Below are 57671 nucleotides of genomic sequence, written 5' to 3'. Positions count from 1 at the left end.
ATGTAAGACATATAGAAAATGCTTTACTTGCTTTGTATTATGAAGAGATGATAAAAAGCGGCAATTCATTTATAAGAAGTTATGCTTCATTTATGCGTGATTTGAAAAATATATTGGTAGCTTTAAATGGAAGAGCTTTAGGGTTTTCAAGTGAAGAAATATCAAAAGAGTTAATAGGCGACTATTCATTAATATCCGCTTTAACTAAATCTACCGCTTCAGATTTCGGAGTAGGTAAGGATATGCCTTATATAAACAGTATTATTGACACATTCAATTCTTCAGATAAAGCAGACCCATACAATATGGAAAATATTGAATGTTCTTTAGTAAAAGAGTTTTTGGATAGAGCTACATCTATAAAATCTTTTACCACAGATAATGTTTTTGCTTACTATATAAATCTTACTTATGCTGTTAGTATAAATGGAAGGAATGAAGAGGAAGGTAAAAAGCATTTGGAGACGCTAATTAGTTCTTTAAAATCAAAAGCGTCTGTGTATAATTAATTAGGAGATAGAAATGACTAAAGGTAATGTAACTGCTATTATATCAAACCTAATTTCAATAGAGGTAGACGGTCCTGTTTCACAAAACGAGATATGTTATGTATCTTGCGGTAATGCGAAACTTATGGCTGAGGTAATTAAAATATCTGGTACTAGTGCTAGTGCTCAGGTATTTGAATCTACTAGGGGTGTAAAATTAGGTGATGCCGTAGAGTTTACTGGTTCAATGTTGGAAATTGAATTAGGACCTGGACTTCTAGGTAAAAACTTTGACGGACTTCAAAATGACCTTGATAAATTACAAGGTGTATTCTTGGAAAGAGGTAAATATAACAATCTTTCTGAAGACAAAGAATCAACTTACAACTTTACTCCAATAGCTAAAGCTGGAGATGAAGTAGCTGCAGGCGACTGGATAGGTGCTGTAAAAGAAGGTTGGATCGACCATAAAATAATGGTTCCTTTCAAGTTTCAAGGAAAAGGCGTTGTTGAAAGCGTAGCATCAGCTGGTACTTATCATTTACAAGACACATTAGCTGTTATCAAAACTTCTAACGGTGAAAAAGTTAATGTAACTATGATACAAACTTGGCCTGTAAAACTTACTATTAAAGCTTATAAAGAAAAACCAAGACCATTTAAATTGTTGGAAACTGGTGTTAGAACTATAGATACATTCAACCCTATAACTGAAGGCGGTACTGGATTTATCCCTGGACCATTCGGAGCAGGTAAAACAGTATTACAGCACGCTTTGGCTACTAATGCAAATGCTGACTTGATTATAATGACAGCATGTGGTGAAAGGGCTAATGAGGTAGTAGAAATATTTACTGAGTTCCCAGAACTTATAGACCCAAGAACTGGAAGAAGTTTGATGGAAAGAACTACTATCATCTGTAACACTTCAAACATGCCAGTAGCTGCCCGTGAAGCTTCAGTTTATGTAGGTATGACTATTGCTGAATATTACAGATCAATGGGACTTAAAGTTCTTCTTCTTGCTGACTCTACTTCTCGTTGGGCTCAGGCTTTAAGAGAGATGTCTAACCGTCTTGAGGAATTACCTGGTCCGGACGCGTTCCCTATTGACTTGCCTGCTATTATTTCTAGTTTCTATGCTAGATCAGGTTTCGTATACTTAAATAACGGAGAAACAGGTTCTATTACATTCATAGGTACAGTATCTCCTGCAGGTGGTAACTTGAAAGAGCCAGTAACTGAATCTACTCGTAAAGCAGCTAGATGTTTCTACGCTTTATCACAAAAACGTGCCGACAGTAAAAGATATCCTGCTGTTGACCCATTAGATTCTTATTCTAAATATATTGAATATCCAGAGTTCATAGAATTCTCTGATACTAATATAGAAAAAGGCTGGTCAGAAAAAGTTATTAAAGCTAAAGATATTGCCAGAAGAGGACAGGAAGCTAATGACCAAATAAGCATTCTTGGTGATGACGCAGTACCTCTTGAATACCATCAGCGTTTATGGAAAGCTGAGCTTATAGACTTCGTTATCTTACAGCAAGATGCTTTCGATAAAGTAGATAAAAACTGTCCTATAGAAAGACAAAAAGAATTATTAAATCAAGTTATGAAAGTTGTAGAAGCTGATTACAGATTTGATGATTACAGCGAAGTAGGTACTTATTTCAAAAGACTTATCAACGCATTCAAACAGATGAACTATTCTGTATATCAGTCTGATGATCACAAAAAATACACAGCTGAGATGGAATCAATATTTGCTGAAAGGAGTATAACACATGCCTAAAGCATTTCAAAAAGTATATACAAAATTAGTACAGATTACTAAAGCAACTGTATCTTTAAGAGCAGAAAATGTCGGTAACGATGAAATGGCTCTTGTAGCAGGAAGACCTGCTCAGGTTGTAAAAATGATTGGAGATATTGTTACACTTCAGGTTTTCCAAGGTACTGAAGGTATACCTACTAACGCTGAAGTAGTATTCTTAGGCAGACCTCCTAGACTTAAAGTAAGCGAGCTTCTTGCTGGAAGATTCTTTAATGCTTACGGTGAGCCTATTGACGGCGGTGCTGAAGTTGAAGGTAAAGAGGTAGAAATCGGAGGTCCTTCTGTAAACCCTGTAAGAAGAAAACAGCCTTCTGAACTTATTGCTACTGGTATTGCTGGTATTGACCTTAACAATACTCTTGTTACTGGACAGAAAATACCGTTCTTCGCAGACCCAGACCAGCCTTACAACGCAGTTCTTGCTCAGGTAGCATTAAGAGCTGAAGCTGATAAAATCATACTTGGCGGTATGGGACTTTCTAACGATGACTACTTATCATTTAAAAATACATTTACTGAAGCTGGTGCTTTGGATAAAATTATATGTTTCATCAATACTACTGATGACCCTCCAGTAGAAAGACTTTTGATTCCAGATATGGCTTGTACAGCTGCTGAATATTTCGCAGTTGAGAAAAAAGAGAAAGTGCTTGTTCTTCTTACAGACATGACTCTTTATGCCGATGCTTTGGCTATAGTATCAAACAAAATGGATCAAATTCCTTCTAAAGACTCTATGCCGGGTTCACTATATTCTGACCTTGCTAAAATATACGAAAAAGCAGCTCAGTTCCCAGACGGAGGTTCTATCACTATTATTGCTGTTACTACTCTTAACGAAGGTGATATTACTCACGCTGTACCAGATAACACTGGTTACATCACTGAAGGTCAGCTTTATTTAAGACGTGACTCTGATATAGGTAAAACAATCATCGACCCATTCAGAAGTCTTTCACGTTTGAAACAGTTGGTTATAGGTAAAAAAACTAGAGAAGATCACCCTGCTGTAATGAACACTTTGGTTCGTCTTTATTCAGATGCTGCTAATGCTAAAATGAAAAAAGAAAACGGTTTCGACTTGACAGAATACGATGAAAGATGTTTGAAATATGCTGCTGAATATTCTGAAAGATTACTTGCTATAGATATTAACATAAAAATTGATGAGATGTTGGAAACAGGCTGGGAATTGATGGGTAAGTATTTCAGTAAAGCAGAAGTGGGTGTAAAAGAATCATTGGTAGAAAAATACGGCAAATGGTCAAACTAATTTAAAAAAGTAGGTAAAAATATGGCATTAAAGTTTCAATACAATAAAACGGCTCTTCAAAACCTAAGACGCCAGCTTACTATTCGTGAGAAAGCTCTTCCTACTTTGAAAAGTAAAGAGGCAGCTTTACGTCTTGAGGTGAGAAAGATTACCGCTGAGATTGAATTACTTAAAGAAGAATATCAAAAATTAGTTAAAGAAAATCAAAACTACAATGGATTTTGGACTGATTTCCCAGAAATAGTAAAAATCAAAAAAATCAATTCAGAATTAAAAAACATTGCAGGTGTTAAAGTTTCTATACTATCTGATATAGACTTCGCTATTGAAAATGTCAGCCTTTTTAATATGCCTTCTTGGATTAGACTTGCTATCAGCATGTTTGAACGCCTTATGACTATTCAGGTAAAAATTGAAATGACTGAGGCTAGACTTAATGCTTTGGCTTATGCTAGGAAAAAAACTACTCAGAAAGTTAACCTCTATGAGAAAGTTCAAATCCCAGAATATAAAACTGCTATAATCAAGATTAAAAGGTATATGGAAGACGAAGACAATTTAAGTAAGTCTTCTCAAAAAATAGTTAAAGAAAGAAACAGAGCTAAGGAGGCGTCTTTATGATTAGAAAAATGAAGAAACTCTCTCTCTTTGTCTTTCATGAGGATAAGGAAAAAACTTTAAATGATTTAGCATCTCTTGGGCTTGTGCATATAGAAATTGCAAACGGTGTTTCTAGTGAAGAGATAGATAATATCGCTGCTAAAAAACATGATGCTTCAAGGGCTAAAGCTATTATTAATAATGCTTTGTCTGATGCTAAAAAAGCTAAAAAAGATGTTTCTAATGTTAAAGCTGAAAATACTTCTAAAAAAGCATCTGAAGTAATAGAAAATGTTATTAATACTTCTCAGGCTTCTGATAAATTAAAAACTGAAAGAGATACGCTTAAAAAAGAATTATCAGTAGTGGCTCCTTTCGGTAATTTTAGCTTTGACAAATTGAATGACTTAAAAGAAAAAACTGGATATAATACTTTATTCTATAGTGCTAATGCTAAAGAATATAATGATTATAACTTCTCAGAGCTTAAAGATATATTTACTTGCACTATCAAAGAAGAGGCTGGAAAAGTTTATTTTGTTGCTTTCAAAAAAGAAGGTACTGAAGAAACACTTCCTTTTGATATTATCAATATGCCTTCTAAATCTTATAATGATATAAATGCAAGAATAGCTGAACTTGATAAAGAAATCGAAAATAATGAAACAGAGATTATTAAAAATCAAGTATATATAGAAGCTATTAATAAAGAGATAGACACTCTTAATATATCTAATCACTTTGAAGAGGCTAAAGAAAGTTTTGTGGCTAGCGAAGGTACTGAAGGCAAAATACTTTATGTAGAAGCTTATGTACCTAAAGATAAAGAAAGTGAAGTAAAATCTTTATTAGATGCTAAAAATATAGCTTATATATTGGAAGACCCTAGTAAAGATGATAAAGTACCTGTTGAACTTAAAAACAATAAATATTCAGGTGCTTATGAGCTTATTACTAAATTATTCCAATTGCCGAATTATTTCGAGATAGATTTAACTCCTATGATAGCTGTTTTCTATCCGTTATTCTTTGCTTATTGTTTCGGCGATTCTGGTTATGGTGTAGTATTAACTATAGTTGCTTTGATAGGCTTATTCACTGTATTAAAGGGAAGTTTAAGAGGAGTAGGTATACTTGCCCTAACATTGGGTATATGTACTACTATTATGGGTATCATTAATGGAGGAAGCGTATTCGGTGTCAGCATACCTTCCAACACTCAAATACCTTTATTTGCTGCTTTAAGTAAATATTTGATTATTACTGATACTAAAGAAAATTGGTTCTTAACTCCATTTAATACTGCATTGCTTATAGGCGTACTTCATATATGTTTTGCTTTGGTTGTTGGTGTTGTAGACAGAATTAAAACCAGCTCTATAGGCGATATATTTGCTGCTGTTGGTAAGCTTCTATTTATACCAGGACTTGTTTTATGGTTCTTGGGCGATATGCAGAAAATGGAAGTTATTAAACAATTCAGCACTATATATTATGCTTTAATAGTTGTTGGTTTGGTATTCTTAGTAATACTTTCTAATGTTGGTAAAAAACCAGATGTATTAAACTCTATACTTGGTGTGTACTTCGCTGCTACTGGTATAATGGGTGATACACTTTCATACATACGTTTGTTTGCTTTAGGTGCTTCTGGTTCTATATTAGCATTGGTAATAAACCAAATAGGTATGAGTTTCAAAGCTATACCTGGTGTTGGTGTTGTAATAATGGTAGTATTCCTTGTAGTAGGTCATATTGCTATATTCTTACTAAACATACTTGGTGCTTTGGTACACCCTTTGAGATTAACATTTGTAGAGTTCTACAATAACGTTGGTTTTGAAGGCGGCGGTAAAGAGTATAAGCCTCTTAAAAAAGCGGCTTAATTTAGTTTTAAGTTTTTTATAAATAAAAATTAATATAAAAATTATATTTCATTAATCTAAAAAAGGAGATTTTATTATGGGTTTTACAATGAACACAGCACTTTTATTAGGATATTTAGGTGCAGGCTTAATGGTAGGTATGTCTGGTATTGGTAGTGCGGTTGGTACTTCTATTTCTGCTATGACTACAGTTGGTGCTTTAAAGAAAAATAAAGATGCTTTCGGTAGCTGTCTTGTTTTAAGTGCTTTGCCTGGTACACAAGGTCTTTATGGTTTTGCTGCTTTCTTCATTATGCAGCCTTATTTGACAGCTGATATAAGTATATTCCAAGGTGCTGCTATATTAGGTGCTGGTATTGCTGTTGGTTTAGCTTGTATGGTTTCTGCTATATTCCAAGGTAAAGTTTGTGCTAATGGTGTTGAAGCTATAGGTAATGGTTATGATGTATTTGGTAACACTATCATCGTTGCTGTATTCCCAGAACTTTACGCTATCGTTTCTTTCGCTACTGCATTCTTAATCAGCGGTGTTTTAGGTGCTTAATTAAGTAATAATAAAAGTGAATAAATAGAAATCCGTAGGAGTAATAATTACTCTTACGGATTTTTTGTTTTTAGTGTTTTTATTTGATTTTTTATGTATATATTGTATAATATTTGAACTATATTTTGACTATTTTATTGTGAGTATGAATAATGAAAGAAATATATATAGAATATAATCCTTTTACATTAGAGCTTATAGTAAAAGAAGACGGAGAAAAATTTGATACTGAGTCTAAAATTTATGAATATATAAACAGCAGAAAAAGACTTCAGTTTTGGCTTGACAAATTAATTATTATACTTTATGAAAATATTAATGATACCTTTAATATAACTTTTAAAGGTACTATACTAGATTATGAAGATTTACAGCTTGAGGTTGAGCATTTTAATAAAGTTAATAATACAAATATAACTTTAGTACATGAACAGGTGCGTTCTGTATATGACAGATTAAAGGAATTAAAATATTTATTTAGCTATATGATAGATACAGCTCCTTTTGAAGAATTAAAAGAAGAAAAAATTATTGAGCAGTTCAATGAAGATATAGGAAAAGAATTTGAACTTGCTGTAGTAGCTACTATGAGCAGCGGAAAATCTACTCTTTTAAATGCATTTTTGGGCAGAGAATTAATGCCTTCAAAGAATCAGGCTTGTACTGCTACAATAGTAAGAATTAGAGATGTAGACGGTATGGAAGGGGCTTCTGCTATATGTTTAGATGATAAAGAAAATGTAGTAATAAATGAAGTTACAGATATAACTGTAGAAAATATGAAAGAGTTTAATGATAATGAAAAAGTATCATATATAGATATAAAAACAGATATTCCATTTGTATCATCTCATAATTTTGATGTTGTTTTAATTGATACCCCAGGACCAAATAACTCAAGAGATGAAAGACATAAAGAAAAAACATATAAAGTTATAAATGAATCGAATGCTTTAGTATTATATGTACTTAATGCTACACAGCTTTCTACAAATGATGATAATTTACTTTTATCTTCAGTTTTAAGAGCAATGGAAAAGGCAGGCAAACAGGCTAAAGACAGGTTTTTATTTGTAGTAAATAAGATAGATGCTTTCGATTTAGAGGCAGGAGATTCTATAGAGAAAGTACGCGAAGATGTTATTTCATATTTAAAAAGTCATGGAATAGTAAATCCTAATATATATTTAGTATCAGCTCAGACAGCTTTGATTACAAAACTTAAAAAAAAGAATGATAAACTTAGCATAAAACAAGAAGGGGATTTTGAAATTATAAAATCATTATTTGAAGAGTTTGATGAACTTCATCTTTCCAAATATGCATCTCTTTCAAATAGAGGACATGATAAAATAAATGAAATGTTAAAACATGCAGAAGATGAGCTTGATACTTTACTAGTCCATTCAGGTGTACCTGCAGTAGAAATTGCTATAAATGACTATTTAGAAAAGTATGTAATTACTGAAAAAATAAGAAAAGGTGTAAACATTTTTATTGGCTATATCAAAGAGAAGAACATTGAAAATAATATTGCTGCAGCTCTTCTAGAAAATGAGATGAAACTTAAAAAGTTTAATAGAAGAATATCAGATGAGGTTAAGCTAGTAGACAAATATGACGGTATTTATGAAAAACTTAATGTCCTTAGAGGTATTATCAGAAATGCAGAAAGTATAGAAAACCGTGTAAAAGAAATTAAAATTAATAAAATTTGGCTCGATGATTTTATTGATAAAGTTATAAATATAATAGAATTATAACCTTTTATATGTAAAAATATATAAAACTACTTGTATTATTTATGTTTTATGTTATTATAATACAATATTTATTTTAGAGTAAGTTATGAATAAAATTAATTCAATTATGCTTAATAATAAGCTTATGCTTTTTAGAATATCACTTAAAAATTTAAAATTATTATATTTTAATGATAATATAAGATTTTCTTTTATTAATTTACTTTCATACTATTTGAAAGATATGGATATTTCAGAGGATAGTTCATTATATTTGTTTCTTCATTCTTATGCTAATCATTTGAATTTTAAAGATTATAATTTTCCTAATGATAATCAGATTGATAATGATATAAATACTATTTTGAATGGTTATAAAGAGAAATTAAAAACTGGTAATTTTTTTATTGATATAATTCCGTTTTTAGGGATAAAAAAGTATAATTTTAGAATATTCTTCTTATTTGAATTATTATTTATAAGGTATTTGATTATAGCTATTGATGATAGGAAAAATATTAAAAATCATATTGTAAATGAAGACATTAATAAACTTATTACTTATTTCAAATTAAATAAAGAAGAAAATATACTATTTGAAAAATTAAAAGATATTTTATGCACATGTAATTTTAAAGAACTAGGAACTCAATTAGAAAATTTGATAGTAAGCTCTAATAATAAAAATTTGATAGAATTGTCTGATGATTTGCTTAAGAATGTGAAGATAATAACTAACTATATATCGCTTCCAGTCTATAATGTAGGTGTATTTGCAACTATGAGTGCAGGAAAATCAACTTTTATAAATGCTATTCTAAATAAAGATTTTATACCTTCAAAAAATGAAGCATGTACTGCTAAAATAACTTCTATAAGCGACAATGATAATATGGAAGATAAAATATTTGGCGGCTGCTCATTAGATGATAATAAGTCTTATATATTTTCAAATGAGATAACAAAACAAGTAATAGAAGAATGGAATAATAATGATGATGTGGATCATATATTTTTAGAAACAGATATTAAATATATACATTCAAAAAAAGGAATATTAGTTATTCATGATACTCCGGGAGCTAATAATTCTAGAAATGAAAAGCATGGGAATATAACAAATCAGTTTTTAGAAAACAGTAAAATAGATTTATTTATATATTTAATTAATGCTCATAATCCTACCACAAATGATAATTATGCTATGATGAATAATGTGTATGAAGCATATAATAAAAACAAGAATGCTAAAATATTATTTTTGATAAATAAAATTGATGACTGCGATTTTGAAAGCGGAGAAACTATAGAAGAAATAATTGATACTGTAAAAAAAGATATTGAAAATGTTGGTTTTACTTCTCCTATAATAATACCTTTATCAGCTGATGCTGCAAGAGTGTTTAGAAAAATATTGAAATCTGAAGAGCTTACTATTAAAGAGAGAGGATCTTTTAATACATTTTATAATATTTTTGAAGATGATAGAATGAATCTTCCTTCATATTATAAAGATTATAAATTATATGATAATATTGATAATAGTATAAATACTGAAGAAGAATATATTATTATGAAAAATAATAAATACAGCACAAAAAAAATAAATGATATGCTTAATAAGACATCTATTAATTTAATTAGAAATATAATAAATAAAGAAATAAATGGGAGTGAATAATGAAAGAAATATATATAGAATATAATCCTTTCACATTAGAGTTTATAGTAAAAGAAGACGGAGAAAAGTTTGATACTGAGTCTAAAATTTATGAATATATAAACAGCAGAAAAAGACTTCAGTTTTGGCTTGATCAATTAATTACCATACTTTATGAAAATATAAATGATAACTTTAATTTAACTTTTAAAGGTACTGTACTTGATTATGAGGATTTACAGCTTGAGGTTGATAATTTTAATAAAGTTAATAATACAAATATTACTATAGTACATCAACAAGTGCGTTCTGTAGATGACAGATTAAAAGAGTTAAAAGAACTATTTGGCTACATGATAACTACTAGTCCTTTTGAAGAATTAAAAGAAGAAAAAGTTACTGAGCAGTTCAATGAAGCTATAGGAAAGGAATTTGAACTTGCTGTAATAGCCACTATGAGCAGCGGAAAATCCACACTTTTAAATTCATTTTTAGGCAGAGAATTAATGCCTTCAAAAAATAAGGCTTGTACTGCTACAATAGCAAGAATTAGAGATGTAGACGGTATGGAAGGTACTTCTGTTATATGTAGAGATGCCAATGAAAATATTGTAATTGATGAAGTTTCTAATGTTACAGTAAAAGATATGAGAGAGTTTAATGATAATGAAAAAGTTTCATATATAGATATAAAAACAGATATTCCATTTGTATCATCTCATAATTTGGAGCTTGTTTTACTTGATACACCAGGACCAAATAATTCAAGAGATGAAAGACATAAAGAAAAAACATATAAAGTTATAAATGAATCAGAGCCTTTAGTATTATATGTACTTAATGCTACGCAGCTTTCTACTAATGATGATAATTTGCTTTTATCTTCAGTTTCAAAAGCAATGGAGAAGGCAGGCAAACAGGCCAAAGACAGATTTTTATTTGTAGTAAATAAATTAGATACATTTGATTTAGAAGCTGGAGATTCTATCAAAGAAGTATATAATGATGTTGTTTCATATTTAAAATCACACAGAATAGAAAAACCTAATATATATTTAGTATCGGCTCAGGCAGCTTTGATTACAAAACTTAAAAAAAAGAATGATAAACTTAGCATAAAACAAGAAGGGGATTTTGAAACTATAAAATCATTATTTGAAAAGTTTGATGAACTTCATCTTTCCAAATATGCATCACTTTCAAAGAGCGGACATGATAAAATAAATGCAATGTTAAACAATGCAGAAGATGAGCTTGATACTTTACTAGTTCATTCAGGCATACCTGCAGTAGAGATTGCTATAAATGATTATTTGGAAAAGTATGCAATGGCTGAGAAAATAACAAAAGGTGTAAATACTTTTATTGGTTATATTAAAGAAAGAAATATGGAAAATAATATTGCTGATGCTCTTTCAGGTAATGAGGCTAAACTTAAAGAGTTTAATGAAAAAATAGCATATATAAATAAGCAGATAGCAGACGGCAATAGAGGAAAAGAATATAAAAAAAGGATAGAGGAACTTGATATATCTAAAAAAATAGATAATGAACTAAATATAATAGTTGGAGATGTTGGAGATAGATTGTATAATGAAGTTAATTATATTGTTGAATCTATTGTTGGTAAACCTTTACCTACTTTAGCTAAAGCAGCAGCTGCCATACCGGCTTTAGCTGCTATACCTGCTGCACTTGCCTTTGCTCCATTAGCAGTAGTGGGAGCAGCATTAGGTATAGGCGGTATTTTTGGGGCTTTGGCAGGAAATAATGATCCATATATTGTAAGTAAGTCAAAAGGGGAAGAATATATAAGAAGATTTGAAGAAATAGTAAAAGAGATATTAATAAGTTTTTCTGCAGAAATTGAATCTCAAATATATTCTGATATAATAGAATTTTCAAATACTATGATAGATGAATACAGAAAAGAAATAAATTCTTTATTAGAAGAAATCGATATAGATGGATTTGAAAGAGATAAATCTGATTTCCAGTTTAATGATTTATTTGATTCTTCAATTAATGATATTCGTTCTGGTATGGATAAGCATATCAAAGGCAAGGGTGTAAGTTTCAAAAAATTTGGTATAATTCCTTTTATTAATATAAATATTACTGATAAATTTGATATATTAGAGTATAATAATGATATATTAACAAAAATATTTGATAATGTACAGAAAGAATGTGTTAGAATAGAGAAATATGCAAATGAAGAACTTATAAAAGGAATAAAGGAAAAGTTTTTATCTCAGATTGATGAGCTTGAAATTGTAGTTTCAAATAAGATAAATTCCTTGAAAAATATGACTTCTTCAAAGGAACAGGTAGAAAAATTTATAGCTGAAAACAAGAAGAATAAATTATGGCTTGAATATTTTATTAATAAATTAAATTCTGTAATAGAATTATAAAAATTAAGGAGGAAATAAATATGAGTAATTTTAAACCTAGTGATACTTTAAATGAATTTATAGCAAAAAGGGATGTAGAAGGAATAAAGAATGCATTGTATATAGCATTAAATACAGACAGATCTTTTTCTATAGATAATTTTGATAATATATTAAATTATGCTAAAGAAAGAGTTCCTGAATTTATATCAGCAGATAAAGGCGAGACATTTAAGCCTGAAAGCGAATGGACTGAAAGCTATTGGACAGAATTGGCTGTAAGTTTAAGAAATGAATTCACTATGGAAAAAGTAAGACAATTAAAAAAAATGAGTGCAAAACTTTATCCTCCTAGAACTTCATCATATAAAAATACAGAGGGAAGCACCGAGTCCCCAAAGATAAGTCCTATCGCTATAGCAGTGGGGGCGGTAGTGGTGATAGGTATAATTATAGCAATAGCCGCTGGAAAATGAATAGGGAAGATTATGAGAAAAAAGGAAAGTCGGCAGTAGAAAATGTTTTCAATTCATTTGGTGATTTTTTTGAAGGGCTTGAAGAATTTGGAAAAGGGTTTGTTAAAGCCACAGGAAAATATATTCATGAGGTGAATGAAATCCGCAAAAATAGTTTTAGTAAAAAGGATTAATAATGTCTGATATAATAACTCAAAATAAAACAGAGATGCTTGATAATAGAAATCAAACAGAGCTTATAGAGGCTTTAGCAAAGGTTGATACCGTTGTAATGAAAAAGTATTTGCCTAATTTAACAGCTTTAAATGTTGTTCCTTTGGATAACAATATAAGCAGAAAAGAAGCAGGAGAATATTTAAGATTTTATAAAATTAACAGCATTGTGTTTGAAAATAAAGAAAATAATCAAGTAAAATTATCTTCGGTATTTCATTCTATTTATAATACAAATTCATCTGTTATTACTATTATAGAAAGTGATGGTGAGAAAACAGATTTTTATATTGGGGTAAAATCATTTGAAAAAACTTTATCAAGTTCAAGCAAAGTATTAGAAAGATCTATAAAAGGTAATTTCTTTGGAAGTGATATAGAAAATCTTGACAATACTAGGATAAAAGAATTAACTGATAAATATTACGGGGATAATAAAATAATTTCTTCATGTTCATCTATTGCAGGAGTAAAAAAGAGCGATTATGAAGACGGAAAAAATGATTTTGCTCAAGGTATAGAAAAGCTCATAGATGCGATGAAAGGGGAAAAATATTCTGTTATTATTATATCCGATCCTGTAAGCCCTAATGAAATATCGATTATAAGAAATGGTTATGAAAGTATTTACAGTCAATTATCTCCTTTTAGAACAACACAATTAAGTTTTTCAAGCAATGAAAGCGATGCTGTAACAAAAACTCTTACAGAGGGTATTTCTCATTCTGTATCAGAAAGTGTATCTCATACAGAAACTAAATCAAGAACAACAACTTTTTCTGCAGGTACTTCTATTGGAGGTAATGTAGGGGCTTTTATTAGTGCAGGTGTTAGTGCCGGTATATCTTATATTGTTTCTGCTAGTACTTTTTTATCAGGCGGATTAAGTGCGGGTTTATTTGGTGCTTTGAATTTTGGATTAGCACAGTCTTTTGGAAAATCTAAATCTGATACTACAGGACATAGCGATACTGACACTACAAGTTCTTCTACTTCAGAAGGCACTACAAAAACTATAGGCTCTGGTAAAACTTTACAAATTACTTCTGAAAATAAGATGATAACTAATATATTAGCAGAGATAGACAAACAATTAGAGCGTCTTAATGAATGCGAAGATGTGGGTGTTTGGAAAAGTTCTGCTTATTTTATCACTGGAAATGCTCAGACTAACAGAGTTGTTTCAAGTATGTATCAGTCTTTAGTAAGAGGTGAGGGTTCTTCTGTTGAAACAGGAGCAATTAATTTATGGAATAATGATAATACTAATAAAAAAGAGGTTTTGAACTATGTAGCAAAGATGCATCATCCTCTTTTTAAGCTTACAGATGATTTGCCTTTAATTTCTCCTGCTGTTACAGTTAGCAGTCTTGAAATGGCTATACAGGCTGGGCTTCCTCAAAAAAGTGTTGCTGGCGTTCCCGTTATTAAATATACTCCTTTTGCTAGAGAAATAGTTTCTTATGACAATATAGATAATTCCAACAGCATCAATTTAGGAAAAGTATTTCATTTGGGAGAAGAAGAAAATACAGAAGTTAATCTTAATGTGAAAAGTTTAGCTTCGCATACATTCATAACAGGTTCAACAGGAGCAGGAAAAAGTAATGCTGTTTATAAAATCATAGAAGGATTTTATGCTAAAAATGTTAAATTTCTTGTAATAGAGCCTGCTAAGGGTGAATATAAAAATGTATTTGGTCATAGAAATGATGTTCATGTATTTGGTACTAATCCATACTATACTGAGCTTTTAAGAATTAATCCTTTTAGTTTTCATGAAAGTATACATGTACTTGAACATATTGACAGACTTATAGATATATTCAATGTTTGCTGGCCTATGTATGCTGCTATGCCTGCTGTTTTAAAAGAAGCTGTTGAAAAATCTTATATTGATACGGGCTGGGATTTAGATACATCTGTTAATAAATATGGAAACAATATATTTCCTAATTTTATAGATGTTTTGAATAATTTAAAAAATGTTATAGACTCTTCTGATTATTCTCAGGAAGTAAAAAGTAATTATACAGGCTCATTGGTTACAAGGGTAAAATCTCTTACTAATGGTATAATAGGAAGAATATTTTCGTCTAAAGAAATAGAAAATGAAATATTGTTTGATGAAAATGCTATAGTTGATTTAAGTAGAATAGGTTCATTAGAAACTAAATCAATGATAATGGGTATACTTATAATGAAGCTTTCTGAATACAGAACATCATCTCAAAAAATGAATCAAGAATTAAAACATGTTACCATATTAGAAGAAGCTCATAATATATTAAAAAGAACTTCTACTGAGCAGGTAAGTGAAAGTGCCAATTTAGTAGGAAAATCAGTTGAGATGCTTTCAAACTCTATTGCTGAAATGCGTACTTATGGAGAAGGTTTTATTATATCGGATCAATCACCTTCAGCAGTGGATATGTCAGCCATAAGAAATACTAATACGAAAATTATTCTAAGACTTCCCGAGTATTCAGATAGGGAAGCTGTAGGAAAAGCGGCTGGCTTAGATGAGGATAAGATAGATGAATTATCCAGACTTCATACAGGAGTTGCAGCAGTTTATCAGAATAATTGGACTGATAGTGTTTTGTGTAAGGTTGGTTATTATAATGTTATCGAAGATGGAAAATCATATAAAAGAGAAGATAAAAACTTTATAGAAAATAAATCTACTAAGGGTAATATACTCAAGTGTTTAGTACAAAAATCATTTAATGAGAATATTGATAAGAATATTATTGATTCTTTAGATGATATTAATATAGCTGAATCTGCCAAAATTAATATAAGAGAAATATTAAGTAATGAAAATACTGATAAGTCAAAACTCTCATTGGCTGTATATGATATACTAAATGGTGCTGATTTATTGGCATCTAATAAAGTTTATACAGATTTTGAAATTTGGCATAATAATATTTTTAGAGATATTACAAATATGAATAATGAACTTGATAGTAAATATGCTTTAGAGGCTATGAATTTAATGCTAATACATGCTAGTTTTATAGGTTTTTTTAGAATAGATGCATATAATAATTGGGTTGAGAAATTTCATAAAGGAGGTATATTATGATTGAAAAAAATTCTGAAAATTTAAATAATAATTTTTCAAATAGTACTAAAGATTTAACTCCAAATTTTGGGAATAAAAATGAAGTTTATGGAGGAAATAATAGGGATTTTACTCCTAAATTTGAAAAGTTTAATGAGAACATTATAGAAAACAAAGCAGAAGGTCTTCGTAGAGAAAATGAAGTTGAAAATGAATTGAAAGAGAAATATCCTGAAAGTGAAGGATATAAAATAGAATCAGAGGCTTATCTAAGAGATAAAGATGGTAATATTGTAAAAGATGATAAAACAGGTGAAGCAAGAAGAATAGATTTTGTTGTTACAAAAGATGGTAAAGCTGTTGATTCTATTGAGGTTACTTCACAAACAGCAGATAAAACTGATCAGTTGGCTAAAGAAGAGAGGATTAGAGAAAAAGGAGGAAATTATATAAAAGATTCTAATGGAGATTTAATAGAAATTCCAAAAGATGTACAAACTAGAATAGAAAGGAGAGATTAATTATGGCAAAAATTATTGATAAAGCATTATGGCATATAGATAATGCTGCTAATCAAAAGAATGTTATTGAACATTTTAAATTTATTTTTAAATGGCTTGAAAAAAATAATTTGCTAAGTGCTGATGGAAAAGAAATACTAGATATAGGCATTGATTCCAGTATTTCTTTAAATGAGAAAATGGTTAATGAAAAGGCGTTAAAGTTTTTAGAAAAATATTATGATGAATACATTAAAAATACTCAATATGGTATTAAAGAAGATGAAAAATTATTAGATAAATATTATGAAGATTTTTCTAAATAATTAATTTGTTTTATAAAATCCATAGGAGTAATAATTACTCTTACGGATTTTTTTATTTGCTCTATATTTTATTAAAATAAATCTTAAAGTAAGTATTAAATTAAACTAATTATATGCAGGCAAAATAAATTTATAGCCGAGACTTTTATTATAAAAAATCCCAGCTATAAAGTTAAAACAATTAATATTATGAAGCAAGTATATATAAAACACAATACTTAAAAACTAAATAATATTATTCAATTTCTTTTTTAAATAAATCTATTATTTTTTCTGTTATATATAATAGTTTTTTTTCATCTTTAGGAAACGCAAATTTTCTGTATAATGTATCTTCATCTTCAGACTTAGAAAAACCATACATACATTCATTTTCTGAAAGTATTCTCTCCAAATCATCAGAACCTTTGCTTGAATGAAGTATTAAAGAAGTAGAATCTATTTTATCACAGTATATATCAATAGCATATGATATATTATCATTTTTTATTTCTTTATAAAAACATTCATTTTCATAATTATTTCCGCCGAAAGTTTTAATAAGATTATTAATTCTAATTGAGGAGAGATTATGACATATATCAACAACTTTTAGGTATTCTTCATAGTTATTTAAGATATTGTCATACATATCTTTATATGAGTTTTCCATACTGTTAAATACCGCCTTTGCATTTTGGTGATTGCAATTTTATATGAAAAGCCGATTATCTAATAATAAAACTAATCCTTACTTATTATATAAATTTATATATATTTAGTCAATACTAAATATAAAAAATATTTGATTATTATTAATTATTGAATTGATACCAAATAAGATGTATAATTGATATGTATTTTATTTTTTTTTATTAGAGGAAAGTATGTATAAGGAATTTTTAAAAGAAGAACTATTTTGGATTAGAAAACCTAAAAATGTTATTATAGATGATAAAAAAATAGAAATATATACGGAACCTAATACCGACTTATGGCAGAGAACATATTATGGTTTTAGAAATGACAATGCCCCAATACTTCAGACAAAGACAAAAGATAAATATTTTTCTTTCACAGTAAAAACTGTATTTGAAAGTAAATGCCGTTTTGACCAATGCGGAGTTGCTATTTATATAGACAGTGAAAATTGGTTTAAGGCTTCTATAGAATACGAAAATGAAAATTATCAGCGTTTGGGTAGTGTTGTTACAAATAATGGATATTCTGACTGGGCTACTCAGGATATATCGGCTTCTATAAAAGAGATGCATTATAGATTAAGCAGAAGGGAAAGCGATTTTTTAATAGAATACAGCGAAGACGGAGAAAATTTTAAACAGATGAGAATATTTCATTTATTTAAAGCAGATGATGAAATAAGTTTCGGAATATATGCATGCAGTCCAGAAGAGTCATATTTTAAGGCGGTATTTAGTGATATGTATATAACAGAGTGTAAATGGCAGGAGCATAAATAAAAATTGACAAATAAATATAGTCTGTTAAAATAAATTAATTAAAAACAATACAAAAATAAATTAATGGAACACTATAAATATGGCAGAAAACTATAAAGTAATAGCAAGAAAATACCGCCCTCAAACCTTTGAAGAAGTTATAGGTCAGGAGCATATCACAAAGACTATATCAAAAAGTATAGCCCAAAAAAAGATAGCACATGCATATCTGTTTTCAGGGGCTCATGGTGTGGGTAAAACTTCTCTTGCTAGAATTATAGCCAAAGCCTTAAACTGTGTTAATGGTCCTACTGATAAGCCATGCGGAGTTTGTCCATCATGTACTCAAATAGAAAATGGAACTCCTCTTGATGTTATAGAAATTGACGGTGCAAGCAATAGAGGTATAGAAAATATCAGAACTATTATAGAAAATGTGCGTATATCACCTGTAGCTGGAAAATATAAAGTATATATTATAGATGAGGTGCATCAGATAACTAATGAGGCTTTTAATGCACTTCTTAAAACTTTAGAAGAGCCTCCTGCTCATGTTGTGTTTATACTTGCCACTACTGAAGCAGACAGAGTACTTCCTACTATAAGAAGCCGATGTCAGCAGTATACTTTTAAGTCATTAGGTATAGAAGATTTAGAGAAAATATTAAAAGGCATACTTGATAAAGAAAATATTAAATATGATGAAGAGGCAATATTTTTAATAGCAAAGCAGGCAAGAGGTTCTGTACGAGACAGTGAAACTATACTTGAGAAGATGATAGCTTATACTACTGATAAAAAGTATATAACAAGTGCTGATGTTAATGCTGTTGTGGGAGGGAATAACTTTTCTTTTGTTAAAGAGTTTTTTGATATTATAATGTCTGAAAATAAAAAATCTTATTTTGAGTTTGTGAAGAAATTATTTGAAGATGCAGTAGACCCTAGAACATTTATAAACAGCGTAATAGAGTATATGCGTGTAGTTCTTATGATAAAAAGCGGTATTGATGATATAAAATTATTAGAGATTACTGAAAATGAGAGAGACGATTTAAAAGTATTTGCTAATCATTACAGTGATGATGAGATAGAGAGAATACTTGATTATATATTGCTTGCAGAAGAGCGTATAAGAAGTGCATCTAATCCTAGGACTATATTTGAAATGCGTATGCTTCTTTTGCTTAATACTGACAATTTAATACGTCCTGTTGATATAATAGCTTCCAATATGCAGGCTTCTTCTTCTGTTTCGTCTCTTAATGAAGATTACGGATTTGAAAATGCTAATAATAATGCAGTTTCACAATCAAATCAGCCTAAACCTCAGTATGATGTACCTCTAAATCCAACCGATAAAAGACGCATATTCTACAATAAAATACTCTCTTTTATAGAAACAGAAAGCCCTACTATATATTCACTCTTATCGCAGGGTAATCCTATAGAAAGCAAAGGTGCAACATTAATAGTAGCACTTCCAGACAATATATTTGAAATGACGCAGACCGATAAAAGAATAAATGATTTGATATCAAAGGCTATACCTAAGTTTACAAAGAATAAGGATGTGGCTATACAGTTTCAGAGGGCTGTTGAAGGCAATATGATAGATAAATTAAAAAGCCGTCTTCAGGCCACAGAAGTAGACGAAGGTTCTCTATAATAATTATAAAATTGTAAAAAAAGTTTAAATAAATCTTTGACAAAATTTATTTTTTTCAGTATATATAATAATATAAAGATAGTGATTTTATCTTTATTTTTATCTTTATAAAGGAGATTGTATTTTTATGAAAAAATATGTTTTTATAATTACACTTTTGATTTCAAATATGATATTTGGATACAATCAAACATTTAAAGTAGGTGAATATATAAAGTATGATGTTTTAGCACAGGTTCCAGAGTTTAATATAAGCGGCAAGGTAGGAACACTTGAGGCTAAAGTTCTAGCAATAAGCAATGTAAACGGAATACCAGCCTATCATCTTTATGCTCATGTTTATACTACTGGTGCTGCCAATTGGGTTTATAAAGTAAGCGATGTATTTGAGGCTTGGGTTTCTACAAATGATTTTAGTCCTTTAGTTCTCAAAAAAGATACTTCCGAAGGCGAATGGACAAATAATGAAACTTTAACTTTTTATAAAAATTATTATCTATTTAATGATAAAAGAACAACTGATGAAAAGATAGAGTTTAGCGGAATGGCTTATGATGCTTTGTCTTTAGTATTTTTCATGCGTTTTGTTGATAAAAATATAGGCACATTTAAAGTTAATTGGCTTGAAGGAAAGAATATAAAAAGAGATATAAGATTTACTATAGAAAATGGAGAAGATTTAAAAACTAAACTTCAAAGAGATAAGCTTACTACTGTAAGAGTTTATGAAAAAGATAAATACGGAACAGATGCATTGATTTCTAAAGATAAATATAATCAGGTGCCTCTTGATGTAATCATAGCAGAGCAGAAAGTTTACGGACTTACAATAAGGGTAAGAGGAATAATAAGAGAATACAAAGACGGAAAATAATACTTTATTTTTTATTTATAAAAATAAAAGACAGCGTATAAAATATATGCTGTCTTTTTTAAGAGTTATATAAAGCTAAAAAACAAAATTATTTGCTTGCCTCATATTTATTGTTAATCTCTTTTACTAAGTTATCTATCATATCATCATTCATTCCATGACCGCGGCATCCTTCTTCCAAACTTTCCCAGCTTGCCACATGACAGCCTACGCAATGAAGTCCATGACTCATCATTATCTCTACAGAATCTGGAAAGATCTGTATTATTTCACCTATACTCATAGTTTTGTTTATCATAATAGTTACCTCTTGTTTATTTTATATTATAATATATATATAAATGATTTTTTTGTCAAAGTGTAAAAGTTAAAATAGGATAGAAGTCATTAAACTTTTTTATGTATTTTCTTAGATATGACATATTTAATTCACCAGTTACCATTACAGCATTTTTCTCCATTTTCTCCATTCTTTTAACATCATATTTTCTTCCTAGTTTTTTATATATTCTTTTTAAAGTCATTATTATATAGAGATTATTGGCATGAGATTCTATACTGTCAAATAATGATAATGCTGTAATCAAATCAAAGCCTTTTATATTATTAAGAGCAAAGTATGAATAAAGCAGTGCTATATGATCATGCGAATCTTTACCTTTACTCATCACCGTTTTATTAACTATATCAAAGGCTATGCTCTCATTTTTTTCAACGCCTATTCCTTTATAATAACAATGAGCAGTAAGCCCTTTAGCACATGAACATTTTGAATTGTTTATATCAGAAAGTTCACATGCTTTATAGTACATTTCAAATGCTTTATTAGGATTTTTTTCGATTCCGCGTCCTAATTCATATCCTTTTCCTATGATAGTTAAAGCACATTCTAATGTATTATCTATATTAAAAGACATATCAGCCATAGATATAGCGAGTTCTGGATACGGTATTATAATATCGCCGTAAAATAATTCTTTGGCGTACATAAAATATGATAAAGCATCATTTAAACCTATAGCTTTTTTTAACATATCTATTCCGTCATTATTATATTTATTTGGCATATTATAAAGCATTATCTTCGCTATAGAACGGTATATAGTGGCTTTATCTAATTTGCTGTTTAAACATCTTTGAAGATTATTTAATATAAGCTCATAATCATTAGAGCCTATCATTTGAAGTGAATGAGCATATATAAATCTTATATAAGATATTTCTTCATCATCGTCTTCATAAAGATATTGAAAAAGCTCTTTGCATAATTCAGCAGTTTTCTCATAATTTTTAAGCTCATAATTAGAGAATATCATTATATAGTATGTTGAGTATTTGTATTCACTTTTATCAATATGATATAAATATTTTAATGCTTCTCTATAATCATCATCGCTTTGAGCATAATTATGATAAAGCTCTGCTATTTTTTCATAGATCCAAGCCTCATCATTTTCATTTAGTATTTTTTTTAACTCAGCTATAGCTTTTTTTATCTCGCCCTGATATGCATACAAATTAGCCCTATAGTATCTGTACTGCATGCTGTTTATTCCAAGTACATTTATAACTTTATCAAGCAAATAAAAAACTTCTTTAAGGTCTTTTCCCTCTTCCTGACTGTCTGGATAGAACTTATCTTCATTTTCTATAATAAGATCATGCAGTGCCTGAATCTTACCAAGTAAAGCATTTAATCGGTATTTATTATTATATTTTAGAAGTTCATTATAATTTTCTATGGCCTTTCTGTAATTACCCTTATTAAAATACCATTCTCCTCTTTCATATATAGCATTAAAGTTTAGGCTGTTGAGTTCTATTGCTCTGTCAAAGAAGAATACAGCATCCTCATAAAACTCTGACTTTATACCGTTTTTTGCTAGTATAATTCCTTTAAGAAAATATGCATCATCATAAAAAGGAAAATCATAAATAAGTTTATTAGCTTCAATATCTGCTTTGGGAAGTATATTAAGATTGTAGTAGCAAAGTCCTCTTTCAAATCTTGCTATTCTGTTGTCTTCAGCATTTTTGATAAAGTCATCATAGTAGCCTATAGCCTGATGAAAGTCGGCTTCATTTTCTCCGTTATTAAGATAGCTACTTGCAAGTATTAATAAGGCATCATATGCAGTATTATCTTTATCAAAAAGTATTTGAGCATACTCTCTTTCTTTGTCTATGTTTTTTAAATCTCTATTTAAATACATAAGACCTCTGTATGCATCCGCTATATTAGGATCAATATCTATAGATCTATTTAAGTCATATTCTATTGAGGAATATATTAATGCCCTTCTTGCATCATATTTAGTATTGTCAAACTCTTCCTGCTGAAGTTCTATAAAGGCATATTTCCCACGCATATAAAATGCTTTGGCATTATCAGGTTCTTTAGATATAAGAATGTCAAGCTCTTCTATGGCTTTTTTATAATCTCCGTCATCAATGTACTTACTTATATCATCTAATGAACTCATAACTATATCCTAACAGCAAGGTTTAGCAAGAACTGAAATATTATTTTTAATATTATAGGTGCTGCCATTTGAAGAACTAAAAGAAATATTAAAGGAGATAAGTCAAGCACTCCTACAATAAGTCTTCTTCCTGCAAAAATTTTATCTATAACTCCGTCTGTTATTTTATAAAAAAAGTTTACTATAGGATTATAATAGTCTAAATGCATAGCTCCAAAAGCCTGAAGCCAGCTTAATATAATCCATACGAACCATATAAAAGAATACAGTCTCAAAGCCTGCATACATACTACATATATAAATCTTATAATTTCTACCAGCATAAAATTCCTATAAAAAATTATTTAATTTTATTAAGTGCTTCATCTACATTGCTTGCAGTATTTACTATAGTTAAAAACTTAGTAGCCTCGAATAATGCTTTTAACTTTTTACTTAAAGAACAGAAATAAACAGTACCGCCGTTTTCGCCTGATACTCTTAAAGCAGATGCTATGAGTCCTAATGCAGAAGAACACATATATTCTATATTATGAAAGTCAAATATAAAGTTTAAAGCTCCTGCATTTTTAGCATAATTTAATTTTTCTTCTAATATATCAACATTTTCAGATATAATATTTTTTTCTATATTGATTATGGCTGTTTTATCCTCAATGATCGTACGAACCATGATAACTCCTTTAAATAAAAAAGTAAAAAAGCAAACTATTTTATATATTATTATAAAAAGTCAAAAAATCAAGCAGTTTTTTATTTATCCCATTCTATAAGTATAGGGCAGTGATCGCTTCCCATAACATCAGTCATAATATCAGCTCTTTTTATATTATTAGCTATTTCATTATTAACAAAGAAGTAATCTATTCTCCAGCCCACATTCTTTTCTCTTGACCTAGTTTTCATATCCCACCAGCTATAATGTCCGCCTTCTTTTGTAAACATTCTAAATGTATCAGTAAATCCTTTATTTAAAAACTCTGTTATTTTTTCGCGTTCTTCTGGTAAGAAACCAATACTTTTTTCATTTTCTTTAGGTCTTGCCAAATCTATAGCTTCATGTGCAATATTCATATCGCCGCATAATATAACATTAGTTTTGCTTTTTAATTTAGTTAGATGTTTTGTAATCTCATCATAAAAAGAAAGTTTATAATTGAAATGTTCTTGAGATTTTCCGCCATTTGGGAAATAAACATTAAATATAGTGAAATCATCAAACTCTAATGATAATATTCTTCCCTCATTGTCTGAAAATTTATTTCCTAATTTGTTTTTAATTACTTTATTGGGTTTTAATTTAGTGTATATTGCAACTCCGCTGTATCCTTTTTTTACTTCAGGGTCAGCAGGATTGATAAAAAGTTCATAGCCTTCTATATTTCTTAAATCTTCAGGCAGCTGTTCCTCAAAGGCTTTAGTTTCCTGAAGGCATATTATATCAGGGTTTTCTTTTTTTATAAAATCAACCAAACCTTTTTTATATGCAGCTCTTATGCCGTTTACATTCCAAGATATTATTTTCATTAATTAATCAGCCTTTTTTATTATAGTTATATGTGGTATTTATTATAAACTCTATATAATAATAATACAACTATATAAAAATTATCTAAAATTAAAAAATATTATAAATAAATAAGAAGCAGATTGATTTTTTTTTATTATTGTATTATGATATAAACGTATAAAAAATAATTTAAGGCTAAATTGTGAAAGTAAGATTTCTTGGAAGCAGAGGTTCTATACCAACCCCCGGTAATAGTTTCAGTGAATATGGCGGCAATACATCATGCCTTCAGGTTATTGATGATGACGGCAATTATATAATATTAGATGCAGGAAGCGGACTTAAAAATGCAAGTTATTATGCCTTAAAATCTGATAAAACTGAAAGTATTATACTATTAACTCATTTCCATTGGGATCATATTATAGGAATACCTTTCTTCGCACCTTTTTTCTCAAATAAATACAGCTTTACAATATATGGTCCTAAAGATTCTTCTACAGAGATGTATGATACTATCAATAATATACTTGCAAAAGATTATTTCCCTGTAAACTTAGAGCAGTTTGCGGCTAATTTAAAGTTTGAGGCTTTTTACGAAGGAAAGAAAATTACTTTTGGAAATATGACTATAGAAAGTATATGGGTTAATCACCCTTGCCATACACTTTCATATAAGATAACATCGGGAAATAAAACGGTAGTGTACCTAACAGACCATGAACCTTATAAAAAACGTCTTCATGCACAGCACCCATCGCTTTCGCATTATAATCATAATGCTGATTTGCTTCATGCGAGATTAATAGATTTTGTACGCGGAGCTAATGTACTTATTATAGAGGGAGAATACACAAAAAGCGAATATTATAACGGACATGTAGGCTGGGGACATTCTACTTTGAATGATGCTATACAAGTGGGACTTGATGCTAATGTTCCTTATGTTATACTTCATCATCATAATCAGGAAAGAACTGATGCTCAGATAGACCTTATATATAATAAACTTCTTGCTTTCTTAAAAAAAGAAGAAATAGATTTGCAGCTGGCATTCGCTAAAGAGGGTTCTTATATTAATATATAATAATTATAAAATTAAATATATATATTTAATAAAAACAATGGACTATAATAAATGATGTCCATTGTTTTTTTATTATTAAATGCCATTTATATATTTTATAAAATAAACTTAAAATTTAAAAAACAGTATGCATTTCTCTAGTTTTTTAGCTCTGCTTAGTAAGTTCTTAGAAATACTGCTTGATTCATTAGCTAAAGCGGCATTTTGTGTAGTGAGACTTTCCATACTGCTTATAGCCGTGCTTATCTGATTTACTCCAGATTGCTGTTCTAAAGCAGTAGAGGCTATATTTTCCATCAAATATGAAGTATCCTTTACTTTATGCTGAAGTTCTGAAAACAGTTCCTGAGATTTTCTTGCAGTTTGTGTGGCATTATTTATTCTTTTGGCTGTATTATCTATAAGGCTTGCTATATCTTTAACTGATGACTGAGTAGTTTGTGCCAAATTTCTAACCTCGCTTGCTACAACAGCAAAACCTTTACCCTGTTCTCCTGCACGTGCAGCTTCTACAGAGGCATTAAGAGCAAGTATATTTGTTTGAAAGGCTATGTCTTCTATCATTTTAGTTATATCTTTTATTTTTTCGCTTGACTGATAAACCTCTTCTATATTTGCAGATGTTTGCCTTATAATATTATCAGCCTCTCCTATATAGTTTATTGATTCATTCATAATATCTTTTCCGCTTACAGCATTTTCAGTTGATGACTGTATAGTTGATACTATTTCTTCTATACTTGCTGCAGTTTCTTCCAAACTTGAAGCCTGAGATTCTGCTCTTAATGATAATTCGCCGCTGCTTTCCATCATATTTTCTGATGAAAGTATAATTTCTTTTGCAGCTTCATTTACCTCATTTATAACTTCTGAAAGTTTTTTGCTCATTATATTAAATGCAGATTCTAATCTTCCAAATTCATCTTTTCTTTCTTTTTTGGTATTCTTTGAATTATTTATTTCTATATGTCCTTCAGATATTTTTTGTGCCTGCTTCATTAGGCTGTCTAATGGGGACATAGTTCTTTTTATATAAGAAAGTGCAAAAGCATTAATACATATTATAGAAATTATACATACTAATAAGGCTATTTTTAGCATATTAATATTTTCTTTGTATATAATATTATTATCCATAGCCATAGTTAAAGTCCAAGGAAGCTCTTCCATTTTGGTATATACTGCTGTTCTTGATTTATTATTTAATTTATAATTTATTACACCTTTTTGTTTATTATCATTTTTTATAAGGTCAAAATATGATCCTGCTTTTTCATTTATATAATCATATGTGTCAGCTACTATAATTCCGTCATCATCTAATGCGAATAATCTTCCAGTCTCATCAAGTTTTAATTTTTTTAAGCTGTTTACAACTTCTTCCCAATTAATTATCATATAAATAGAGCCTATCAATTTGTTATTAGCATCTCTTACTCCTGCTATCAATGCTAATGATAATTTACCGTCTGCACTTGATTTTATTATTTTTGTTCCGTATGCAGCATCGTATCCGCTTTGCACAAAATTGTCCCATATACCAGGTCTTAAATCCTGTATATTATTTCCTATTTCAACTTTCTTGGCATTGTCAAATATAGTACCATTTGTATCTGTTACTCCTATATTCAAAGAAAATTTATTAATTGATTCAAAATGGTCCAATGTTTTTGCTAATTGATAGTCTTCTCTTATATTTCCAGATAAATAGCTTATTATAGCTGGTGTTATGGCATAAGTTTTTATTAGTGTCTTATTTTCTGAAAACCAAGAATCAAGCATAGACTTATATCCTTCTAATGTGTTTTCAAAACCAGAAAAAGTAGATTTGCTTACTGTATTGAATGATTTGTATGATAGTATTGTAATAGTAATAATTAAAAATATAGTAGTTATTATACTTATCATAAGCGGCATTTTAAACCTTATAGAATGTCTCCTCTTCATAAAAATTGTTGCTCCTTCAAAATAAAAATTATGTAATGTATAAACTAATATATTTTTCCATGTTTTCCTATTGTTTAAATAAAAACTATATTAATCAACATTTTGTAATATTAATTAATATTTATTATTCTATAATATATCGTTTAATGTAATAAAATATTCCTATTTGTTTACAAAAAATTTATATACAATGTATTTTGTAAATATGTATCAATGTTTCTTATGTATTGTAAAATATAATTTTAAAATGAAAGAATAATAATAAAATATCATATTAATTTTTTAGCTTTACAAAAACCATTAATTTTATTATAATGCATTGTAAAATAGGAGACAATTTTATATGTCTAAAATAAGTGTTATTATACCAGTTTATAATGTTGAAAAATACATAATAAGATGTTTAGATAGCATATCAAATCAAACTTTTAGTGATATAGAGATAATTTGTATAGATGATGGCAGTACAGATAATAGTGTACATTTAATAGAAAATTATCAAAAAAAAGATGATAGAATAATATTGATAAAAAATGAAATTAATAAAGGAGCTTCATATTCTAGAAATATTGGTATAAAAAAATCTAGCTCTGAATATATTACTTTTGTAGATAGTGATGATTATGTAAATAATGATTATTTGGAGTGCTTATATTTACCAATATATAAAAATAAATATGATATAGTTTTTACTTCTACTTTTAAAAATACAACTATAGATAATGATATATTAATAAAATATGATAGAACTTTTGGTGAATATAATTTTAATAAACAGGAATATATAGATACTATAAGGAGATTTTCAGGCAGTAAATTTCAATCTTTATGTTATAGTGTATGCAAATTATATAACAAAAATTTTCTTATAAAAAATAATATATATTTTTCTGAGAAAATATTTTTTGGTGAAGATTTGCATTTCTTTATAAAAACTACAACATATAATCCAACTTTTTATCGTAATAATAATGCAATATATTATTATAGAAGCCGAGAAGGACAAATGGTAAGAAAATTAAATATAGAAAGAAGGACATTAGACCACATTTATATTTATAAAGATTTACTAGTATACATTAATAGTAGTGAATTTTCTAATTCACTACTTACATATATTTTTAATAATATATACGAGGACTGTAAAGGAGATTTTAGATATAAAAACAATTTTTTAAATCTAAAATCATATTTAAATAAATTTGACTATAATATTTCTGAAAATATAAAAAATGTATATTTAAAGAAAATATGCTTATCTGTTTATTTTGATGATGAAGAAGAAGGATTTAAAAAATATAAATTATATAACTTTATATTGAATAGCATACGAAAATATATGCCGCCCTTTGTTTTAACTTATCTAAGAAAACATGATATAATACCTAGAATATATTAAAAATTTTTAAGTTTGTTAATCAGGAGCTTTCACTCATCTTCGTTCGTGATGTTTCACGGGCACATCACCGCACAGTATTATTAATTAATATATAATAACATTAATAAATAACTAAAAATTGACAAATTGTAGTTGTTTAGGTATATATTAAAGGTTCATAATTCAGCATTAAAAATAGCTTTACAAAAACCATTAATTTTAGTATAATTAATCTGTTTTTAAAATATTAAAAATACATAACTTAAAAATGGAGGCATACAGATGACAGATAAAAAGTTTTATATTACAACTCCTATATACTATCCTTCAGATTATTTGCATATTGGCCATTGCTACTGTACTATAGCAGCAGACACCATGGCTAGATACAAAAAAATAATGGGGTATGATGTTTATTTTTTAACAGGTACAGATGAGCATGGTGAGAAAATTGCAAGAAAAGCTGAAGCAGCAGGCACTACTCCTAAAGCTTATGTTGATAATATTGTTAATGCCACCAAAGAGTTATGGAAAAGACTTCATATTAATTACAGTCATTATATAAGAACTACTGATGACTATCATGAAAGAAGAGTACAGAAAATATTTAAAATACTTTATGATAAAGGGTATATTTATAAAGGTGCTTATAAAGGTCTTTATTGTGTAAGTGACGAGGCATTTTTCACAGAAAGTCAGGTAGTAAAAAAAGATGACGGTAAGTTCTATTGTCCAGACTGCGAAAAAGAATTAGAGTATAAAGAAGAGGAATGCTACTATCTTAAACTTTCAGAATATGGACAATGGTTAATAGATTATTATAAAGATCACCCTGAGTTTTTAGAGCCTAAAGAAAGACAAAATGAAATGCTTAAAAACTTTCTTTTACCTGGTCTTGAAGATTTAGCAGTAAGCCGTAAGGGATTGCAATGGGGTATACCTTGTCCTGTTGACAGTGAGCATAGTATATATGTATGGATTGATGCTTTATCAAATTATATTACTGCTTTAGGCTATCCAGAAGATGGAGAAGATGAATTATATAAAAAATACTGGCCTTGTGATGTTCATTTTGTAGGTAAGGAGATAGTGCGTTTTCATGCTATTATATGGCCTATAATGCTTAAAATGCTTGATATACCGCTTCCTAAAAAAGTATTTGGTCATGGCTGGGTGCTTTTTGATGATGGTAAGAAAATGAGTAAAAGCAGGGGAAATGTTGTTGATCCTAATACTTTGATAGATAAATACGGTGTTGATGCTTTAAGATATTTTCTTATGAGAGAGATTAATTTCGGTTCTGACGGATATTATTCTCAGGAGCTTTTCTTAAAGAGAATAAACAGCGATTTAGCTAATGATTATGGTAATTTATGGCATAGAATAACTACTATGCTTGGAAAATATTTTAATGGGGTACTTCCAGATGAGGCTGAAAGTGTATTTGGAGATAAAGAAAAAGAACTTAAAAAAATGGTTCTTACACTTGATGCCAATGTAGAGTCGGCATTAGATAGTTTTAAATTTAATGAGGCATTATCATATATTTGGGAGGTTATAAGAATGACCAACAAATATGTAGAAGAGAGTGCTCCTTGGAATTTAGCTAAAGATGAAACTAAAAAAGATCATTTAGCTAATGTAATGTATATATCTTTCCAAGTATACTATATAGTAACAGCTTATTTACAAATATTCTTTGTAGAAACTCCTAAAAAAGTATTTAACAGATTAGGTTTGGGAGATAGTGTTTCTTTGGAAAGTGCTAAACAATGGGGTTCTTTAAAATCTGGAATAAAAATAGAAAAGGGAGAGCCTTTATTTAATAGATACGACATAGAAAAAGAAATAGGTGCAAGTATGGAAGATAATAAAAAACAGGTTAATCCTCCTAAAGAAGATAAACATAAAGCCAATATAGAAAAAGAAGATTTTGAAAAACTTGAACTTCTTACAGCTAAAATATTAGTTGCAGAAAAGGTAGAAAATGCTGATAAACTTTTAAAATTTGTACTTGATATTGGCGGAGGGGAACAGAGGGTAGTCGTATCTTCTATAGCAGAGTATTATAAGCCTGAAGAGATGGTTGGTAAAACAGTTCTTTATTTGGCAAATTTAAAGCCTAAAAAGTTTAGAGGTGTTACTTCTCATGGTATGCTTCTTTTGGCTGATAATGGAGAGACTCTTTCTCTTATGAAGCCAGAAAAAGATTTTGGTGCAGGCTGTTCAGTTAATTAATTATTAAAATAATATTATAATGAAAGATACTAAAGAAAGCAGACTTAAAAGAAAGTTAAAAAAAAATAAGCTTACCGATAAGCAGAGATCTTTATTAAAAAGATTAATAGCTATTTTTGTACTTATCATTATAATATTAGTTTTAGTTCTTATTGTAAATAAGGCTAGAATCCTTCGTGTAGAGATAAGAGGCTTAAAAAGATTAAATGCCATGGATATAATGGAAGAGGCTGAATTATCAAAATACAATAATACAAGCCTATTCAATATACCAAAAAAAGATATAACTTCTGATATAGAAAAAAATGTAAGAATTAAAGTAGAAAATATAAGAGCCTCATTTCCAGATTTGCTTATTATCAATGTAGATGAGAGAGACACTTTATTTTTACTTGAATCAAGCAGAGGAATATACGAGATAACCGATGACGGATATATTATAAAAAACGGAAATATTTATAATTATGATGTGCCTTATATTACTGGTTTAAGCATTACTCAAAACAGCGATAAAGTAGAAGATGAGTATGCCAAGTATTTAGCCTCTGTAATTTATGAGCTTAAAAAAAATCATAATGAAATATACAATTTAATATCCGAAATTAATGCTTATGGAGATGATCTTATACTTTATCCTAGGGGCTATCAGGTGCAGGTGATATTAGAAAAGTATGTAAAAGCTGAAAAGTTTGTTGATTTGGCTGCTGTATTAAAGACCGTACAGTATCAGGGCAATCAGACAAAAAGAATTGATTTCAGATTTAAAGAGGCTATTATTAATTAAAAAGCTACAGATTTTAATCTATAGCTTTACTTTTCTATTAAACCATTTTAGAAATTTACTTTATCTGGGTGATGTCCTGATCCTCCGAAATAAGGCATACTATTTATTTTTTTCATATCTTCATCGCTTATGACAAAATCAAATATTTCTGTATTTTCTTTATTCGTGATGGAGTTACAGATTTTGGTAAAGGCAAAGTATTATTTTGAAGACACCATCTTATGCAAAGCTGAGCTATAGATTTATTATATTTGTTAGCTATTTCTTTTAATGTATTATTATCAAGCATTTTTCCAGTACCCAAAGGACTCCAAGCTTCTATTAATATATTATTATCATTGCAGTATTTAAAAGTTTCTTCCTGCATAAATCCAACATGAAACTCTATCTGATTAACCATAGGCTTAATTTCTGTTTCCATTAATGATTTTAAATGATGAGGCATGAAGTTAGATACGCCTATTGATTTTATTTTTCCTGCTTTATAAAGTTCAGTCATAGCTCTCCAAGTTTCCAAATTAATATTATCCCAATCTTTAAATTGATTTACAGAGGCAGGCCAGTGAATAAGATATAAGTCAAGATAATCAAGAGACAAATCATTAAGAGTTTTTTCAAAAGCTTTTAGTGTTGTTTTATATCCTCGCTCTTTATTCCAAACTTTGCTTGTGATAAAAAGTTCATCTCTATTAATACCGCTTTCTTTGATTGCTTTTCCAATACTTTTTTCATTTCCGTAAATTGCTGCTGTATCAATATGTTTGTATCCTAATTTTATGGCCTCTTTTACAGCATTTACAGCAGTTTCTCCGTCTGGTGTCTGCCAAGTACCAAATCCTATGCATGGAATTTTATATCCATTACTTAATGTGAATGTATCTTTTAGGCTTTTAAAATCGTTCATTATATATGCTCCGTAATAATTTTTTATTTAAATATTTATATTGTTATTATATAATATAATACAAATTTTAGGAAAATAATGCTATGAAAAAAATAGTTTGTTTGGGTGACAGCACCACTTACGGATATATGGTGTCAAGGGATAAAGTGTGGACTGAAATATTAAATGATAAATTTAGTAATGATAACAAAGACTTTACTTTTATTAATAAAGGCATTAACGGTGATATGATATCTGGTATGCTTGCTCGTTTTGACAGAGACTGTGTAAATGCTGATACTGTTATTTTGATGGGAGGAGTTAATGATATATTTACCTGCAAACATGTAAAAAAAATAGAAAATAATTTAATAAGCATAGTTAATAAATCTTTGGAAAATAATATTGATATAATAGTATTTACTCCTATTGCTTTTATTAAGGAGGCATTTGCTTTTTTTGAATCAAATAACATAGAAGAGTTTGATAATATTTTAAAAGAGTATGTTAATTTTATCAATCAATATACAAAAACAAATAACATAAAAAGCATAGATGTTTATAATTTATTCGTAAATAAAATATTAAAAGAAAATCATTATTATGATATATTTTTTGATGGGGTTCATTTAAGCGAAAACGGACATAATGTATTTGCCTCTGAGATTTATAATTATATTAATGATATTTTATAGTAATTATCACTTATTATTTTCTATCATTATCTAAAAAATCATTTAATACATTAAAAAGTTTAGTATGTTTGTTTGGTTTTTCTTTATCTTGAGTGTTTTTCTCAATTTCGATGTAGGATTTTATAAGGTTAATACTAAAGTAGGCCTCAATATTTTCATCATCTTCTTCTAATGCTTTTTCATAATATTCTAATGCCTCATCATAATTACCTTCTTCTTCTTTCTCTTTTGCTTTGTCAAAATATGATTTATTTGTATATTTCATACAAGTATCCTATAAATTAATATAAAAAAATATCAAAATTATTAAAAAAATTATATATCTTAATTGAATTTTTTTGAACATAATATATCATTAACAGTAATTTTTTAGAGAAAAAATTATGTCAGTGTTAGAAGATAGTATATCAGAAGTAAAAAAAGAAGAAAATAAATTATTGGCTATAATAGCATTGGTGCTTTTAAGTTTTGCTTTAGGTACAAGCGAGTTTATAGTCATAGGTGTTTTAACAGAAATAGCTGAGAGTTTTAATATTACAGAAGTTAAAGCTGGAGGTCTCGTTTCTATGTTTGCTTTAGCTTATTCTGTATGTACGCCTTTTTCAGCTGCTATAGCAGGTAAGTTTAACAGATTCCATTTTATAATATTTGCTAGCATAATATTTATCATTCTTAACTTTTTATGTTCATTAGCTTATAATTATACATTCCTCCTTATTTTAAGAATGCTTATTGCTGTAATTTCAGGTTCTCTGATATCGGTTTCAATATCTTTTAGTCCGTATGTATCATCAAAAGAAAAAAGACCTATGGTAGTAGCTTGTATTTACTCTGGATTTAGTATAGCCTCTATTTTCGGAGTGCCTATAGGAACAACTTTAAGCTACAATTTTGGCTGGCGTTCTTCTTTTATATTCATCTCTATTTTTAGTGCCGTTATGACTGTTTTAATGTTTATAACTCTTCCGAGAAATACAGTAAGTCATAAAGTAAAATTATTAAGCCAGTTTGTCTTATTTAAAGATATAAGATTTATACTAAGTACTTTTACAATACTTTTTGGAGCAGCATCCTCATATGTGCTATACACTTATTTGAAACCTATTTTTCTTGATTATGTTCATATACCAAATAAATATATCAGTGCAGCATTACTTGTTTTTGGTATTACGGTTCTTTTTAGCAATTTACTTTCTGGTAAACTCGCCGAGCATAATGGAGTTTATAGATTAAGATTTATTTTTATAATGCAGTTTTTGTGTATGATAATACTTCCTTTTGCTTTGCTTAATTATGTAAGTGCAGCTATTGTAATACTTGTTATAGGCTTTTTAATGTACTTAATGAACTCTCCTGTTCAGCTTAACATACTTGATTTTACAGAAAAAGAGTATCCATCATGTCTTACATTAGCTTCATCAAATAATTCATTTTCATTTAATTTCGGTATAGCTTTGGGTTCATTTGTAGGAAGCAGTATATTTGATAATTTTGGAGTTAGGTTTGTGGGTTTTGGTGGGGCTGTATTATCAGTTCTTGCTTTTCTTTGTGTGGTTATGCTTTATAATAAAAATAAACCTAGCAGCAATGTAGAAAATGTATAAAATAATATTTTTGATTTTTCTGTTAATATACATGTACATGGTATAGGTATATTTTTAGGTATATTAATGATTTATTAAAGTTAGCGTAATTCACATTAAAAGCAATATAAATTATACTATAACATGGTATATGTATAATTTACACAAATCAAATAATTTTTATTATATTTCTATTATTTTTTATCTTGAAAACATGAAAAAAAACGTTTTTTTTAAGCATTCATATATATTTCATTAATAAAATTTCTATACTAATTAATATAGAACAAATAATTAAAAGATTGGAGGTAATGATGGATTTAAAAAAATCAAAAACAGCTGAGAATTTAAAGACTGCTTTTATAGGGGAAGCGATGGCGAGGTGCAAATATATGTACTATGCCGAAAAAGCTAGGGAAGAAGGAATGGAAAATTTGGCATTAGCCTATGAGAAAGCCTCCAGAAATGAGCAGGAACATGGTAAATTATGGTTTGAACGCTATCATGGAATACTTTCAAAAGATGAAAATCTAAAAGACGCTATAGCAGGGGAGACTTACGAATCTACAGATATGTATTTAAAATTTGCTGAAACTGCAAGAGAGGAAGGCTTTAATGATATAGCCATACTTTTTGAGCATGTAGGAAAGATAGAAGAAGAACACAAAAAGATGTTTGAAAAATATTTGGGAGAAAATGTTGAAAGCATAAAGAAATGGCAATGCAGCAAATGCGGTTATGTGCATAATGAGGCATCTGCCCCAAAAAGATGTCCAGTATGCGAGCAGTATAGAGTAGGCGGAATAAATTAATTAATTAAAAACACATATTATTAAAAAACTATTATTTATGGAGGTTAAAGTATGTATAGTAAGAAAGCAGAATTTTTAGCTGAATTGATGGGGTCTATGATTTTAATTTTATTTGGATGCGGTGTAGTTGCAGCAGTTAATGTATGTAATAATGGGGCAGCTATTAATATACACATAGCTTGGGGACTTGCCGTTACTTTTGGTATATATGCATCTGGAAAGATAAGCGGTGCTCATCTTAATCCAGCTGTTACTTTAACATTAGCCACTACAGGACGTTTTCAGTGGTCTAAAGTTTGGTATTATGTTATAGCACAGATGATAGGCTGTTTTATAGGGGCTGCTATAGTATTTGCTGTTTATTATGGAAAGTGGATAGAAGTTGATCCTACATTTTCAAGCACTACAGGTGTTTTTGCTACTTTTCCTGCAGTACCTGGATTTTGGCCTGGATTTATAGACCAAGTAGTAGGAACATTTCTTTTAGTATTTTTAATTCTTGCTACAGGAGATGCTAATAATACTCCTGCAGGCTCTAATTTAGGACCTATAGTAGTTGGGCTTATAATAGTTGCTATAGGACTTTCATTTGGTTTTATGCATGGTTATGCTATCAATCCAGCAAGAGATTTAGGACCTAGACTTTTTGCTGTTGCTGCAGGATTTAAAAATAACGGACTTACTGACGGAAGTAATATATGGATAGTTCCAATTGTAGGACCTATAGTAGGCGGAGTTTTAGGTGCTATTATATATGATTTTACTGTTGGAAAAGTATTTGCTAAAAAACAATAAAAACGGGGTGTAAAAATAAAAATTAAAGGAGTTTTAATTATGTCTAAATATGTAGTTGCAATAGATCAAGGAACAACCAGTAGCAGAGCTATAGTATTTGATTATGATCAGAATATGGTTTCTGTTGCTCAAAAAGAGTTCACTCAAATTTATCCTCATGAAGGCTGGGTTGAACATAATGCTGCCGAAATTTGGGCTACTCAGTTTGGGGTTTTACAAGAAGCAATACAGATTGCAGGAGTTAAGCCTGAAGAGATAGCTGCTATTGGTATTACAAATCAAAGGGAAACTACTGTTGTATGGGATAAAAATACTGGAGAGCCTGTTTATAATGCTATAGTGTGGCAATGTAGGAGAACTGCTCCTATTTGTGATGATTTAAAGAAAAAAGGTCTTGATACTTATATAAGAGAAAATACTGGTTTGGTAGTAGATGCTTATTTCTCTGGTACTAAAATAAAATGGATACTAGACAATGTTCCGGGGGCTAGAGAAAAAGCCAATAAAGGAGATTTGCTTTTCGGTACAATAGATACTTGGCTGGTATGGAAACTTACAGGCGGTAAAGTTCATGTTACTGACTATACTAATGCATCAAGAACTATGATTTATAATATCAAAGAACTTAAATGGGACGAAAACATTTTAAGAGAATTAGATATACCTATGAGCATGCTTCCAGAGGTAAAAGACTCTTCCTGTGTTTATGGATATGCTAATATTAACGGTAAAGAAGTACCTATATCTGGAATAGCAGGAGACCAGCAATCTGCATTATTCGGTCAGGCTGGATTTAATAAAGGCGATACAAAAAATACTTATGGTACTGGAAGTTTCATTCTTATGAATATAGGAGAGAATTTTATATTAAGTAAGAACGGACTTATTACTACTATAGGAATAGGATATAACGGAAAAATAGAATATGCTTTAGAAGGTTCTGTATTTATAGCTGGTGCTGTTATACAGTGGGTACGTGATGAATTAAGACTTCTTCATGATGCAAAAGATACTGAATATTTCGCTACAAAAGTAAAAGATACTAACGGAGTTTATTTGGTACCTGCTTTTGTTGGTCTTGGTGCTCCTTATTGGGATATGTATGCAAGAGGCTGTTTAGTAGGTATTACAAGAGGAGTTAATAGAAGCCATATAATAAGAGCAGCAGAAGAGGCTATAGCTTATCAAAGTAAAGATGTTATTGATGCTATGGTTGCTGACAGCGGGGTTAAATTAGCTTCATTAAAAGTAGACGGAGGAGCCTGCCGTGATAATTTCTTAATGCAGTTCCAAGCTGACATTATTAATACAAAAGTTCTTCGTCCTCAAATAACAGAAACTACTGCTTTGGGTGCTGCTTATTTGGCTGGACTTGCTGTAGGATTCTGGAAGGATAAAGATGAGATAGCAAATAGATGGAAATTAGAAAGAGAGTTTACTCCTTCACTTTCAGAAGAAGAGAGAAATAAAAAATATATGGGCTGGAAAAAAGCTGTTGAGAGATCAAGAGGCTGGGCTTTATAATTTCTTATTGTCATTATCTTGCATATTAATATTCATCTGTAATAATTGAATATTAATATGCATTTAGTTCTTAATTATTTATTTCAATTAATAACATCTAATATAATTTACGAGGGATATATAATGTATGATATATTAATTATTGGTGCTGGTGTGTCTGGTACTTCTTCAGCACGCGAACTATCTAGGTATAAGGCTAGTATATGTGTTGTTGAAAGAGGCGAAGATGTTTGTTCAGGCACTTCAAAATCCAACAGTGGAATAGTGCATGCAGGTTTTGATGCGGCAAATGGTTCTCTTATGGCAAAGTTAAATGTTCTTGGCAATAAGATGATGAAAAAAATAGCCGAAGACCTTGATGTGCCTTTTAAACAGAATGGTTCACTTGTAGTATGTACTAATGAAGAGGATATTCCTAATCTTAAAGCTATATATGAAAGAGGAATAAAAAACGGAGTTGAAGGACTTCAAATATTAAACAGAGAAGAAGTTCATAAAAAAGAGCCTAATCTAAACGACAATGTATGTGCTGCTTTGTATGCTCCTACTGGAGGTATAGTTGATCCTTTTATATTAAATATTGCTTATGCTGAAAATGCTCATGCTAACGGAGTCGAATTTAAGTTCTATACTGAAGTTATAAATATCAAAAAACTTGATGACGGCACTTTTGAAGCTGAAACTAATAACGGACCTATAAAAGCTAAATATATTGTTAATGCTGCTGGAGTTTATGCTGATAAGTTTCATAATATGATGAGCCAAAACAAAATACATATTACTCCAAGAAGAGGAGACTATATATTGCTTGACAAAGAAGTTGATAATCTAGTAACTTCTACAATATTTGCACTTCCTACAAAATTGGGTAAAGGTATATTAGTTACTCCTACAGCTCATGGCAATATAATGCTTGGACCTACAGCTATTGATATAGAAGATAAAGAGGGATTAAATACCACAGCTGAAGGACTTGCTCAGATTATAGAAAAGTCAAAACTCACAGTAAAAAATATACCATATAATAAAGTTATAACTTCATTCTGCGGGCTTCGTCCTCATGAAGATAATCATGAGTTTATCATAAAAGAGCTTGAAGACTGCGAAGGATTTTTCGACTGTGCTGGTATAGAATCCCCTGGTCTTGTTTCTTCTCCTGCTATTGGTTTAATGGTGGCAGACATCGTAAGCAAAAAAGGAAACTTCGAGAAAAAAGAAAACTTTATAGAAAAAAGAAAGGGAATAACTCATTTTAATAAACTTTCTAATGAAGAGAAAAATAAACTCATAAAAGAAAATCCTTTATACGGACATATAATATGCAGATGTGAAAAGGTAACTGAGGGTGAGATTGTAGAAGCTATAAAAAGTCCTATAGGAGCCAAATCTCTTGACGGAGTAAAAAGAAGAGTACGTGCTGGTCTTGGAAGATGTCAGGGCGGTTTCTGTTCTCCTAAGATAATAGAGATATTAGCAAGAGAACTTAATGTTTCTCCTATAACTATTACTAAATGCGGCAAAGGCTCTGAAATAGTTGTCGGATATGATAAGGAAACTTTTTGATTTAGAGATTATTAGTATTTAATTAAAAACAATATAATCATTTGTTTTTATTTAAGGAGTAAAAATGCAGTCTTATGATGTTGTTGTTATAGGCGGAGGTCCTGCTGGGCTTGCTGCTGCTGTTTCTGCTAAAGAAAACGGCATAGATAATTTACTTATGTTGGAACGCGATGAGGTGCTTGGAGGCATACTCAATCAATGCATACATAATGGTTTTGGGCTTCATAGATTTGGTGAAGAGCTTACAGGTCCTGAATATGCTTACAGATTTATAGAAAAAGTTTATGATTTAAATATTAATTATAAACTCAATACTATGGTTTTGGATATTGTACTCAATAATGATAAAACTAAAAAAATTATTTATATAAATAAAGAAGAAGGTTTAGTTGAGATTAATGCCAAAGCTGTGATACTTGCTATGGGCTGCCGTGAGCGTTCAAGAGGGGCTTTGAATATACCTGGATTTAGACCTGCTGGAATATTTTCTGCTGGTGCTGCTCAGCATTTAGTAAATATAGAAGGATATATGCCTGGCAAGGAAGTTGTTATACTTGGTTCTGGGGATATTGGTCTTATTATGGCTAGGAGAATGACTTTTGAGGGAGCTAAAGTTAAAGTGGTTGCTGAGATACTTCCTTTTTCTGGAGGGCTTAAAAGAAATATAGTTCAGTGTTTGGACGATTTTAATATACCTCTTAAATTAAGTCATACTGTTATAGACATAAAAGGTAAGGACAGACTTGAAGGAGTTACAATAGCTAAAGTTGATGAGAATATGAAGCCTATAAAAGGCACTGAAGAATATTATTCATGCGATACTTTGCTTTTGTCTGTTGGGCTTATACCAGAAAATGAGCTTTCAAAAGAGATTGGTGTTGAGATTAACCCTATAACATCTGGTGCTATAGTTAATGAAAGTTTGGAGACTAATATTGACGGAGTATTCTCCTGCGGTAATGTTCTTCATGTTCATGACTTGGTAGATTTTGTTTCTGAAGAGGCTGAAACTGCTGGAAAAAGTGCTGCTGAGTATGTACTTAAAAACAAAAGAAGAGATAACACAAATTCTATATCTCTAAAAGGCTCTAATGGTGTGAGATATACTGTGCCTTCTATGATTAATGCTCATAATGTAGATGATCATGTTATGGTAAGATTTAGAGTAAGTGCTATATTCCAAAACAAATTCTTAAATGTATATTTTGACGGTGAGAGAGTAATACATAAAAAGCATTTGATATTTGCTCCCGGTGAAATGGAAAGTGTTAAATTAGATAAGGCTATGCTTTCAAAAGAAGGTCTTAAAAATATTGAGTTTAAGATAGAAGACAATTAATAATATTAAGTGTTATTCAAGGATTATTATATGGAAAAAAAAGAATTAACTTGTATATGCTGCCCTATGGGCTGTGCTTTGTCTGTGGAGATGGACGGAAATCAGGTTATGAGTGTAAGCGGTAATACCTGCAAAAGAGGAGACACTTATGCCAGAGATGAGGTTGTTCGTCCAGTGAGAATGGTTACTTCTATAGTAAAAATAAAAAATGGAAAATTAAAAATGCTTCCAGTAAAAACTAAAGAGCCTATAGATAAATCAAGAATTAATGAATGTTTAGAGGCTTTAAAAACTGTAGAAGTTCAGGCTCCTATTCATATTGGAGATGTTGTGCTTCATAATGCTGCTGGTGCGGACATAGTAGCTACTAGAAATATAGAAGCTATTTAATTTTTTTTATTTATTAATATAATACTCATTTTATTAATAAATGAGTATTATATTTTTTATTATAGTATTAATAAAATTTTATTTTTCATACTGTTCATCTGCTTCTTCTATAATTTTTTTAAACTTCTCTTTAAGAAGAGCAGTTCTTTTTTTCTGCCACATTATATATATAGCTATAGAGTAGCATATTAAAGATACTATCATCATAAATAAAAATGCTATGAAATATGAAAAGTTAGAAGCTAAATACCCAACAGCAAAAGGTATTATTAAAGCAGCTATTCCAGTAAGAGCCTCATTAACAGCTACATTTGCAGTAGAGTTTTCTTGGTCGGCCAAAGCATAGTAAAGCCCGAAGAAATATCCGAATCCGCTTACAAAACCTAAAAATACAAATGCTATTAAAAATATCCAAAAATTTTTAGTAATAAGTATTAATGTAAGTGCAGCAGGAGTTAATAATCCTACCACAGTAAATACTCTTTTTGTTTCTAAAGACCTTAAATAAAATGCAGAAAATAATGCCCCTATAGCCATAAAAGCCGATAAACTTCCTACAAGCATTGCAGCTTTAGATTCTGAAAGTCCAGCCTCTTTAATACCATAATCAAGAAACATAAATCTTAAAGTATGAAGTACAGCAGCACCTACAAATATTATAAGCCAGCCTATATATACCTTGTACCTTGGAGCTCTCATAAAAGGCTCTTCCCATTTATGATGATTGTCCTTCAAATGAAGATGCCTTGACATATAGAAAAAAGTAAATATTAAAATACTCATAGCTATAACAATAATAAAACCTATATTAGGATTGAGTTTATATATAAAACCAGTAACAATAGGTCCTACGGCAAGCCCCAAAGTCCAAGAGAATATAAAAAGCCCGCTGCTTATTCTTATAGGCAAATCTTTGGAAACAGAATCAAGTAAAGACTGAAAACATACAAAAAATGCTGTTACATTAGCTCCAAATAAAAATGAATATAAAAGCACCATCTCGTTTTTTAAATATATCAAACATAATACAGATATTATTATTTGAGAGCATGCTTCTGCGTACAATATTTGAGGATATATTCTCTTTGGTATTTTAAACTTTGAAAATATACTTGCACTTATCATCATACCAGTACCGTATGAAACACCTATTAATGATATAAAAAATGGTGTTGCCATTGCTTTGGAAGCATTGATAACCAAAACTGTACTGAATATACTTGAGCATAAGTAAATTAGAAAAGGCATTGAATAAACTAAAATAATCATTTTATTTAACCTCTGATTAATAATTGTTTTTTAAGCAGTGAATATTACTGCATATTTGATTGTTTTATTATTCTGTTTTCTATTTTTTCATCATTTAATTTTTCTTTATATGAAGATAGTCTTTTCTTATACATTATTACTATTGCTATAATGTAGCATATTAAAGATACTATCATCATAAATAAAAATCCCACAAAGTAGGAATAATGCGAAGCTAAATATCCTACACTAAAAGGTATAAATAAAGCCGCAACCCCTGTTAATGCTTCATTTACAGCAACATTTGAAGATGAGTTTTCCTGATCAGCCAAAGCATAGTAAAGCCCGAAGAAATATCCGAATCCGCTTACAAGTCCTAAAAACATAAACGCTATTATAAATACATAAAAATTTTTGCTTATTAAAATTAATGTTAAAGCTATAGGAGTGAGAAGACCTACTATTGTAAATACTCTTTTTTTCTCTAAAAATCTTAAATAAAAAGATCCTACTAAAGTACCAACAGCCATAAAAGCCGATAAACTTCCTACAAGCATTGCAGCTTTAGCCTCAGAAAGCCCAGCCTCTTTTATACCATAATCAAGAAACATAAATCTTAAAGTATGAAGTACCAAAGCGCCTACAAATATTATAAGCCAGCCTATATATACTTTATATCTTGGGGCTCTCATAAATGGTTCGTCGAATTTTTTTATTCTGTTTGCTTTAAATCTCAAGTGCCTAGATAGATAAAAGAAAATAAAAATAATAAAGCTCATAGCTATAACAATATAAAAACCTATTTTATAATTTATATCGTATATAAGTCCAGTAATAGAAGGTCCGACAGCAAAACCCAAAGACCAAGAAAATATAAATAATGCTCCGCTTAATCTTATAGGCATATCCTTTGAAACTATATCAAGCGATGACTGAAAACATACAAAAAATATTGTAGTACTGCATCCGTAGAGAAATGAATAAAAAACAGACATTTCCATAGGCATAAATATAAGGCATAAAGCAGATATTATCATCTGCATTACAGCTTCTATATATATTAAGTTGGTATAGTATTTTTTTGGTATTTTTATTTTAGAAAATATTCCAGCTGTAATCATCATACCCATACCGTAAGAGACTCCAAGCATAGATATAAAAAAAGGAGTAGCTCCCATCTTTGAGGCATTAATAACTAAAACAGTGCTGAATATACTTGAACACAAATAGATTAAAAACGGCATAGAATAAATTAAAATTATCATTTTTACACCCTAACAAATATTATTTTTTATCATAGTTTTTTAAAAGTAAAAAAAGGGACACTTTTTATAGCGTCCCTTTTGTGAAATAATATATATCTTTTAAAAAAAATTGATATAGCTATTTTTAATTTTTTTATTTTTTTGTAATATTTTATTTACTAATTCATATAAAAAATAATTTTTTGTTTAACATGTTTTTTATAATTGATTTTTCACAATTTAGTATAGTAAAAATATATAAAAAGGTATTTTACTATACTTAAAAGATAATTGAAAAAAAAAGAAATTATACTATACTAAAAATTAATTATTTAAAAATTAGGAAGGATTTTTAATTATGGCTTTTTTTGATTTAAGTTTGGAAGAACTTTATAAATATAAAGGTGTATCTGAAGAGCCTAAAGACTTTGATGAGTTTTGGGATAATACTTTAAAAGAAAACAATCATAGTACAGAGGCTAAATATACATTAATAGATACACATTTAAAATTATTTGATGTTTGGAGTGTAAGTTTTAATGGGTATTTAAAGCATAAAATAAACGGCTGGTATATAGCACCTAAATATGCTTCAGAAAACAATAAAAAGTTAACATGCATAATGTGCTATCCAGGATACGGCGGAGGAAGAGACTATCCTATTAAACATTTGCTTTTTCCTTCAGCAGGATACAGTGTATTTGTAATGGAGGTAAGAGGTCAGGGAGCAGAAGGCGGAAATGGTGCATTAACTCCAGACCCTATAGGTTCTACGCCTCATGCTGACGGCTTTCTTACTATGGGTATACTCGATAAAAAAGATTATTATTATAAAAGAGTATTTATTGATGCTGTTAAATCCGTAGAGGCTGCAAAAGAACATTCTTTGACTGGAAAAATAGCTATAAATGGTACAAGTCAGGGCGGCGGTATATCTCTTGCTCTTTTGGGTTTATCATCTCTTACTAAAGAAAAAATTGAAGCTGCTATGATAGATGTTCCTTTTTTATGCGACTATAAAAGAGCATGTACTATTACTGATACTTTGCCTTATAATGAAATAGCAAGATTTTGCAAAACAAACAGGATGCATGAAAAAACTGCTTTTAACACTTTATCATATTTTGACGGAGCTTTATTTGCTAAAAGATCTAAAGTTAAAGCATTATTTTCAGTTGGCCTTATGGATATTATATGCCCTCCTTCAACTGTATTTGCTGCGTATAATAATTATGCTGGAGATAAATCTATTAATGTTTATACATTTAATGGTCATGAGGGTGGAGATAATGAACAGAGCGAGAGAAAATTGGAGTTTTTAAGCTCTCTAAATCTTTAGTACTAATTTTTTTAGCATTAATAATTTTATTAAATTTATAAATCTATTAATATGCAGTTTATAACTGATTAATAAAATTATAAGCTGCATATTATTTTATAATTATATCAGTATTCTAATGATAATATTTATACTAGTTTTCTATAAATTTCCTGATATATCCATAAACAACTAAAAAATATATTTTTGTCAAACTTACAAATTTTCATTATATTAATCTGTTTAATTTTATTATAAATACTAATAATAAAATGGTGTAAATATTTTATAAGAATATTTTGAAAATCATAAATAAAATAAATTTGTTATTTAATAAGTTTTAGTATATAATATATGCTATATTTTTGTATTGTAAAATTATAAAAAGTTATGGATAAAGAAAGTATAGTTAATGCTGAAGAGACTTCTTATGATAAGGAAGATAATAATAACTCTATAAGACCCAAAGGTTTTGATGATTTTTTGGGACAGAATAATATAAAATCAAAATTAAAAGTTTTTATAAAGAGTGCTTTAAAAAGAGATGTTTCTTTGGATCATATATTATTTTACGGTCCGCCTGGGCTTGGAAAAACAACACTTGCACAAATAATAGCAAATGAGATGGGAAGCAGTATCAAAGCAACATCAGCCCCTATAATAGAACGCCCTGGTGATTTGGCTTCTATACTTACAACTTTGGGTGAGAAGGATATACTTTTTATAGATGAGATACACCGCCTTAGAACGGTTGTAGAAGAGGTGCTTTACTCTGCTATGGAGGATTTTTTTGTAGATATAAAGGTTGGAGAGGGTACAAGTGCCAAAAGTTTTAGGGTAAAACTTCCTCATTTTACTTTGATAGGTGCTACAACTAGAAGCGGCCTATTAAGTACGCCTCTTTATGACAGATTTGGAATAGTAGAGCGTCTTGAGTTTTATACTAATGAAGATTTGGCAAATATAGTAAAGAGAAGCTCCAAATTCTTGGATATAGATATAACGGATTCTGCGGCTCTTTCAATAGCTTCAAGGTCAAGGGGTACTCCTAGAATAGTTAATAGGCTTTTAAGGCGTGTTTTTGACTTTGCCACTGTACATGATGTTTTTAAAATAGATGAAGATTTTGCAAGTGATTCTTTAGAGAAATTGGGTATAGATAAAAACGGTTTTGAAGCACTTGACAAACTTTATTTAAATACTATTATTAAACACTATAACGGCGGACCTGTAGGAGTTGACACTCTTTCAGTTTCTTTATCCGAGCAGATAGAAACTATAGAGGACGTTATAGAGCCTTATTTGATACAGTCTGGCTTTATAAAAAGAACCCCTAAAGGGAGAGTGGCAACTAATAAGGCTTATTCGTATTTAAATATTTCATCAAGACTTGACGATAATTTAGATAAGGGATTATTTGATGACTTTTAAGGAGTAGTATTATTTTAATAACAGATGATAATATAACAAAAGAAAAAAAATCTAATGCTCAGTTGGATAAATACTATTTAGAAGAAACTTCAAAAGATGTAAAAACTCTTGCAAATAAGTTTGTCAGTAATTTTAAAACTACATCTAATGATTCTATAGACGATAAAACTTCCCGTTTTGATATAAGCTATAAAAAAAATACTAAATTAAAAATAAAAAGATATAAAGCACCTAGATCTAAAGTAAAGTTTAATAGAAGTAAAAAAATTTTTCAAAAAATATATAATTCTACATACGGTATAAGGCATTTCTTTTCTTCAATTATAGAAGCAGTAAAAAGAAAAGGTAATCATGAGAGAAGCATACTTATATTCTATGATGATGAGGAACATGCTGTAAGGCTTCCTATCAATAATTTTATGATAATCTTCTTACTTTTGGTATTTTCTTCATTAGTATATACAGGGTATGATGCCTATAATAAACAGAAAGAAGCTAGAGAGTTTTATAATACTCTTTCTGCAAGAGAGGCTAAAACTTATACCCTTATAGAAGATTATAAAAAGTCATTAACCAGATTTTCAAAGGCATTAGCCGACTATAATAATATTATGAGAACTATATCTTATGCAATAGATTATAATGATACAGCTACATTTAATAACAACAATAATATTAATTATACAGAATCTGCCAATATAAATAAAATGCTTGCTGAAGTGAATGCCTATCAGAAAAATATTTTGGCATTTATGGAAGTATCTCCTAAAATACATAAAGAAATACCATTAGGCTGGCCAGTTGCAGGAGGCGGACGTATTTCAAGCGGTTTTGGAGCCAGACTTTCTCCTTTTAATCAGGAGAAAAGCTATCACTATGGTGTAGATATAGCAGGTCCTTATGGAACTCCTATATTAGCAGTTGCTGATGGAACTGTTACTTTTTCAGGCTGGAGAAACGGCTACGGCTGGTTTGTACTTATTACGCATGCTAATGGATTTCAGACGGCTTACGGACACAATTCCAAATTGTTAGTAGATTACGGCGAGAAAGTTAAACGCGGTCAGAAAATAGCCCTAATAGGAAATACTGGACGTACTACTGGTATACACTGCCATTTTGAGGTTAGAGTAGGGGGAGATCATAAAAACCCTATGCCTTATTTGAGTGCCAGATTCTAATTTCTGTAAAATTAATAAAATTATCACTATATCTTTGCAAAGCTCTTTCAAATTGCATATACTATATATTATAAAATAAATTCAAGGACAAATATTTTATGGAAGAGTTAGAACAAAAATCAAAAAAAGATTATCTTTTAATTAAACTGTTTATAGGTATAGTAATTGGTATTATAATAGGTACATATTCTAATGCTCCTGTTATTAATGTTATACAGTCTATTAAGTATGTGCTTAATCAGGTAATATCATTTATGGTTCCTTTGATAGTATTAGGTTTTATTGCTCCTGCTATTACTAGAATGGGAAGTGAGGCCAATAAAATGCTTGGTGTCATGCTTGCTCTTGCCTATACTTCATCAGTAGGTGCTGCTTTATTTTCTACTATAGCTGGATATATTATCATTCCTAATTTGAATATACCTTCAAATGTTGAGGGATTAAGAGAATTGCCTGAAATAATATTTAAATTAGACATTAATCCAGTATTTCCAGTAATCACAGCATTGTTTTTGGCTATATGCGGAGGTGTTGCTGTTGTAAAGACTAAGTCAAAATATTTTGAGAACCTATTAGATGAACTTAATAATATAATGTTATTTTTGGTAAATAAAGTTGTAGTTCCTATACTACCATTTTATATAGGAACTACTTTTGCTACTTTAGCATATGAAGGAACTATTATAAAAAGCGTGCCTGTATTTTTGATAGTAATATTGATAGCTATAGTAGGACATTTTATATGGCTTACTATATTATATTCTATAGCTGGAATAATATCCAAAAAAAATCCTGCAAGAGTATTCAAGCATTACGGACCTGCATATCTTACAGCAGTAGGTACAATGTCATCAGCTGCTACTTTGCCAGTGGCATTAAAATGTGCAAATAAATCTGATGCTTTAGATAAAGACATAGTAAACTTTGCTATACCTATGGGTTCAACTATACATTTATGCGGTTCTGTACTTACAGAAACTTTCTTTGTTATGACTATATCAAAAATATTATACGGACATTTGCCTGCTGTAGGAACTATGATATTATTTGTAGTACTTCTTGGTATATTTGCCGTAGGTGCTCCTGGTGTACCTGGTGGAACTGTTGTTGCTTCTTTGGGTATAATTATTTCTGTTTTGGGCTTTAATAATGACGGAACAGCTTTGATACTTGCTGTATTTGCTTTGCAGGACAGTTTCGGTACAGCATGCAATGTAACAGGAGACGGAGCTTTGGCTTTAATGCTTCAGGGAATATTTAAAAAGAATGAATAAATAAAAAATTAAAATATAATCCCTGTCATTTTATATAATGTCAGGGATTTTTTATTTATTATTATCCAATTTTTGAGAGTTTACCTTCACTTACAGTATTATCTGTATTTTCTATTTTTAATGTCATATATGTATTATTAAAAATAAAAGTGTAATTATTACCGTCTTTAGATGTATTATATGAAGTATCATCTGTTTTTGTTAATTCTTCTTTTGATATTGTAAGTCTTTTATCATATATATTTCCGCCTTCAATAGTAATTTCTATTGAGCTGTCTTCATTAACTATTAATGTGCATTTATTGGTAGTAAGCTGTCTTACATTTGCTTCAGTATTCATAGTTCCTTCATATCTTCCTGCATATTTATTTAATTTTACTATAGAATCGTTATTAAAACAACTTAATATAAAGATAGCAATAAAAGATGATAAAATTATAATTTTCTTTTTCATAAACGCTTTCCCAATTTAAAATATGATATATCATACATCTAATTCAGTTTATTATCAATTAGTTTTATTATAGAATAAAAAATATACAATACTTAGTTATGAAAAAAAGTTGATATTTAATAATAATAAGCAATACTATTATGGAAGGTGCCAGAACTAATATATCATAGTTGATAAATTATATTTGTTTAGGCATATTATATAGAATAATATCAGAAAGTATCAAAAAGAGCCTCTTATATTATTATAATTTTTTATAAACATAATGTATATTTTTGTAAAGTAAATTTTTATACTTCCGAATATTAACATAATAGTAATAAACTAATAATTAGGAAGTAAATTATGATAAACGGATTAGGAAATTTATTATCTTTTGTTGATACTAATGTTTCATCTAACAATAATACATACAGTTTGAACAATTACAGCTATGATGATTCTTTTGCTAATATGCTTAATAAAACACAAACTGAAGATATTTATTCAGCTCCTTCAAGTGTTTCAAATAAGATGGTAGAAAGAAATAATACTGAAGATTATAAAAATTATAATGATTATGAAGAATATAATGATTATAATAATTATGACAGTGATAATGCTGCAAACTCTTCAGCAGATGAGAAAATATCGTCTAAAGAAAATAATTCTGAAAACAATACAAATAAAATTTCAGAAAATGCTGGTAATGAAGAAAATAAAGTTTCTGACAATACAGAAGATAAAACTGTAAAAGAAAACAAAGATGAAATAAAAGCTGATAATAATGCTCAGGAAAAAACTGATAAAACTAATTCTGAAAACATATCCGTAAAAGAAAAATTAGCAATAACAAAAGAAAAAGCTAAACTAATAATCCAAAATGCTTCCAATAATAATAATGATGAAAAAAAAGTTTTAGTAAACAGTAAAGAAAATGCTGACAAGGAAGCTGCTGTCTCTAAAACTGATAAATCAGATAAAAAAGAAAATGCTAAAAATACTCAGGATATAGAGAGTATAAAAAAACAAATAGAAGCATTAAATTTAGAAGATTTAGATGAAGAAGATAAAAAAGAATTAGAAGATTTAATAGCATCATTAGAAAGTATTAAAGCTATGATAGATAGCAGTGATAATGAAGAAGACAAAAAAGAAGTATTGACTGATGATATTAAAGAAAAAATTGAAGTAAAAGAATCTGATAAAGAAATAAAAATTGCTTCAAATAAAGATAATGATAAAAAAATAGAAAATATTAATACAGAAGAGACTGCTATAGATTTTGACAGCAGTATTTCAGATATTAATATTGCTAATAATGCAGACAATGTAGAAAGCAAATATGCAGATAAAAAAGATAATTCTGAAGTAAAAAATAATAACAGCACTGTAAACAATACTATTTCAGATGATAAAGGTGCAGAACTCACAATAATAAATATGAAAGATTCTGCAGAAGGTACTAATTTAAAAGGATACAATCATTACAATAATAATGTATCAAAAACACATAATAGTACCAACCTTACAGACAGCATGATAAAATTCCAAGACTTAATGGGCAAACTTGTAGAAAAAGCTCAGGTTGCTGTTAATAATGGAAAAAGTGAAGTATTAATGAGTCTTAATCCAGAATATTTAGGAAAAGTAAGATTAAAAATAAGTATGGACGGAGACAATTTAATAGGAAAAATATTTGTTGATAATGCTGATGTTAAAGATATATTTACTAAAAATTTGGACACTGTTATAACTTCATTAAATGAGATAGGAATTAATATAGAAGGTTTTGATGTAATGTTAAGACAGGATATGCCTAATAATGATGGGGGTTTTGGTGAGGAATTAGATAATATTGGAAACAGATTTGCTTCTGAAAATATTGATAATGTAGAGGAAGTAAAAGCCGATATAAAAGCATATATAGTTCCAGAAAGAAAATTGAATTTGCTTATATAAGTATTATTCAAAAAAATAGGGTAGTTTTTAGATATAATTTTTTAAGGAGATGAATAGATGATATCAGCAGACGCATTAAAAATGTCAGAGAGAGAAATAAAAATCTTAAAACAAGAGGTAGGAGCTTATAACTTACAGAATAATTTCCAAAGAGATCCTACTCAAAACTCTTTGGGTAAAGATGCATTTTTAAAACTCCTTACAGTACAAATGAGCCATCAGGACCCTCTTTCTCCTATGGACAACAGAGATATGATAGCTCAGTTAGCACAATTCTCATCTGTTGAACAAATGACTGAGGTTAATAAAAATCTTGACTCTATGAAAACATTTTATTCAAGCCAAACAGGATATTCTATGCTTGGAAAGAGCGTTGAAGTTATGGACGAGGCTGGAAATAGATTTTTGGGACCAGTTGAAATGGTTATGGAAAATGACACTGGAGTGGCGCTTGCTGTAAGAACAGAAAGCGGACTTATTACTGTACGTCCAGAAGATGTTATGATAGTACATTCAAGCGGCAATTTAATGGCTTCTGAAGCTGCTGCTGTTTCACAAGTGAGAGAAGCTCAAAGCGAAGATGAAGCTACAAAAGTATTTCAATCTTCTTTAGCTGATAAAGCCCAAATTATTACAAGACCTTCTGCTGATGATGATGGAAATGGCAGTGTAAATAATGAATTTGGAGATTTGAGAGCTGCAAGTGAATCTCAAATAAATACAGCTACACAAAGTGAAGTTTCTAAAACAGATAATGCTAACTTAAATAAAACAGAGAAAACTGCTGGTATGATGAAAGCAGAAGAAGCATTGATGAATGCTAAAGAAAGCGGAAATAAAGCAATCAAAAAATAATTGAATACTTTAAAAATAGAAATATAATTGTTGATAAAATAATAAGTCCCTATTATAGGGATTTATTATTTTTAAATTAAAAGTATACATATACTCGAATTTATAATTTTAATACTTCTTCTACACTAAGCCCAGTATTATCACTGATAATTTTTATATCTATACCAGCATTTTTTAAACTTCTAGCTATAGCAATCTGCTCTTCTCTTCTACCCTCTTGTATACCTTTTTCTATACCTCTTTCCATTCCTTCTTGCAAACCTTCTTTTCTACCTTCCTGTAAACCTTCTTCACGCTCTCTTCTTAACATTAATGTTTGACCATATAAAAAAGCTCGTATTATAAACCTTTATTTCATCTTCACTAGATATAAAACGCTCATATTTATTAATTACTTTAGGCATGATATTATTTACCTCCTTTAATTTATCTTTAACCTTATCAAATAATTTATCTTTAACCTTATCAAAATCTTTAGCATTTTTATTTAATACTCTCTGAAAGCATTAAATAAGCACCGTATTCAAATCTTTCATCAGTATTTTTAAATTTTATTTTTATATCAGTTTCATCACTGTTTGAAGAGCCATAATAAACATTTGAAGGCTCAATTATAATATAAGCATCTTTATATGTATCATAAATAAAATAACTATAAATAAATCCGCCATCACCGTCATTTTTCTCCATACTAAACTTTGAAACTAAAGATTTCATAGCCCCAACAGTTATAGTTTTAGGTATTTTTGCTATAAGATCATCTTTATTTTCTAAAGATAATTGAGTAAAAGGCTGAATTATATCATAATCTGCAAGCTGATTTTTCCATTTTTCTATTAAACTTTTTTCTATTTCTATGGGGCTTATCAAAGTTATAAAAACATCTCCTTCTATAGTTATCTCCTCATCATAGGCATTATTAAAAGAACCGTCTTCCATATACCTGAAGGTGTTTAGAAGTTTATTGTTATTATCATAAATGCCCCAAATAAGTTTTACAGCAAATACTTTCATAATAGGATTTTCAAAAAATATCTCTTTCCATTCATTTAATGCCCATTTCCTACCGTCCATAAAAACTAACTGCAAACGTTCTGTCTGAAGTTTTAATACTTTGTTTATTTCGCTTTTTAATTTTGATAATTCCTTTTTTGGTACTTCTGGAAAATCTTTAGGCAGAGTTTTGTACTCTTTATTTTTTATTTCATCGAATATTGATATAGTAAAATCATAATTTAAAGTTACTTTGAATCTTTTACCTTCACTTTCTATAATTCTAATTCCGTTTTTATCAAAATCAAAATCTGGTATAATTTTATCAGCAAAAGCCTCTTTACCTATACCCAATTTTTTTGTAATATAGTCTAATATATTAGAACAAGTATTTCTCACACTAGCTTGTTTAAACTTTCTTGAAGCCTCATAAACTAAACCTAAACCTCTTTTACTTCCGCTTAAAGCTATTGCCTCCAAAATAAAGCATGCCATTTTAAATCTGCTGCTTGCAATATCTTTAGCCCTTTGATAAAGTTTGTCAAGCTGAATATTATTAGCGAATATACAGTATGGATAAAGTATGCCTTTAGTTTTATTATCTTCTTTCCAAGCATTATACACATTTTCAAAAGCCTCTCTTAAACTTTCAGTGTCCAAAGAAAAACATATCAAGTCTGGATTTCTTAATCTGTAAGGCTCTTTTATGTCTATATATTCTCCTAATATATATCTTATTACCTTACTTGAAACATACGATTTTTTATCTTTAGTGAGTACATTTGATATAATAGAATCATCTGCAAATGAAGTAAGTTTATCAAATTTCTTATTATAATTTTTATCTGTTATGCTGTTAATTTCATCTAATGAAAGTATATTATTCATAATGATAAAGCCTTTTTATTTAAACAAATTATATTAATTTAAATAAAAAATCAATATAATCAAAATAAATTAAGTAATATATCTTGATTAGGATATGAAAGCACATTATTTTTGTGTTATGGTAAAAATAGCTTATCTTAAATTACAGTATGCTTTGTTCTTTGCATATAAGCCATGTAAAATTGAAAAATATAATATACACAAACTTAAAAATTTTCAGTATATATGCAATAATAATGAATAAAATCTTGACTTAATCTTTTATTTATGGTAGCATAATAGACATATTTTATATGTTCGCATTATAGAATATTATTTTAATTTAGGAGTATATTTATGGCTGTAAAAGTAGCAATAAATGGTTTCGGACGTATCGGACGTCTAGTTTTTCAGGCATTGGTAGAACGCGGTTTATTAGGCAAAGAAATTGATGTAGTTGGTGTTGTAGATGTAAGCACTGATGCTCAATACTTCGCTTATCAATTAAAATATGACTCAGTTCATGGTAAAATGAAAGCAGATATTAGCCATGAAGGTGAAGATGTATTGGTAGTTAATGGCAACAAAATAAAATGTATTAAAGCAGCTCCATTAAATCAATTGGAACAGCTTCCTTGGAAAGATTTGGGTGTTGAATTCGTTATAGAATCTACTGGTCTTTATACAGAAAAAGAAAAAGCAGAAGGACACATTAAAGCAGGTGCTAAAAAAGTTATTATTTCTGCTCCTGGTAAAGGTGATTTAAGAACTTTTGTTTATGGTGTAAACCATGAAGAATATGATCCTGCTAATCATCATGTAGTATCTAATGCTTCTTGTACTACTAACTGTTTAGCTCCATTAGTACATGTACTTCTTAAAGAAGGTATCGGTATAGAAACAGGTCTTATGACTACTATACACTCTTATACTGCTACTCAAAAAACAGTAGACGGTCCTTCTAAAAAAGACTGGAGAGGCGGACGTGCTGCTGCTGTAAACACTATACCTTCTACTACTGGTGCTGCTAAAGCTGTTGGTGAAGTTTTACCTTCTACTAAAGGTAAATTAACTGGTATGAGTTTCAGAGTTGCTACTCCAGATGTATCTGTTGTAGACTTAACTTTCAGAAGTGAAAAAGAAACTTCTATTAAAGAAATCGATGCTTTAATGAAAAAAGCTTCTGAAACTTATATGAAAGGTGTTTTAGGTTATTGTAATGAAGAATTAGTATCAAGCGACTTCATACATGATAATAGAAGTTCTATTTATGACTCTTTAGCTACTACTCAAAATAACTTAAAAGATGAAAAAAGATTCTTCAAAATCGTTTCTTGGTATGATAATGAATGGGGTTATTCTAACAGAGTAGTTGATTTATTATTATATATGTATAACAAAAAATAATTATATAAGTTATAATAATTAATTTATTAGGCTATAAGGAGGGTGTTATATTTAATTATAGCACCCTTTAAATTTTTATAAATATATAACACTAAATATTTTTTGTACTTGTTATATATTTATAAGCAATAATAATATAAGGATTAAAAAAATGAAAAAAACAGTAAAAGATATTGATATTAAAGGTAAAAAAGTAATAATGAGAGTGGACTTTAATGTACCTCTTGATAAAGAAACTAGTTCAAAAATTACAGATACTACAAGAGTAGATGCTGCTATGCCTACTATAGAATATATACTTTCTCAAGGTGCATGCCTTATACTTATGAGCCATTTAGGAAGACCTAAAGGTGAACCTAATCCTAAATATTCTCTTAAACCTGTTTATGATTATTTGAAAACTAAACTTCCTAATAATAAAGTGGAATTTGCTAAAGACTGTATAGGAGATGAAGTTAAAAAACAGGCTTCTGAACTTAAAGCAGGAGATGTACTTTTACTTGAAAACTTAAGATACCATGCAGAAGAAGAGAAAAATGATCCAGCATTCTCAAAACAATTAGCTGATTTGGCTGATGTTTATGTTAATGATGCTTTTGGTACAGCTCACAGAGCTCATGCTTCTACAGCTGGAATAGTATCTGCTAAAGCTGGTATGCCTGCTGTTGCTGGTTTCTTAATGGAAAAAGAAATTAAATATTTGGGTGATGCTGTTGCTAATCCTGCTCGTCCATTTGTAGCTATAATAGGCGGAGCTAAAGTTTCTTCAAAAATTTCTGTACTTAAAAACTTACTTAACAAAGTTGATACTTTAATAGTTGTAGGCGGTATGGCTTATACTTTCCTTAAAGCTAAAGGATTAGAAATAGGTGCTTCTTTATGCGAAGATGATTATATTGCCACTGCTAAAGAAATTATGGAAAAGGCAAAAGAATTGAACAAAACTTTATACTTGCCTGTTGATAATGTTATAGCTGATAAATTTGATAATGATGCTAATATAAAAACAGTAGATTCTAATGCTATACCTGCTGGTTGGATGGGTATGGACGTTGGACCTAAAACTTTGAAAGAACTTGAAGACATACTTAAAAATGCTAAAACAGTTGTTTGGAACGGACCATTAGGTGTATTTGAGATGTCTAATTTTGCTAAAGGTACATTTGAAGTAGCTAAATTTATAGCTAATTCTAACTGTGTAAGCATTATTGGAGGAGGGGATAGTGTATCTGCTGTTAATAAATCAGGTGTTGCTGATAAGATGACACATGTATCTACAGGCGGCGGAGCTTCTTTAGAGTTCCTAGAAGGAATAGAACTTCCAGGTATCGCAGTATTACAGGATAAATAATATTGTATATAGTTAGATTTCAATAAATCAAAATAGTGAGCCCGTAGTAACTTTAGTTGCTACGGGTTTTTTAGCGAACTATTTTGATTTTATGATATAA

Annotated in this window: 50 protein-coding genes and 1 pseudogene (1 of these 51 running past the window's edge); 37 read left to right on the top strand and 14 right to left on the bottom strand. The window is 29.3% G+C overall.

Features of this window, described 5'->3' with window-relative positions; translation table 11 throughout:
* From F811_RS0111335 to F811_RS0111270, 14 genes are all read left to right on the top strand, one after another.
* A protein-coding gene (locus F811_RS0111335) for a DUF2764 family protein (protein WP_020005357.1) crosses the window boundary here: on the top strand, positions 1–509 show its 3' portion. The gene continues 331 nt to the left of window position 1, outside the view; the window shows 509 of its 840 coding nt (coding positions 332–840); the start codon falls outside the window, past its left edge; the stop codon is at positions 507–509.
* A gap of 13 nt (positions 510–522) precedes the next feature.
* Entirely contained in the window at positions 523–2286 is a 1764-nt protein-coding gene (locus tag F811_RS0111330; protein ID WP_020005356.1) for a V-type ATP synthase subunit A, read from the top strand.
* Positions 2279–3601 carry a V-type ATP synthase subunit B gene (locus F811_RS0111325; protein WP_013114055.1) on the top strand — a complete coding sequence of 441 codons (1323 nt, stop codon included), beginning with the start codon at positions 2279–2281 and terminating at the stop codon, positions 3599–3601. The genes F811_RS0111330 and F811_RS0111325 overlap by 8 nt, the downstream gene beginning before the upstream one ends.
* Positions 3602–3622: 21 nt before the next feature.
* Positions 3623–4222 carry a V-type ATP synthase subunit D gene (locus F811_RS0111320; RefSeq protein WP_008721418.1) on the top strand — a complete coding sequence of 200 codons (600 nt, stop codon included), beginning with the start codon at positions 3623–3625 and terminating at the stop codon, positions 4220–4222.
* Positions 4219–6087, top strand: coding sequence for a V-type ATP synthase subunit I (locus tag F811_RS0111315; protein ID WP_020005355.1), 1869 nt, complete (start codon positions 4219–4221; stop codon positions 6085–6087). The genes F811_RS0111320 and F811_RS0111315 overlap by 4 nt, the downstream gene beginning before the upstream one ends.
* 76 nt (positions 6088–6163) lie before the next feature.
* Complete coding sequence (locus F811_RS0111310; RefSeq protein ID WP_008721414.1) at positions 6164–6631, top strand: V-type ATP synthase subunit K; 468 nt, start codon at positions 6164–6166, stop codon at positions 6629–6631.
* Between the two features lie 152 nt (positions 6632–6783).
* Complete coding sequence (locus F811_RS0111305; protein ID WP_020005354.1) at positions 6784–8394, top strand: dynamin family protein; 1611 nt, start codon at positions 6784–6786, stop codon at positions 8392–8394.
* 85 nt (positions 8395–8479) lie between these two features.
* Positions 8480–10054: a dynamin family protein gene (locus F811_RS0111300; protein WP_020005353.1), complete on the top strand. Its 1575-nt coding sequence runs from the start codon at positions 8480–8482 to the stop codon at positions 10052–10054.
* Entirely contained in the window at positions 10054–12450 is a 2397-nt protein-coding gene (locus tag F811_RS0111295) for a dynamin family protein (protein WP_020005352.1), read from the top strand. The genes F811_RS0111300 and F811_RS0111295 overlap by 1 nt, the downstream gene beginning before the upstream one ends.
* A 20-nt stretch (positions 12451–12470) precedes the next feature.
* Positions 12471–12905: a hypothetical protein gene (locus F811_RS0111290; RefSeq protein ID WP_020005351.1), complete on the top strand. Its 435-nt coding sequence runs from the start codon at positions 12471–12473 to the stop codon at positions 12903–12905.
* The gene (locus F811_RS16535; protein ID WP_020005350.1) at positions 12902–13078 is read left to right on the top strand and encodes a hypothetical protein; all 177 of its coding nucleotides are present in this window, start codon (positions 12902–12904) and stop codon (positions 13076–13078) included. The genes F811_RS0111290 and F811_RS16535 overlap by 4 nt, the downstream gene beginning before the upstream one ends.
* Positions 13079–13080: 2 nt before the next feature.
* On the top strand, positions 13081–16209 hold the full coding sequence (locus F811_RS0111280; RefSeq protein WP_020005349.1) for an ATP-binding protein: 3129 nt from the start codon (positions 13081–13083) through the stop codon (positions 16207–16209).
* Complete coding sequence (locus F811_RS0111275) at positions 16206–16709, top strand: hypothetical protein (RefSeq protein ID WP_020005348.1); 504 nt, start codon at positions 16206–16208, stop codon at positions 16707–16709. Before F811_RS0111280 ends, F811_RS0111275 begins: the two co-directional genes overlap by 4 nt.
* A 2-nt stretch (positions 16710–16711) precedes the next feature.
* The gene (locus F811_RS0111270; protein ID WP_020005347.1) at positions 16712–17014 is read left to right on the top strand and encodes a hypothetical protein; all 303 of its coding nucleotides are present in this window, start codon (positions 16712–16714) and stop codon (positions 17012–17014) included.
* 235 nt (positions 17015–17249) lie between these two features.
* Here the strand turns inward: F811_RS0111270 and F811_RS0111265 are convergent, their stop codons facing one another.
* Positions 17250–17666 carry a hypothetical protein gene (locus F811_RS0111265; RefSeq protein ID WP_020005346.1) on the bottom strand — a complete coding sequence of 139 codons (417 nt, stop codon included), beginning with the start codon at positions 17664–17666 and terminating at the stop codon, positions 17250–17252.
* Positions 17667–17880: 214 nt separating this feature from the next.
* Between F811_RS0111265 and F811_RS0111260 the strand changes: the two genes are divergently transcribed.
* The 3 genes from F811_RS0111260 (at position 17881) to F811_RS0111250 (ending at position 20996) form a co-directional block, all read left to right on the top strand.
* A complete protein-coding gene (locus F811_RS0111260) occupies positions 17881–18474 on the top strand; it encodes a DUF1349 domain-containing protein (protein WP_020005345.1) in 594 nt (197 codons plus the stop codon).
* Between the two features lie 79 nt (positions 18475–18553).
* Positions 18554–20122 carry a DNA polymerase III subunit gamma/tau gene (gene dnaX / locus F811_RS0111255; RefSeq protein WP_020005344.1) on the top strand — a complete coding sequence of 523 codons (1569 nt, stop codon included), beginning with the start codon at positions 18554–18556 and terminating at the stop codon, positions 20120–20122.
* A gap of 127 nt (positions 20123–20249) precedes the next feature.
* Entirely contained in the window at positions 20250–20996 is a 747-nt protein-coding gene (locus F811_RS0111250) for a DUF3108 domain-containing protein (RefSeq protein ID WP_020005343.1), read from the top strand.
* 88 nt (positions 20997–21084) lie between these two features.
* Here F811_RS0111250 and F811_RS0111245 read toward each other — a convergent pair whose 3' ends face one another.
* The 5 genes from F811_RS0111245 to F811_RS0111225 form a co-directional block, all read right to left on the bottom strand.
* A complete protein-coding gene (locus F811_RS0111245) occupies positions 21085–21294 on the bottom strand; it encodes a DUF1858 domain-containing protein (protein ID WP_020005342.1) in 210 nt (69 codons plus the stop codon).
* A 55-nt stretch (positions 21295–21349) separates the two neighbouring features.
* Positions 21350–23479, bottom strand: a complete 2130-nt coding sequence (locus F811_RS0111240) for a tetratricopeptide repeat protein (RefSeq protein WP_020005341.1) — start codon at positions 23477–23479, stop codon at positions 21350–21352.
* Positions 23480–23481: 2 nt separating this feature from the next.
* The gene (locus tag F811_RS0111235) at positions 23482–23802 is read right to left on the bottom strand and encodes a YggT family protein (RefSeq protein WP_020005340.1); all 321 of its coding nucleotides are present in this window, start codon (positions 23800–23802) and stop codon (positions 23482–23484) included.
* Positions 23803–23819: 17 nt separating this feature from the next.
* A complete protein-coding gene (locus F811_RS0111230; protein WP_020005339.1) occupies positions 23820–24152 on the bottom strand; it encodes an STAS domain-containing protein in 333 nt (110 codons plus the stop codon).
* 80 nt (positions 24153–24232) lie between these two features.
* Positions 24233–25006, bottom strand: a complete 774-nt coding sequence (locus F811_RS0111225; RefSeq protein ID WP_020005338.1) for an exodeoxyribonuclease III — start codon at positions 25004–25006, stop codon at positions 24233–24235.
* Between the two features lie 185 nt (positions 25007–25191).
* Here F811_RS0111225 and F811_RS0111220 point away from each other — a divergent pair, with 185 nt between their 5' ends.
* Positions 25192–26076, top strand: a complete 885-nt coding sequence (locus F811_RS0111220; RefSeq protein WP_020005337.1) for an MBL fold metallo-hydrolase — start codon at positions 25192–25194, stop codon at positions 26074–26076.
* Between the two features lie 108 nt (positions 26077–26184).
* Here F811_RS0111220 and F811_RS0111215 read toward each other — a convergent pair whose 3' ends face one another.
* Entirely contained in the window at positions 26185–28023 is a 1839-nt protein-coding gene (locus tag F811_RS0111215) for a methyl-accepting chemotaxis protein (RefSeq protein WP_026364436.1), read from the bottom strand.
* 343 nt (positions 28024–28366) lie between these two features.
* Here F811_RS0111215 and F811_RS16235 point away from each other — a divergent pair, with 343 nt between their 5' ends.
* The 3 genes from F811_RS16235 to F811_RS0111200 all read left to right on the top strand — a co-directional run bounded on the left by F811_RS16235 (position 28367) and on the right by F811_RS0111200 (position 32423).
* The gene (locus F811_RS16235; protein ID WP_020005335.1) at positions 28367–29422 is read left to right on the top strand and encodes a glycosyltransferase family 2 protein; all 1056 of its coding nucleotides are present in this window, start codon (positions 28367–28369) and stop codon (positions 29420–29422) included.
* Between the two features lie 261 nt (positions 29423–29683).
* Entirely contained in the window at positions 29684–31639 is a 1956-nt protein-coding gene (metG, locus tag F811_RS0111205; protein WP_020005334.1) for a methionine--tRNA ligase, read from the top strand.
* Between the two features lie 19 nt (positions 31640–31658).
* Entirely contained in the window at positions 31659–32423 is a 765-nt protein-coding gene (locus tag F811_RS0111200; RefSeq protein ID WP_020005333.1) for a cell division protein FtsQ/DivIB, read from the top strand.
* Between the two features lie 127 nt (positions 32424–32550).
* Here F811_RS0111200 and F811_RS16100 read toward each other — a convergent pair whose 3' ends face one another.
* A complete protein-coding gene (locus tag F811_RS16100) occupies positions 32551–33327 on the bottom strand; it encodes an aldo/keto reductase (protein ID WP_342662783.1) in 777 nt (258 codons plus the stop codon).
* Positions 33328–33410: 83 nt separating this feature from the next.
* On the opposite strand from F811_RS16100, the gene F811_RS0111190 reads away from it, so the two are divergent.
* Positions 33411–34001 (top strand): GDSL-type esterase/lipase family protein, encoded by a 591-nt coding sequence (locus tag F811_RS0111190; protein WP_020005332.1) that lies wholly within the window; start codon positions 33411–33413, stop codon positions 33999–34001.
* A gap of 13 nt (positions 34002–34014) precedes the next feature.
* Here F811_RS0111190 and F811_RS0111185 read toward each other — a convergent pair whose 3' ends face one another.
* Positions 34015–34266: a tetratricopeptide repeat protein gene (locus F811_RS0111185; protein ID WP_020005331.1), complete on the bottom strand. Its 252-nt coding sequence runs from the start codon at positions 34264–34266 to the stop codon at positions 34015–34017.
* A 118-nt stretch (positions 34267–34384) separates the two neighbouring features.
* Between F811_RS0111185 and F811_RS0111180 the strand changes: the two genes are divergently transcribed.
* The 7 genes from F811_RS0111180 (at position 34385) to F811_RS0111150 (ending at position 42007) form a co-directional block, all read left to right on the top strand.
* Entirely contained in the window at positions 34385–35605 is a 1221-nt protein-coding gene (locus F811_RS0111180; protein ID WP_020005330.1) for an MFS transporter, read from the top strand.
* Between the two features lie 293 nt (positions 35606–35898).
* On the top strand, positions 35899–36396 hold the full coding sequence (locus F811_RS0111175; RefSeq protein ID WP_020005329.1) for a rubrerythrin family protein: 498 nt from the start codon (positions 35899–35901) through the stop codon (positions 36394–36396).
* Between the two features lie 51 nt (positions 36397–36447).
* Positions 36448–37191, top strand: a complete 744-nt coding sequence (locus tag F811_RS0111170) for an MIP/aquaporin family protein (RefSeq protein WP_020005328.1) — start codon at positions 36448–36450, stop codon at positions 37189–37191.
* A gap of 39 nt (positions 37192–37230) precedes the next feature.
* On the top strand, positions 37231–38715 hold the full coding sequence (gene glpK / locus F811_RS0111165) for a glycerol kinase GlpK (RefSeq protein ID WP_020005327.1): 1485 nt from the start codon (positions 37231–37233) through the stop codon (positions 38713–38715).
* Between the two features lie 123 nt (positions 38716–38838).
* A complete protein-coding gene (locus tag F811_RS0111160) occupies positions 38839–40278 on the top strand; it encodes an NAD(P)/FAD-dependent oxidoreductase (RefSeq protein ID WP_020005326.1) in 1440 nt (479 codons plus the stop codon).
* A 64-nt stretch (positions 40279–40342) separates the two neighbouring features.
* Complete coding sequence (locus tag F811_RS0111155) at positions 40343–41617, top strand: NAD(P)/FAD-dependent oxidoreductase (RefSeq protein ID WP_020005325.1); 1275 nt, start codon at positions 40343–40345, stop codon at positions 41615–41617.
* A 30-nt stretch (positions 41618–41647) separates the two neighbouring features.
* A complete protein-coding gene (locus F811_RS0111150; RefSeq protein ID WP_020005324.1) occupies positions 41648–42007 on the top strand; it encodes a DUF1667 domain-containing protein in 360 nt (119 codons plus the stop codon).
* Positions 42008–42085: 78 nt separating this feature from the next.
* Here F811_RS0111150 and F811_RS0111145 read toward each other — a convergent pair whose 3' ends face one another.
* Positions 42086–43276 (bottom strand): MFS transporter, encoded by a 1191-nt coding sequence (locus F811_RS0111145; protein WP_020005323.1) that lies wholly within the window; start codon positions 43274–43276, stop codon positions 42086–42088.
* Between the two features lie 44 nt (positions 43277–43320).
* Positions 43321–44520: an MFS transporter gene (locus F811_RS0111140; protein ID WP_020005322.1), complete on the bottom strand. Its 1200-nt coding sequence runs from the start codon at positions 44518–44520 to the stop codon at positions 43321–43323.
* Between the two features lie 337 nt (positions 44521–44857).
* Here F811_RS0111140 and F811_RS0111135 point away from each other — a divergent pair, with 337 nt between their 5' ends.
* The 4 genes from F811_RS0111135 to F811_RS0111120 all read left to right on the top strand — a co-directional run bounded on the left by F811_RS0111135 (position 44858) and on the right by F811_RS0111120 (position 49703).
* Complete coding sequence (locus tag F811_RS0111135; RefSeq protein ID WP_020005321.1) at positions 44858–45838, top strand: acetylxylan esterase; 981 nt, start codon at positions 44858–44860, stop codon at positions 45836–45838.
* A 369-nt stretch (positions 45839–46207) separates the two neighbouring features.
* Positions 46208–47248 carry a Holliday junction branch migration DNA helicase RuvB gene (ruvB, locus tag F811_RS0111130; protein WP_020005320.1) on the top strand — a complete coding sequence of 347 codons (1041 nt, stop codon included), beginning with the start codon at positions 46208–46210 and terminating at the stop codon, positions 47246–47248.
* A 62-nt stretch (positions 47249–47310) separates the two neighbouring features.
* Positions 47311–48429, top strand: a complete 1119-nt coding sequence (locus F811_RS0111125; RefSeq protein WP_020005319.1) for a M23 family metallopeptidase — start codon at positions 47311–47313, stop codon at positions 48427–48429.
* 98 nt (positions 48430–48527) lie between these two features.
* Positions 48528–49703, top strand: a complete 1176-nt coding sequence (locus F811_RS0111120; protein WP_020005318.1) for a dicarboxylate/amino acid:cation symporter — start codon at positions 48528–48530, stop codon at positions 49701–49703.
* Positions 49704–49764: 61 nt separating this feature from the next.
* On the opposite strand, the gene F811_RS0111115 is transcribed toward F811_RS0111120, so the two are convergent.
* Positions 49765–50157: a hypothetical protein gene (locus F811_RS0111115; RefSeq protein ID WP_020005317.1), complete on the bottom strand. Its 393-nt coding sequence runs from the start codon at positions 50155–50157 to the stop codon at positions 49765–49767.
* 345 nt (positions 50158–50502) lie between these two features.
* On the opposite strand from F811_RS0111115, the gene F811_RS0111110 reads away from it, so the two are divergent.
* Both F811_RS0111110 and F811_RS0111105 read left to right on the top strand, forming a co-directional pair.
* Positions 50503–52098: a flagellar hook-length control protein FliK gene (locus F811_RS0111110; RefSeq protein WP_020005316.1), complete on the top strand. Its 1596-nt coding sequence runs from the start codon at positions 50503–50505 to the stop codon at positions 52096–52098.
* 57 nt (positions 52099–52155) lie between these two features.
* Positions 52156–52953, top strand: a complete 798-nt coding sequence (locus F811_RS0111105; RefSeq protein WP_020005315.1) for a flagellar hook assembly protein FlgD — start codon at positions 52156–52158, stop codon at positions 52951–52953.
* Between the two features lie 100 nt (positions 52954–53053).
* Here the strand turns inward: F811_RS0111105 and F811_RS17180 are convergent.
* Both F811_RS17180 and F811_RS0111095 read right to left on the bottom strand, forming a co-directional pair.
* Positions 53054–53426, bottom strand: a pseudogene (locus F811_RS17180) (Rpn family recombination-promoting nuclease/putative transposase); the annotation flags it as partial.
* Positions 53427–53436: 10 nt separating this feature from the next.
* On the bottom strand, positions 53437–54834 hold the full coding sequence (locus F811_RS0111095) for a DUF4132 domain-containing protein (RefSeq protein ID WP_020005313.1): 1398 nt from the start codon (positions 54832–54834) through the stop codon (positions 53437–53439).
* Positions 54835–55170: 336 nt separating this feature from the next.
* Between F811_RS0111095 and gap the strand changes: the two genes are divergently transcribed.
* Positions 55171–56220 (top strand): type I glyceraldehyde-3-phosphate dehydrogenase, encoded by a 1050-nt coding sequence (gene gap, locus F811_RS0111085; protein ID WP_020005311.1) that lies wholly within the window; start codon positions 55171–55173, stop codon positions 56218–56220.
* 151 nt (positions 56221–56371) lie between these two features.
* Positions 56372–57571 carry a phosphoglycerate kinase gene (locus F811_RS0111080; RefSeq protein ID WP_020005310.1) on the top strand — a complete coding sequence of 400 codons (1200 nt, stop codon included), beginning with the start codon at positions 56372–56374 and terminating at the stop codon, positions 57569–57571.
* Positions 57572–57671: the final 100 nt, after the last annotated feature.

It is taken from the genome of Brachyspira innocens ATCC 29796, from assembly GCF_000384655.1.
Taxonomy (GTDB): domain Bacteria; phylum Spirochaetota; class Brachyspiria; order Brachyspirales; family Brachyspiraceae; genus Brachyspira; species Brachyspira innocens.
Note: the sequence above shows the minus strand (reverse complement) of the source record. Positions and strands in the feature narration are given on the sequence as shown.

Bases quoted from the DNA above. Each gene is read 5' to 3' on its own strand.
- F811_RS0111330 (WP_020005356.1), top strand. From the start codon at position 523: ATGACTAAAGGTAATGTAACTGCTATTATATCAAACCTAATTTCAATA.
- F811_RS0111325 (WP_013114055.1), top strand. From the start codon at position 2,279: ATGCCTAAAGCATTTCAAAAAGTATATACAAAATTAGTACAGATTACT.
- F811_RS0111320 (WP_008721418.1), top strand. From the start codon at position 3,623: ATGGCATTAAAGTTTCAATACAATAAAACGGCTCTTCAAAACCTAAGA.
- F811_RS0111315 (WP_020005355.1), top strand. From the start codon at position 4,219: ATGATTAGAAAAATGAAGAAACTCTCTCTCTTTGTCTTTCATGAGGAT.
- F811_RS0111310 (WP_008721414.1), top strand. From the start codon at position 6,164: ATGGGTTTTACAATGAACACAGCACTTTTATTAGGATATTTAGGTGCA.
- F811_RS0111305 (WP_020005354.1), top strand. From the start codon at position 6,784: ATGAAAGAAATATATATAGAATATAATCCTTTTACATTAGAGCTTATA.
- F811_RS0111300 (WP_020005353.1), top strand. From the start codon at position 8,480: ATGAATAAAATTAATTCAATTATGCTTAATAATAAGCTTATGCTTTTT.
- F811_RS0111295 (WP_020005352.1), top strand. From the start codon at position 10,054: ATGAAAGAAATATATATAGAATATAATCCTTTCACATTAGAGTTTATA.
- F811_RS0111290 (WP_020005351.1), top strand. From the start codon at position 12,471: ATGAGTAATTTTAAACCTAGTGATACTTTAAATGAATTTATAGCAAAA.
- F811_RS16535 (WP_020005350.1), top strand. From the start codon at position 12,902: ATGAATAGGGAAGATTATGAGAAAAAAGGAAAGTCGGCAGTAGAAAAT.
- F811_RS0111280 (WP_020005349.1), top strand. From the start codon at position 13,081: ATGTCTGATATAATAACTCAAAATAAAACAGAGATGCTTGATAATAGA.
- F811_RS0111275 (WP_020005348.1), top strand. From the start codon at position 16,206: ATGATTGAAAAAAATTCTGAAAATTTAAATAATAATTTTTCAAATAGT.
- F811_RS0111270 (WP_020005347.1), top strand. From the start codon at position 16,712: ATGGCAAAAATTATTGATAAAGCATTATGGCATATAGATAATGCTGCT.
- F811_RS0111265 (WP_020005346.1), bottom strand. From the start codon at position 17,666: ATGGAAAACTCATATAAAGATATGTATGACAATATCTTAAATAACTAT.
- F811_RS0111260 (WP_020005345.1), top strand. From the start codon at position 17,881: ATGTATAAGGAATTTTTAAAAGAAGAACTATTTTGGATTAGAAAACCT.
- dnaX (WP_020005344.1), top strand. From the start codon at position 18,554: ATGGCAGAAAACTATAAAGTAATAGCAAGAAAATACCGCCCTCAAACC.
- F811_RS0111250 (WP_020005343.1), top strand. From the start codon at position 20,250: ATGAAAAAATATGTTTTTATAATTACACTTTTGATTTCAAATATGATA.
- F811_RS0111245 (WP_020005342.1), bottom strand. From the start codon at position 21,294: ATGATAAACAAAACTATGAGTATAGGTGAAATAATACAGATCTTTCCA.
- F811_RS0111240 (WP_020005341.1), bottom strand. From the start codon at position 23,479: ATGAGTTCATTAGATGATATAAGTAAGTACATTGATGACGGAGATTAT.
- F811_RS0111235 (WP_020005340.1), bottom strand. From the start codon at position 23,802: ATGCTGGTAGAAATTATAAGATTTATATATGTAGTATGTATGCAGGCT.
- F811_RS0111230 (WP_020005339.1), bottom strand. From the start codon at position 24,152: ATGGTTCGTACGATCATTGAGGATAAAACAGCCATAATCAATATAGAA.
- F811_RS0111225 (WP_020005338.1), bottom strand. From the start codon at position 25,006: ATGAAAATAATATCTTGGAATGTAAACGGCATAAGAGCTGCATATAAA.
- F811_RS0111215 (WP_026364436.1), bottom strand. From the start codon at position 28,023: ATGAAGAGGAGACATTCTATAAGGTTTAAAATGCCGCTTATGATAAGT.
- F811_RS16235 (WP_020005335.1), top strand. From the start codon at position 28,367: ATGTCTAAAATAAGTGTTATTATACCAGTTTATAATGTTGAAAAATAC.
- metG (WP_020005334.1), top strand. From the start codon at position 29,684: ATGACAGATAAAAAGTTTTATATTACAACTCCTATATACTATCCTTCA.
- F811_RS0111200 (WP_020005333.1), top strand. From the start codon at position 31,659: ATGAAAGATACTAAAGAAAGCAGACTTAAAAGAAAGTTAAAAAAAAAT.
- F811_RS16100 (WP_342662783.1), bottom strand. From the start codon at position 33,327: ATGAACGATTTTAAAAGCCTAAAAGATACATTCACATTAAGTAATGGA.
- F811_RS0111190 (WP_020005332.1), top strand. From the start codon at position 33,411: ATGAAAAAAATAGTTTGTTTGGGTGACAGCACCACTTACGGATATATG.
- F811_RS0111185 (WP_020005331.1), bottom strand. From the start codon at position 34,266: ATGAAATATACAAATAAATCATATTTTGACAAAGCAAAAGAGAAAGAA.
- F811_RS0111180 (WP_020005330.1), top strand. From the start codon at position 34,385: ATGTCAGTGTTAGAAGATAGTATATCAGAAGTAAAAAAAGAAGAAAAT.
- F811_RS0111175 (WP_020005329.1), top strand. From the start codon at position 35,899: ATGGATTTAAAAAAATCAAAAACAGCTGAGAATTTAAAGACTGCTTTT.
- F811_RS0111170 (WP_020005328.1), top strand. From the start codon at position 36,448: ATGTATAGTAAGAAAGCAGAATTTTTAGCTGAATTGATGGGGTCTATG.
- glpK (WP_020005327.1), top strand. From the start codon at position 37,231: ATGTCTAAATATGTAGTTGCAATAGATCAAGGAACAACCAGTAGCAGA.
- F811_RS0111160 (WP_020005326.1), top strand. From the start codon at position 38,839: ATGTATGATATATTAATTATTGGTGCTGGTGTGTCTGGTACTTCTTCA.
- F811_RS0111155 (WP_020005325.1), top strand. From the start codon at position 40,343: ATGCAGTCTTATGATGTTGTTGTTATAGGCGGAGGTCCTGCTGGGCTT.
- F811_RS0111150 (WP_020005324.1), top strand. From the start codon at position 41,648: ATGGAAAAAAAAGAATTAACTTGTATATGCTGCCCTATGGGCTGTGCT.
- F811_RS0111145 (WP_020005323.1), bottom strand. From the start codon at position 43,276: ATGATTATTTTAGTTTATTCAATGCCTTTTCTAATTTACTTATGCTCA.
- F811_RS0111140 (WP_020005322.1), bottom strand. From the start codon at position 44,520: ATGATAATTTTAATTTATTCTATGCCGTTTTTAATCTATTTGTGTTCA.
- F811_RS0111135 (WP_020005321.1), top strand. From the start codon at position 44,858: ATGGCTTTTTTTGATTTAAGTTTGGAAGAACTTTATAAATATAAAGGT.
- ruvB (WP_020005320.1), top strand. From the start codon at position 46,208: ATGGATAAAGAAAGTATAGTTAATGCTGAAGAGACTTCTTATGATAAG.
- F811_RS0111120 (WP_020005318.1), top strand. From the start codon at position 48,528: ATGGAAGAGTTAGAACAAAAATCAAAAAAAGATTATCTTTTAATTAAA.
- F811_RS0111115 (WP_020005317.1), bottom strand. From the start codon at position 50,157: ATGAAAAAGAAAATTATAATTTTATCATCTTTTATTGCTATCTTTATA.
- F811_RS0111110 (WP_020005316.1), top strand. From the start codon at position 50,503: ATGATAAACGGATTAGGAAATTTATTATCTTTTGTTGATACTAATGTT.
- F811_RS0111105 (WP_020005315.1), top strand. From the start codon at position 52,156: ATGATATCAGCAGACGCATTAAAAATGTCAGAGAGAGAAATAAAAATC.
- F811_RS0111095 (WP_020005313.1), bottom strand. From the start codon at position 54,834: ATGAATAATATACTTTCATTAGATGAAATTAACAGCATAACAGATAAA.
- gap (WP_020005311.1), top strand. From the start codon at position 55,171: ATGGCTGTAAAAGTAGCAATAAATGGTTTCGGACGTATCGGACGTCTA.
- F811_RS0111080 (WP_020005310.1), top strand. From the start codon at position 56,372: ATGAAAAAAACAGTAAAAGATATTGATATTAAAGGTAAAAAAGTAATA.